The 57,671-nt window shown below is 67.7% G+C and carries 43 protein-coding genes (2 of these 43 only partly in view); 13 read left to right on the top strand and 30 right to left on the bottom strand.

Annotated features, from left to right (window positions below; all coding sequences use genetic code 11):
* The 14 genes from FG323_RS01990 to FG323_RS01925 all read right to left on the bottom strand — a co-directional run.
* On the bottom strand, positions 1–4,873 hold the 5' portion of the coding sequence (locus FG323_RS01990) for an SdrD B-like domain-containing protein (RefSeq protein ID WP_141452754.1). It extends 4,583 nt beyond the left edge of the window; only the first 4,873 of its 9,456 coding nucleotides appear in the window; it begins with the start codon at positions 4,871–4,873; its stop codon lies off the left edge, out of view.
* Positions 4,874–5,292: 419 nt separating this feature from the next.
* Positions 5,293–6,003: a response regulator transcription factor gene (locus tag FG323_RS01985; RefSeq protein WP_141452753.1), complete on the bottom strand. Its 711-nt coding sequence runs from the start codon at positions 6,001–6,003 to the stop codon at positions 5,293–5,295.
* 238 nt (positions 6,004–6,241) lie between these two features.
* Positions 6,242–7,735, bottom strand: a complete 1,494-nt coding sequence (locus FG323_RS01980) for a glycoside hydrolase family 47 protein (RefSeq protein WP_249887903.1) — start codon at positions 7,733–7,735, stop codon at positions 6,242–6,244.
* A gap of 25 nt (positions 7,736–7,760) precedes the next feature.
* A complete protein-coding gene (locus FG323_RS01975) occupies positions 7,761–10,433 on the bottom strand; it encodes a glycoside hydrolase family 2 protein (protein ID WP_255469972.1) in 2,673 nt (890 codons plus the stop codon).
* Positions 10,434–10,585: 152 nt separating this feature from the next.
* Entirely contained in the window at positions 10,586–12,847 is a 2,262-nt protein-coding gene (locus FG323_RS01970) for a family 20 glycosylhydrolase (RefSeq protein ID WP_141452752.1), read from the bottom strand.
* Between the two features lie 68 nt (positions 12,848–12,915).
* Positions 12,916–14,115, bottom strand: a complete 1,200-nt coding sequence (locus tag FG323_RS01965; RefSeq protein ID WP_141452751.1) for an AGE family epimerase/isomerase — start codon at positions 14,113–14,115, stop codon at positions 12,916–12,918.
* Entirely contained in the window at positions 14,102–15,103 is a 1,002-nt protein-coding gene (locus FG323_RS01960; RefSeq protein ID WP_141452750.1) for a carbohydrate kinase, read from the bottom strand. The genes FG323_RS01965 and FG323_RS01960 overlap by 14 nt, the downstream gene beginning before the upstream one ends.
* 7 nt (positions 15,104–15,110) lie before the next feature.
* Positions 15,111–16,418 carry an L-fucose:H+ symporter permease gene (gene fucP / locus FG323_RS01955; RefSeq protein WP_141452749.1) on the bottom strand — a complete coding sequence of 436 codons (1,308 nt, stop codon included), beginning with the start codon at positions 16,416–16,418 and terminating at the stop codon, positions 15,111–15,113.
* A gap of 48 nt (positions 16,419–16,466) precedes the next feature.
* Positions 16,467–17,543, bottom strand: a complete 1,077-nt coding sequence (locus FG323_RS01950; RefSeq protein ID WP_141452748.1) for a LacI family DNA-binding transcriptional regulator — start codon at positions 17,541–17,543, stop codon at positions 16,467–16,469.
* Positions 17,544–17,659: 116 nt separating this feature from the next.
* Positions 17,660–20,035 (bottom strand): GH92 family glycosyl hydrolase, encoded by a 2,376-nt coding sequence (locus FG323_RS01945; protein ID WP_255469986.1) that lies wholly within the window; start codon positions 20,033–20,035, stop codon positions 17,660–17,662.
* Positions 20,036–20,324: 289 nt separating this feature from the next.
* Entirely contained in the window at positions 20,325–23,288 is a 2,964-nt protein-coding gene (locus FG323_RS01940) for a TonB-dependent receptor (RefSeq protein WP_141452746.1), read from the bottom strand.
* A gap of 334 nt (positions 23,289–23,622) precedes the next feature.
* Positions 23,623–24,366, bottom strand: a complete 744-nt coding sequence (locus FG323_RS01935) for a copper homeostasis protein CutC (protein WP_141452745.1) — start codon at positions 24,364–24,366, stop codon at positions 23,623–23,625.
* Positions 24,363–25,367 carry a N(4)-(beta-N-acetylglucosaminyl)-L-asparaginase gene (locus tag FG323_RS01930; protein WP_141452744.1) on the bottom strand — a complete coding sequence of 335 codons (1,005 nt, stop codon included), beginning with the start codon at positions 25,365–25,367 and terminating at the stop codon, positions 24,363–24,365. The genes FG323_RS01935 and FG323_RS01930 overlap by 4 nt, the downstream gene beginning before the upstream one ends.
* Positions 25,368–25,409: 42 nt before the next feature.
* On the bottom strand, positions 25,410–26,399 hold the full coding sequence (locus FG323_RS01925; RefSeq protein WP_141452743.1) for a glucokinase: 990 nt from the start codon (positions 26,397–26,399) through the stop codon (positions 25,410–25,412).
* Positions 26,400–26,693: 294 nt separating this feature from the next.
* On the opposite strand from FG323_RS01925, the gene FG323_RS19595 reads away from it, so the two are divergent.
* From FG323_RS19595 to FG323_RS19590, 5 genes are all read left to right on the top strand, one after another.
* Positions 26,694–27,113: a CopL family metal-binding regulatory protein gene (locus tag FG323_RS19595; protein WP_181444053.1), complete on the top strand. Its 420-nt coding sequence runs from the start codon at positions 26,694–26,696 to the stop codon at positions 27,111–27,113.
* A 111-nt stretch (positions 27,114–27,224) separates the two neighbouring features.
* Positions 27,225–29,045: a copper resistance system multicopper oxidase gene (locus FG323_RS01915; protein WP_141452741.1), complete on the top strand. Its 1,821-nt coding sequence runs from the start codon at positions 27,225–27,227 to the stop codon at positions 29,043–29,045.
* Between the two features lie 2 nt (positions 29,046–29,047).
* Entirely contained in the window at positions 29,048–30,070 is a 1,023-nt protein-coding gene (locus FG323_RS01910) for a copper resistance protein B (protein WP_181444052.1), read from the top strand.
* Positions 30,071–30,130: 60 nt separating this feature from the next.
* On the top strand, positions 30,131–30,439 hold the full coding sequence (locus FG323_RS01905) for an EF-hand domain-containing protein (protein ID WP_141452874.1): 309 nt from the start codon (positions 30,131–30,133) through the stop codon (positions 30,437–30,439).
* 63 nt (positions 30,440–30,502) lie between these two features.
* Positions 30,503–31,087, top strand: a complete 585-nt coding sequence (locus tag FG323_RS19590) for a DUF411 domain-containing protein (protein WP_255469985.1) — start codon at positions 30,503–30,505, stop codon at positions 31,085–31,087.
* A 54-nt stretch (positions 31,088–31,141) separates the two neighbouring features.
* Here the strand turns inward: FG323_RS19590 and FG323_RS01895 are convergent, their stop codons facing one another.
* The 4 genes from FG323_RS01895 to FG323_RS01880 all read right to left on the bottom strand — a co-directional run bounded on the left by FG323_RS01895 (position 31,142) and on the right by FG323_RS01880 (position 36,998).
* Positions 31,142–32,971, bottom strand: coding sequence for a PepSY domain-containing protein (locus tag FG323_RS01895; protein WP_141452739.1), 1,830 nt, complete (start codon positions 32,969–32,971; stop codon positions 31,142–31,144).
* Positions 32,968–33,660 carry a PepSY domain-containing protein gene (locus FG323_RS01890; RefSeq protein WP_141452738.1) on the bottom strand — a complete coding sequence of 231 codons (693 nt, stop codon included), beginning with the start codon at positions 33,658–33,660 and terminating at the stop codon, positions 32,968–32,970. Before FG323_RS01890 ends, FG323_RS01895 begins: the two co-directional genes overlap by 4 nt.
* A gap of 73 nt (positions 33,661–33,733) precedes the next feature.
* A complete protein-coding gene (locus FG323_RS01885; protein WP_141452737.1) occupies positions 33,734–36,478 on the bottom strand; it encodes a TonB-dependent receptor in 2,745 nt (914 codons plus the stop codon).
* A 97-nt stretch (positions 36,479–36,575) separates the two neighbouring features.
* Positions 36,576–36,998, bottom strand: coding sequence for a CopL family metal-binding regulatory protein (locus FG323_RS01880; protein WP_141452736.1), 423 nt, complete (start codon positions 36,996–36,998; stop codon positions 36,576–36,578).
* Positions 36,999–37,126: 128 nt separating this feature from the next.
* Here FG323_RS01880 and hutC point away from each other — a divergent pair, with 128 nt between their 5' ends.
* The 8 genes from hutC to FG323_RS01840 all read left to right on the top strand — a co-directional run bounded on the left by hutC (position 37,127) and on the right by FG323_RS01840 (position 47,733).
* Positions 37,127–37,858, top strand: a complete 732-nt coding sequence (gene hutC / locus FG323_RS01875; RefSeq protein WP_141452735.1) for a histidine utilization repressor — start codon at positions 37,127–37,129, stop codon at positions 37,856–37,858.
* 2 nt (positions 37,859–37,860) lie between these two features.
* Positions 37,861–39,555: a urocanate hydratase gene (gene hutU / locus FG323_RS01870; RefSeq protein ID WP_141452734.1), complete on the top strand. Its 1,695-nt coding sequence runs from the start codon at positions 37,861–37,863 to the stop codon at positions 39,553–39,555.
* A gap of 6 nt (positions 39,556–39,561) precedes the next feature.
* Positions 39,562–41,088, top strand: coding sequence for a histidine ammonia-lyase (hutH, locus tag FG323_RS01865; RefSeq protein ID WP_141452733.1), 1,527 nt, complete (start codon positions 39,562–39,564; stop codon positions 41,086–41,088).
* On the top strand, positions 41,085–42,014 hold the full coding sequence (gene hutG, locus FG323_RS01860; RefSeq protein WP_220094111.1) for a formimidoylglutamase: 930 nt from the start codon (positions 41,085–41,087) through the stop codon (positions 42,012–42,014). Before hutH ends, hutG begins: the two co-directional genes overlap by 4 nt.
* An 80-nt stretch (positions 42,015–42,094) precedes the next feature.
* A complete protein-coding gene (locus FG323_RS01855) occupies positions 42,095–42,490 on the top strand; it encodes a heavy metal-responsive transcriptional regulator (RefSeq protein WP_141452731.1) in 396 nt (131 codons plus the stop codon).
* Positions 42,487–45,225 carry a heavy metal translocating P-type ATPase gene (locus FG323_RS01850; protein ID WP_220094110.1) on the top strand — a complete coding sequence of 913 codons (2,739 nt, stop codon included), beginning with the start codon at positions 42,487–42,489 and terminating at the stop codon, positions 45,223–45,225. Before FG323_RS01855 ends, FG323_RS01850 begins: the two co-directional genes overlap by 4 nt.
* A 71-nt stretch (positions 45,226–45,296) precedes the next feature.
* On the top strand, positions 45,297–46,676 hold the full coding sequence (locus FG323_RS01845; RefSeq protein WP_141452730.1) for a cation:proton antiporter: 1,380 nt from the start codon (positions 45,297–45,299) through the stop codon (positions 46,674–46,676).
* Positions 46,677–47,475: 799 nt separating this feature from the next.
* Positions 47,476–47,733 (top strand): hypothetical protein, encoded by a 258-nt coding sequence (locus tag FG323_RS01840; RefSeq protein ID WP_141452729.1) that lies wholly within the window; start codon positions 47,476–47,478, stop codon positions 47,731–47,733.
* A gap of 217 nt (positions 47,734–47,950) precedes the next feature.
* On the opposite strand, the gene FG323_RS01835 is transcribed toward FG323_RS01840, so the two are convergent.
* The 12 genes in view from FG323_RS01835 to FG323_RS01780 are tightly spaced (at most 38 nt apart) and all read right to left on the bottom strand, a layout consistent with a single transcriptional unit that may run on beyond the window.
* On the bottom strand, positions 47,951–48,196 hold the full coding sequence (locus FG323_RS01835) for a hypothetical protein (RefSeq protein WP_141452728.1): 246 nt from the start codon (positions 48,194–48,196) through the stop codon (positions 47,951–47,953).
* Between the two features lie 10 nt (positions 48,197–48,206).
* Positions 48,207–48,518: a hypothetical protein gene (locus FG323_RS01830; RefSeq protein WP_141452727.1), complete on the bottom strand. Its 312-nt coding sequence runs from the start codon at positions 48,516–48,518 to the stop codon at positions 48,207–48,209.
* Between the two features lie 38 nt (positions 48,519–48,556).
* Positions 48,557–48,997: an excinuclease ATPase subunit gene (locus FG323_RS01825; protein ID WP_141452726.1), complete on the bottom strand. Its 441-nt coding sequence runs from the start codon at positions 48,995–48,997 to the stop codon at positions 48,557–48,559.
* A 32-nt stretch (positions 48,998–49,029) separates the two neighbouring features.
* Positions 49,030–50,271: a beta-ketoacyl-ACP synthase gene (locus FG323_RS01820; RefSeq protein ID WP_141452725.1), complete on the bottom strand. Its 1,242-nt coding sequence runs from the start codon at positions 50,269–50,271 to the stop codon at positions 49,030–49,032.
* Positions 50,268–51,002, bottom strand: coding sequence for a 3-ketoacyl-ACP reductase FabG2 (locus FG323_RS01815; RefSeq protein WP_141452724.1), 735 nt, complete (start codon positions 51,000–51,002; stop codon positions 50,268–50,270). The genes FG323_RS01820 and FG323_RS01815 overlap by 4 nt, the downstream gene beginning before the upstream one ends.
* Positions 50,999–51,496 (bottom strand): hotdog family protein, encoded by a 498-nt coding sequence (locus FG323_RS01810; RefSeq protein WP_141452723.1) that lies wholly within the window; start codon positions 51,494–51,496, stop codon positions 50,999–51,001. Before FG323_RS01810 ends, FG323_RS01815 begins: the two co-directional genes overlap by 4 nt.
* Positions 51,496–52,686, bottom strand: a complete 1,191-nt coding sequence (locus FG323_RS01805; RefSeq protein WP_141452722.1) for a beta-ketoacyl-[acyl-carrier-protein] synthase family protein — start codon at positions 52,684–52,686, stop codon at positions 51,496–51,498. Before FG323_RS01805 ends, FG323_RS01810 begins: the two co-directional genes overlap by 1 nt.
* The gene (locus tag FG323_RS01800) at positions 52,683–53,201 is read right to left on the bottom strand and encodes a DUF3261 domain-containing protein (protein ID WP_141452871.1); all 519 of its coding nucleotides are present in this window, start codon (positions 53,199–53,201) and stop codon (positions 52,683–52,685) included. The genes FG323_RS01805 and FG323_RS01800 overlap by 4 nt, the downstream gene beginning before the upstream one ends.
* 14 nt (positions 53,202–53,215) lie before the next feature.
* Positions 53,216–54,448 carry an NAD(P)/FAD-dependent oxidoreductase gene (locus FG323_RS01795; protein WP_141452721.1) on the bottom strand — a complete coding sequence of 411 codons (1,233 nt, stop codon included), beginning with the start codon at positions 54,446–54,448 and terminating at the stop codon, positions 53,216–53,218.
* Between the two features lie 6 nt (positions 54,449–54,454).
* A complete protein-coding gene (locus FG323_RS01790; RefSeq protein WP_141452720.1) occupies positions 54,455–56,815 on the bottom strand; it encodes a hypothetical protein in 2,361 nt (786 codons plus the stop codon).
* Complete coding sequence (locus FG323_RS01785) at positions 56,808–57,440, bottom strand: outer membrane lipoprotein carrier protein LolA (RefSeq protein ID WP_141452719.1); 633 nt, start codon at positions 57,438–57,440, stop codon at positions 56,808–56,810. The genes FG323_RS01790 and FG323_RS01785 overlap by 8 nt, the downstream gene beginning before the upstream one ends.
* Positions 57,437–57,671, bottom strand: partial view of an acyl-CoA thioesterase gene (locus tag FG323_RS01780; protein ID WP_141452718.1) — the 3' portion only. It continues 188 nt past the right edge of the window; the window shows 235 of its 423 coding nt (coding positions 189–423); its start codon lies beyond the right edge, outside the window — the gene reads right to left on this strand; the stop codon is at positions 57,437–57,439. The genes FG323_RS01785 and FG323_RS01780 overlap by 4 nt, the downstream gene beginning before the upstream one ends.

Below are 57,671 nucleotides of genomic sequence, written 5' to 3'. Positions count from 1 at the left end.
TGCCTTCGCCGTAGCCTTCCGGCTGGGTTTCGCTGACGCGATAGTTCTGGCCAACCACCAGATCGGTGAACTGGTACGCGCCATTGGCATCGGTCTGCAGGATGACCGGCGCGGGATCGTCGCCATTGCCGAACACCCCGTCCGCACCCGCACCGGTCAGCGTGACGGTGACATCGCGCAAACCACCATTGGGCTGCGAGTTGATCGTGCCCGCGTCGCCGGCGTCGAAATCGCCGTTGCGGTTGCGATCCACGTATACGTTGCCGGAGATCGCCGAGATCGCATCTTCGCCGAAGTTGAACTGCACGCCGTCCAGGCCGGCGCCCAGATCGATGTCGCTGATCCGATCGGTGGTCGCGGCATCACCGGCCACGCCGGTGGCTGCCGTGCAGCCGGTCGTGCAGGCCGCGCCGCCGATCTGGCCGGGGTTCACCGCACCGGGCCGGTTGCGGTAGTTGCCTGCCGGCAGCACCTCGCGCAGCGTGTAGGTGATCAGCGGATCCAGCCCGGTGAAACTGTAGGCACCGGTGCCATCGGTCGTGGTGGTGCCGATCACCGCGCCGGTCGCCGCATTCAGCAGTTCCACCGTGGCGCCGGCGATCGCGCCGTCCCCGCCGTTGCGGGTGTTGTTGTAGTTGCCATCCACGTAGACGAAGCCGGACAGCGAAGGCAGCCGGACTTCCGGGAAGTTGTAGCGCACGCCCGCCTGGCTGGCGCCCACCGCGATGCCGGTGAACACGGTGTCGGGCGAACCGGTGGCGTAGGTGCCGCCCAGCGAGGGTTCGGCGCCACCACTGGTCGGCGGGGCCACCGGCCCATCGACGAAGCCCGCCGGCTGCGACTGGGTCAGCGTGTAGCCTCCCGCGCCCGCAGGCGACAGGTCGCCAAAGCTGTAGCTGCCATCGGCGGCGGTGGTGGTGGTGAGATTGACCGCGTTTCCATAAGCATCGGTACCGGTCAGGCGGATGCTGACGCCGCCGATGCCGGGTTCACCGGCAACGCCCTGGTGGGTGCCGCCATTGGCGCCGGCGCGATCCCGATCCTGGAACACCACGCCGGCCAGCGACGAACGCGTGACCAGGATGTCTTCGTCATCGATGTTGTTGCCCGGATTCGGGTCCACCTGTTCGGTGGCGATGCGGGTGGTATTGACCTGCGCGGCCGGGCCGGGATACGAAGTCCAGCGCACCGGAATGATCACGCGCACCTTGCCGGTGACGGTCACGTCGCCCAGGTTGCAGGTCAACGCCAGCCCGGCGGCCGTGCACGCGCCCGTCCCGTTGGGCTGTTCGTCGCCACCCGGCGAAGGACCTTTCTTCTGCCATTGGACCGGACCGGTGATCTCCAGCCCGTTCGGCAGGGTGTCGGTGATGACCGTGCCGGTGCCGTTCTGCGGACTGGTGCCGCTGCGATCGCGCGACAGGCTGGCGCCGGGGCCGTCGTTCGCGCCTTCCAGCACCCAGTAGAACGGCTGGCGCAGCGCCACTGTCGTCGCCGGGGCCGCCGGCAGGGCGACATCCGGATCCAGGTCGGGAGCGTCGGTGAACACGTGCTTGGCGACGCGAACGTCGGCGCGCGCGCGAATCGTGGTCGGTTCGTCGGCCGCGTTGTTCGTCGGGTTGGTGTCGGTCTCGGCCAGGGTGGCCTGGACCTGGTTGCGCACGGTGTCGCCGCTGCCGCCGGGCGCCGTCAGGTAGCGGTATTGGACGTACACATAGCTGGTCGCATTGACGCCCAGCGTGCCCAGCACGTTGCTGCCGCCGAAACCGGAGCCAGGCACGTCGCACTCGATGTTCAGCCCGGGATCGGCGGGCGTGGTACCCGCGCCGGTGAACGGGTTGGTGCTGTTGACCGTGCAACCGGTGGTGCTGAAACCGCCCGCGGGGCCTGTCTGTGTTCCGGGCGCGATGCCGATGAACTCGACCTGGCGCCCGTTCGGCGCCCGGAAGGTATCGGTGATCCGCACGCTGGTGGCCACCGACGGGCCACGATTGAGCACGGTGATGCGATAGGTGATGAGGTTGGCCGCGGTGTTGACCGCGTCGTAGCCCAGCGGATCCACGCCGCCGGTGAAGCCCAGATCGTCCTTGTTGACGACCAGATCCGCCGCGCCCTGCTCGAAGGTCAGCGAGGCATCCTTCCGGTCGTCGGCGATGCTGGCATCGGTGTTGTAGTCGAACGGCCCGTTGGCATCGGTGCCGCTGGCGCCATTGGTGATTTCGAAGCTGGCGACATTGGTGAATTCGCGGCCGGCCGGGTTGTTGTTGCTGTTGACGTTCGGCCGGATCTGCACGCGCAGGCTCTCGGTCTGCCGGAACGCCAGGTTGACCGCCGGACAGGTGATGACCACCTGCGATGGCGAGCCGGTCGGGTTGGCATAGGACATGCCGCCGGCGGTCGCCGTGGCGGTGGTGCCGCCGGTCGCGCTGTGCGTGCACACCACGTTGTTGGGGGTACGGGTGGCCGACACCAGCACGAAACCCGTGTCGTTGGGCGGCAGGGTGAAGACGTCCTGGAAGATCACCCCGGGGACCGCCGACGGGCCCTCGTTGTAGTAGCTCATCACATAGTTGCTGACCACGCCCACCCGGCCCACGTTGCCCGTGGTGATGTCCTTGGCGGTGGTGGCCACGTTGGCGCGGCGCTCGACCCGCACCCAGTCGCTGGCCTGGTTGTTGGCGCCGTTGATTTCGCCCACGGAACTGGCGACATCCGGATCCACGGCCACGCCGGCGGTGTTGCAGAATGCGCCGCTGGCCGGCGCGCCCGCGCCGCAGCTGCCCGGGCTCTGGCCGATGCTGTCGAAGAAGGGGAAGCCCACCGTGATGGTGATGTCGGCCGAAGCGCCCACCGCCAGCGCGGTATCGCCGGAGCGGCAGTTCACCGAGGGGCCGTCGATGTCGCAGTTCCAGCCCGCCGGCCAGACCGCGTTGATGCTGGTGCGATCCACGCCTGCGGTATTGCCGTTGACGAAACCGGGAATGGTGTCGTTGACGACGATGCCGCTGGCCGGCACCGCGTCGGTGATGGCCAGGTTGGTCACCCGCAGCGTGTAGGTGTAGCTGTTGGTGCCCAGCGGGATGACGTTGTCGGCGCCGCCGTCGTTGCCGCGGGTCCACTTCTCGATCTGCAGGTCGACGCGATCGTTGGTGGTGCGGGTGCCGTCGCCGGCGCAGTCGTTGGTGGTATTGCGATCCTCGTTGATGCTGCCGGTGCTCGGCTCCAGCGAACCGCCGGAGCCACCGGTGCAGGCATTGTTGGTCAGCGCCAGATCCGGGGTCCGTGCGCGGGTGATGATCCGCAGCGCCGGTGTATCGGCGTCGCGCGCCAGGTCATAGCGGGACGGATCCAGATCGCAGGTGACCACCTGCGCCGGTCCACCCGCGCTCCAGGTCACGGGCGCGACCGAACAGGTCCATTCGCCGGCGCTGCCGCCGCTGATGAACTCCTCGCCCGCCGCCAGCCGGTCCACGACCTGCACGTTGCCGGTCGCCGCACGCGGACCGTAGTTGTGCACGCCGATGGTGGAGGTCATCAGGCTGTCGGCATCGGGTCCGCTGCCGGGCCAGATCGCGACCAGCGCCGGTGTCTTGCGTTTGGCCAGGCCCAGATCGGCGCCGTTGGGCATCACGCTGAACTGGACGCTGCCGGTGTTGTTGGCGGATACCGGATCCGGGGTCTGCGACGTCACCGTCGCGGTGTTGGTCACATCGCCGCTGCTGTTGGCGCCATTGGAAGGCACCATCGCGGTGATGGTGAAACTGGTGGATGCGCCGGGCGCCAGATCACCGGCGTAGCTGCATCCGCGGGTGGTGTCCCCGGCGGTCGTGGCGCACGTCCAGCCCGCGGGCTGGTTGCCGCCGGTGATGGTGAAGCCGGCGGGCAGCACGTCCGTCCAGCTCGGATTGGTGGCCGCGCTGGGACCCAGGTTGCTGACATTGACGGTGAAGGTGATCGGATCGCCGGAGATGGCCGGCGCCGGGTTGGCGCTCTTGCTGATCGCCATGTCCGCGCCGGGCGTGACCGCGGTGGTGACATCGTCGGTATTGTTGGCCGGGTTCGGATCCGGCATCGAACCCGCATTGACCACGGCGGAGTTGATGATGTTGCCGCCACCGACATTCACCTTCGCGCGGAACGAGAAGGCGCTGCTCGCACCCGGCGCCAGGGTGCCGGCGTGGGTCGCGGTCATCGTGGCCGGATTGAAACTCCAGGCCGGGCCGCTGAAGCTGCCGGGGACCAGGCTGACACCCGCCGGCAGCGTATCCCGCACGTTGAAACCGGACGACGCGCCGGGACCGTCATTGGTGACGGTCAGCGTGTAGGTCACTTCGTCGCCGCCGATCACCGAGGCCGACGAGGCGGATTTCTCCAGCCGCAGATCACCCGACAGATCCAGCGTGGTCTGCTGGCTGAGCAGGTTGTTGCTGGGTTCGCCGTCGGCGGCAAAGAAATCGTGGTTCGTCGGCAGGCTCGCCAGGGGTTCGCCCGCACCGGGCTGGGTGGCGCTGGCGCGTCCGACGGCGCCATGGATGAACACCGACCCCGGGGCCATGCCGGTGGTGAGCATCTGGATGTCGAATTGGGCGGCCGGCTGCCCCGCCGACAGCGTCTCTTCCAGTGCGCAGCGGATCCTGACCGGAGCGCCACCCAGGTTGGTGCAGAACGTCGGCAACGTGCCGGCGGTTGCGTTTGCCGGGAGGTCGAACAGGACGACCGCATCGTCGATCAGGTCGACGTCGCCATTCTCCACCACGACGTGATAGACGACCGGTCCGCCGACCGGAGTCGGGTCGTAGCCGGTATCGGTCAGGCCGCTGATCTGCAGATCGGCGGCGGCGGCCAGCGTTGGTGCGAGCAAGGCTGCCAGCAACAGCACGGTTCGGCGAAAGCCGCGTCCGATGCGTTGCCTCTCCCGCGGAAGAACGGTGCCCTCATCGGCGTCATGGGTGGAGACGCGCACGCGCGCGCATTCGGCGCGAAGCGCCGCAACGACTTGGAGGACCACAGTTTTCCCCTGTTCCGTACACCGCCTTGTGGGCGGTCCTGGTAGCCGCCGGCGCGAAGGACGGTCCTGGCGGCAGTCGCCGCGACGGAACCGGACTTCCCGAAAGACGGTTGCTCTCGCGCCGGAAACGACGCGGCCGCCAAGCGCAGGTTTTGTGCGCTGCAACGGCAGGGGAATCTTATTTTGTGATTCTTATCACCTCAATAACGGAACTTCACTCACACTTTCAATTGTTCTCGAACGCTCTCGTGCGGTGCCCGGGCACGCCACGGACCACGGTCCGCTCAACCGCCTTCGTGCAACCACAGATAGCCGATGCCCCGCACCGCGCGCAGCGGCAGCGCGTGCCCGCTCGCGGCCCGCACGCGCTGGCGCAGGCGATGCAGCAGTACTTCTAGCCGATGTGGATCGAAATCGGCGGGCGATTCGGTCATGCCGGCGATCAGGCGTTCGCGATCCACCGGTTCGCCGGGCTGTTCGAGCAACATGCGCAGGAACACCCGTTCCGCTTCACCCAGGCTCAACTCCACGCCGTCGGGCGTGCGCAGCTTCCAGCCACCGGCGACCAGCGCCCAGCGCGGCGTGGGTTCCGCCGCCGTGATCCGTTCGCTACTGGACAGGCGGCGCCGCAGGCTGGCGATGCCCGCGGCCAGCACATCCATGTCCACGGGCTTGACCAGGTACAGATCCGCGCCGGTGCTGAGCCCGCGCGCCATGTCGTCGCTTTTCCCGCGCGCGGTCAGCATCACGATGCCGACCGAGGCGATCTGGTGCAGGTGGCGGGCAACCGCATAGCCATCCTCGCCGGGAAGACCGATATCCAGCAGCACGATGTCGCAGGACTGCACGGCCAGGTGCCGGTAAAGCGCTTCGGCACTGGCGAAGCCCACGGCCTGGAAACCGCGCTCGGCCAGTTCCGACACGAGCAGTTCGCGAAGTTCGTCGTCGTCTTCCGTCACCGCGATGCGGGCGGACGTCAGGGGGGCTTCGGGCATGGAGTCAAGCGGGCTGGATGCTTAGTGTTGTGATTCGCATTACGCTTTCAGCATATCGGATCCGCCGTGATAACGGTTACCGATCGTGCTCCCACCACGCGTGATTTTCCAAGGCTCTCTTCTGCTCTCCCATCCTCTCCGGAACTGGCCCCATGTCGCGTCCGGTTGCGACCCCGTGGACAAGCAAATGCCCGTCCTGGGGACGGGCATTCGGGTGCCGCGGCGATGAAATCCGGACTCAGTCCTTCCAGGTTTTCCGGATCGGATGGGCCTCGGTATTGAACACCACCGCGTCGAAGTCCAGCACGGTCTTGGGCGTGAACAGCAGGTAGTAGTACTTGAAGGTCTCGGCGAACAGGAAGCTTTCCATCGAGTCGTTCTTCTCCTTGCTGCGCACATCCTTCAGCGCGGCGAAGCCGTGCTCGGTGCGGGTGTGGCGGACGAAGTCCTCGAAGAACTCCTTGCCCATGCCGCGATAGCGCGCATCGCCGGTGTAGTGATGCAGGTAGTACGCCGACTCGACGATCTCCGGACGCAACGGATAGCCCGGCGAGGTCACTTCCATCTTCGCGTAGTCGATCGCCTCCGGCTCGATGCCGTGCAGGCGCCACATCTTCAGGCCGGATTCCTGCAGGCGCTTGGCGCGCTCCAGGTCGCCGCCGAACGCGAGCAGGCCCGGCATGAACGCGTCCAGCGCGCCATAGGTGGTCTGGGTGCGCTTGCCGGTATTCATGTCGGCGTAGCCGTACCACAGCTCACCCTCGCGCACTTCGTCGGCCAGGTACTGATTGATCGGGCCGATGCTCTCATCCCACATGCGCTTGCAGTCGGCATCGCCGAACAGCTTCCAGCACTTGAACAGGTACTCGTAGTACGAATCGATGCCGCCGGCGATGTGGCTGGTCGGATTGGTCCATTCGCCAGTCTCGACGTTGATGTTCAGACCCACCAGGCCAATCTTCGAGCGGCGGTTGAAGGTCTCGGTCAGCGCCCGCTTGGCCTTGTCGTAATAGATCGGATTTCCGGTCAGCTTGCTCAGCGCGCCGAACTCGATCAGCAGGGTGCCGGTCTCGGCCGGATTGCTGACCGTGCCGCGGACCTTGCCGGTGCGCAGGTTGACGTGGGTGTACGGCAGGCCGGTCTTGCTCTCGAACACCGGCAGCAGGCGCTTGCCCAGATCCTCGGCCAGCTTGAGCAGGCGCTCGTCACCGCTGAGCTGGTAGCCGGAGATCAACCCACCCAGCAGGCGGATGGTGATCTCGAAGTTCTGCACGTACATGTCGTGATCGAACGAGAGCTGGGTGGCGATGAGTTCGCGCGCTTCGGTCGCTTCCTTGTCCAGGCCCAGCAGGATCAGCGTATCCAGCGCATCCACCGGTGACATCAGCAGCGACTTCTCGTACCAGTCGCGCGGCTGGCCGCTGATCGGCTTGAGATCGTCATGGCCCTTCGCGAATTGCATGTAACCCTGCCACGCATGACGGGCCTCGGCCTTGACCTGTTCGGCCAGACGCGCGGCCTCGGCTTCGTCCACCGCCGGCACGTCCGCGTTGGCGGTCTTGGCGGCCGGTGCCGGCGTTTCGGTGGTCACGGGTGCGGCCGTTTCGGCTGCCGGCTTCTGGCTGCAGGCGGTACCGGCCACCAGGGTCAATGCCATCACTACCGCGCCGGCCAGGCGCTGGCCACGCAGGGCGCGACGGGGGGAATTCGTCGGGTTGGATACGTCGTGCATGGGAGTTCCTCTTTGCGGAAAACGATCAGGGCGCCGACGCGGACATCGCGTCGGCGAGGGATTGCAGGGTAAGTGCCTTGCGCAGCGTCGCGGCATCGGTTTTCGAAGACACGCGCAGATTGACGGCTTCGCCGGGCAGCAGGTCCAGCGCGTTGTCGGACAGCGTCGCGTCCAGATCGCCGAAGTCAAGCCACAACGCGCGCACGAACACCGGCGAGCGCAGGGTCAGCCGATAGCCGTCACCGTCGGCGGCCAGCTCGGTGTCGATCCGCGGCGCCGGCAGGCGCAGGTCCTTCGGCGCGGTGAAGTAGACCAGACCGCGCGAAACCGTCTCGCCACCGCGAACCAGATCGAACACCGCGAACGTGCGCGCGGGATCCGCGCCGCCCAGCAGTTCAGCGTCGCCGAACTCGCCGGCCGGCGTGGCCGACAGCGCCGCGATCGTGGCCGGCTGGCGACGTTCCTTCAGCACGCGGCCGTCGAAATCCATCACCCGCAGGCGCCATTCGGCCTCCGTCGGCGTGGTCAGGTCGGACAGCAGCGACAACCGGGTCACGCCCTCCTTGCGCAATGCAGCGACCGCCAGCGGTGCGAAGAAACGGCGCGCGTGGAAGTTCAACGGCTTCCAGCGTCCGTAGAAGTCCACGCTCGACCACGAGGCGCCTGGCCAGACATCGTTGAGCTGCCAGTACAGCGAACCCATCGTGTACGGCCGCGAGGCGCGGTGATGCAGCGCGGCCAGCTCGATGCCATCGGCCTGCATCACCCGGCTCAGGTAGACGAAACCGGGGAAATCGCGCGGCTTGCCGTACTCGCGCTCGATGTACAGCGACAGCCGGGTGTTGCCCTCGCCGGCCAGGAACTTCTGGTGCGCCTTGATCACCGGGCTGTCGACCGCCTGCTCTTCCGGCTTGGCGAAGCTGGCGATGGTGCGCAGGTCCGGCCACGCCTGCAGGCCGAACTCGGACATGAAGCGCGGGGTTTCGTCCAGGTAGGCCTGCACCGGCTTGGAACCGGCCCAGACGTCCCAGTAATGCTTGTCGCCCTTGCGCGAATCGTTGGCCTTCTCGTCCAGGTCGTTGCTGGGCGAACTGGACCAGTACGGCACGCCCAGTCCCTGCTCGCCCACCACCTGGCGCAGGTCCTGTCCGAACAGCGCCACATAACCCTGCCAGACCTGGTCGGCGAACACCGGATCCGCCGCGACCAGCTGCTTGCGGTGGCCCCAGTCCTTCCACGCGGTCTCTTCCTCGTTGTTGCCGCACCACAGCACGATGCTGGGGTGGTGGCGCAGGCGGCGGATGTTGTCGCGCGCCTCGGCGACCACGTTGGCGCGGAACGCCGGGTCGTAGCCCGGCTGCATGCCGCCGCCGAACATGAAGTCCTGCCAGACCAGCAGGCCGAGTTCGTCGGCGATCTCGAAGAACACATCGTCTTCGTAATAGCCGCCGCCCCAGTTGCGCAGCATGTTCATGTTGGCGTCGCGGGCGGCGGTCAACGCCGCGCGCACGCGCTTCTCGTCGGCGCGCGGCGGAAACGCGTCGAACGGGATGACGTTCGCACCCTTGGCGAACACCGGCACGCCGTTGATCACGAAGGCGAAGCCCTGGCCCTGCCCGTCCGCGTCGACATCGCGCTTGAGTTCGACCGTGCGCAGGCCGGTGCGGCGCTCGCTGCCCGCCTGCCCGCCCTTGGCCTTGACCGTGGCGCGGAACATGTAGCGTGCCTGTTCGCCGTAGCCTACCGGCCACCAGCGACGCGGCTTGGGCAGGGTCATTTCCACCGTCACCGGCTGGACACCGGCGGTCAGCGCGGCCTTGCGGCGCAGGACGTCGACGCGGCGGCCGTCCGGGTCCAGCACTTCGACTTCCACTTCGGCGGAGGTGGCGCGCGCGGCGTCCACTTCCACCAGCACCGCCAGGCGCGCCTGGCGCTCGTCCAGCGCATCGGTGCGCACGGCCAGATCGGTGATGCGCAGGTCGGTCCAGCTCTCCAGCCGGATCGGCCGCCAGATGCCGGCGGTCACGTAGCGCGGGCCCCAGTCCCAGCCGAAGTGGTAGCCGGGTTTGCGCACGAAATTGCCGACCATCGCGTCCTTCGGCTCGTCGCCATAGGGCGAAGGATAGTTGCCGGCGATCTTGTGCGGCATCGCCTGCACTTTCGGCAGCAGCGTGCGGATCGGCGAACGCAACACCACCCGCAGTTCATTGCCGCTGGTCTTCAGCCGCCCGTCCACGCGCACGCGCCAGGTGCGGTGGCTGTTGTCCGCCTTCAGCAGCGGCTGGCCGTTGAGTTCGACCTCGGCGAAGGTATCCAGCCCCTCGAACACCAGTTCCGCGTGCGGACGCGCCAGCGTGGCGGCATCGACGTCGAAGCGGCCCAGGTATTCCCAATCGGCCAGGCCGATCCATTGCAGGCCGGCTTCCGGCGCGCCGACGTAGGGATCCGGAATCACTCCGTTGGCGAACAGATCGGTATGGACCGTGCCCGGCACCGCGGCCTTCGCCCATCCGGCGGCTTGCGGGTGCGCCGCAAGCTGGGCGTCGCCGGGCAGCAGGCGGAAGCGCCAGTCGGCGCTGACCGCATGCGACTGCGCGGCCGGCTGCGCGATCGCGGTGGTGGCCAGCAACAGCCACGCGATGCAGAGCATCGCGCGCATCCAGGCGGGAACCGTGGCGGCAATGGGTTGGACTCTCATGAACTCGCTCCTCCTCGTCGGCCGACACGGCTCGGTGCCGTGACGGCACCCGCGTGGCCTGATCCTGCGCCGTTCCCGCCACGCACGCGCGTCGCGGAAACCCGTGTGTCCGTCCGCGACCCGGCATCCCGGATCCGGCCGGACCTCCTGCTTCAATGCCGCAGCTGCGTCGCGTCCAGCGGTTGCAGCGACGCGTCGCCCTTCGCCCAGCTCAGCCCGAGGCCGATATCGCCCGAGCGCTGGTAGAAATCCAGCCGCAGCCGATGCCAGCCCTGGCGCAGCGGCACGCTGCCTTCCACCGGCTGATCGTAGGTCTCGTTGCGCACCACCGCCTCGCCGTCGATGGTCAGCGCGGACGCGTCGTCGGCCTGCGCGCGGAAACGGTACAGGCCGTCCTCGGGCACGTGCAGCCAGCCCTCGAACACCAGCCCGAAATGCTCGTGGCGGCCGTAGCCGCGCCAGTCGAACGCCTGCGCGCTGCCACTGCGCACCGGCTTGGCCGCTTCCATCTCGGCGAAGCGGTCGAAGGTGCCTTCGTAGTAGCGGTAGGACACGCCGGAAGCACGCGCGTCCTTCGGTTCCGGCTGTGCCGGCTTGTAGCGGCGATTGCGCAGGGTCGCGCGGTGGATGCCGCTCTCGCGTCCATCGGCGGTGATGGTCAGCGTGCGCACCGTGACCGCGCCGTCGGCCGGCACGATGACGCTGACCGGCCCGGTCGCTTTCGGCGAGGCGGTGATCGGAACGCTGCCGTCCAGGGTGTAGTGGATGCGGCTGCCAGGCACGCGCGGCCGCAGATCCAGCGTGTACTGGTCCTGCTCCACGGCCAGGCCGTCGCGCAGGCCCCACGGCGCCGGGATGCGGTAACGGAAGCCGGCCTGTGCCAGGCGCGGATACTGGCCGGACAGGCGTCGATCGAAGGCGTCGAAATCGCGCTGCGCCTGCGGCGTCCATGCGATCTCGGCCAGCGCCAACAGGCGCGGGAACACCATGTATTCGACCACCTCCTCGCGCGGCATGCGCTCGGTCCACACGTTCGCCTGCACGCCGAGGATGTGGTGGCGCTTGTCGGCCTCCAGTTCCACCGGCACCGGATCGTAGGCGTAGACGGTCTCGATCGGCAGCTCGCCGCCCTTCTGCCAGAGCTCGGTGTCCTTCGGACCCTGGCCATAGTCGAGGTAGCAGCAGCGCGTCGGCGACATGATCACGTCATTGCCGTGGCGCGCGGCGGCGATCCCGCCGGCCTCGCCACGCCACGACATCACCGTCGCATCCGGGGCAAGGCCGCCTTCGAGGATTTCATCCCAGCCGATCAGGCGCTTGCCGCGCGAGTGCAGGAAGCGCTCCATCCGGCGGATGAACCAGCTCTGCAGTTCGTGTTCGTCCTTCAGGCCCTCGCGGCGGATGACCTCCTGCGCCGCCGCGCTCTGCTGCCAGCGCGTCTTCGGCGCTTCGTCGCCGCCGATGTGCACATATGGCGCCGGGAACAGCGGGATGACCTCGTCCAGCACATTCTCCAGGAAGGTGAAGGTCGGCTCGGTCGGGCAGAAAATGTCGTCGAACACGCCCCAGGTGGTGCCGGTCTCGAACGGTCCCGGCGTGCAGCCCAGTTCCGGATAGGCGGCCAAGGCGGCCAGCGCATGGCCCGGCATCTCGATTTCCGGGATCACCGTGATGTGCAGCGACGCCGCGTAGGCGACCACGTCGCGCACCTCGTCCTGGGTGTAGAAGCCGCCGTAGGGTTTGCCGTCGCCATCGGTTTCCTTGCGCTGCCCGCCCACTTCGGTCAGGCGCGGATAGCGCTTGATCTCGATGCGCCAGCCCTGGTCGTCGGTGAGATGCCAGTGGAAGCGGTTGAGCTTGTAGTGCGCCATCCGGTCCAGCAGCCGCTTGATGAAATCAACCGGGAACAGGTGGCGGCCCACGTCCAGGTGCATGCCGCGATAGGCGAAGCGCGGCGCGTCATCGATACGCTGCGCCGGCAGCTCCAGCCGCTGGGCGCGGTCGATGGGCAGCAGTTGCATCAGCGTCTGCACACCATAGAACTGGCCGGCGGCGTCGCCGCGCAGGCTGACGCCCTGCGGCTGCACATGCAGTTGGTAGGCCTCGGCGGCGATGTCCTTGCCGGCGGGCGCCAACCGGATCACGTCGGCGGTTTTCGCCGATGCCTTGCCGCAATCGCGCAGCGCCCAGCCTTGCCGCTCGCGCAGCCAGGCATTGAACAGATCGGCATTCGCCTGCGCGTCCTTGCCTTCCGCGCACAGCCGCGTGGCAGGCGACAGCACGAAGGTTCCGGTTTCCGGTTTGACCGATGCCGGCAACGGCACCAGCGAAGGCGCCGATGCCTGTGCGGATGCCTGTGCGTGCGCGAATCCCGATGCCAGCAGGATCAGTCCTGCCGCCAGCCAACGTTGCATCGATCCAAAACTTGACGCGTGTATTCCGTGCAAAGCCCTTCCCTCCTCGCTCGGTGTGGTGGCCCGGCTCAGCCGCGCGGGCGCACCACGTTCAGTACCTCATGGCATGCGCCCATGGTGTGGTAGTCCGTCTTGCCGGCCGGACTCTTCTCGTCGCTGTACTTGCGGTTGTCCGCATCCAGGATGCGGTACCACGCGCCGTAGCGGTGATCGACGAAATGTTTCCAGGCGTAGTCCCACAGGCGGTCATACCACTGCCAGTAGGATGCATCGCCGGTGCCCTGCGCCAGCAGCGCGGCGGCGGCCAGCGATTCGGCCTGCACCCAGAAATACTTGTCGTCGTCGCACACCGCGCCGTCCGGGGCGAAGCCGTAGTACAGACCGCCACGCGTCTCGTCCCAGGAACGCGCCACCGCGACATCGAACAGGTGGCGCGCGGTCGGCACCAGCCAGTCGGCGTCGACATGGCGATCCAGGATCATCAGCAGCTTGGCCCACTCGGTCTGGTGGCCGGGCTGGAATCCCCACGGGCGGAACAGGTGCTTGGGATTGTCGCGGTTGTAGTCCCAGTCGATGTTCCACCGGGTGTCGTAGTGTTCCCACACCAGTCCGTCGGCCTTGGCGGCCTGGCGGCGGGTCATGTGATCGGCCAGTTGCAGGGCGCGCTCGACATAGCGGCGCTCGCCGGTGGCCTCGAACGCCGCCAGCATCGCCTCGCACATGTGCATGTTGGCGTTCTGGCCGCGGTAGCCGGTGAAATTCCACTGCCCGTCGGCCTCGTCCTTGTACAGGCCGAATTCCGGTTCCCAGAACCGCTGCTCCAGCAGGTTCCAGGTTTCGTCCATCCAGCCGCGCGCCTCTTCCACGCCGGCCTTGACGCCGCAGGAATAGGCCAGCAGGACGAAGGCCACGCCGTAGCAGTGGTTCATGTCGTCCTCGACCACGCCGTCGCGCAGCGTCCACGCATAGCCACCGGTGGCCGGATTGCGGTGCACGTCGCGCAGGTAGCGCAGGCCGTGCTTCACCGCGTCCAGGTACTCGGCGTTGCCGAACTCGCGGAACGCCATCGCGTAGTTGAAGACAAAACGCGTGCTGCTGACCAGGTGGCGATGGCCGGCGTCGTAGACGCTGCCGTCGTCGCGGAAATAATGGAAGAAGCCGCCGGCCGGATCGATGGCGCGCGGATGGTAGAAGGCCATGGTCTGCGCGATGTGTTCGCGCAGGAACGCGGGCGACCGGAAATCCGGCGCAATATCAGGCGTGCTCATGTTGGTCCTGCAGCAGTTGTTGGACTTCGGCCAGGGTCGGCATGGCGGCGAAGGCGCCCTTGCGGGTCACCGCCAGCGCGCCGACGGCGGCGCCGAAGCGGAGGGTGTCCTCGATGGCCGCGCGGTCGTGGCAGAACGAGGCGAAACCCGCGCCATCCCCGCCCCGCTCGCCCAGCCGGAACAGCAGGCCGCCGACGAAGGCGTCGCCCGCGGCCGTGGTGTCGCGCGTCTCGACCCGGAAACTGCTCACGCGTCCATCGGCCTGGCGGGTGAACCAGCGGATCGGCGCGGCGCCGTCGGTGATGATCAGCAACTGGGCGTGGCCTTCGAACAGGCGCTCACGCACCCGGGTTTCGCCTTCCGCGCCACCGCCGAACGGACGCGCCAGATAATCGAGTTCTTCCTGCGACAGCTTCACCAGGTCCGCATTGCCCAGCGCTTCCCAAAGCCGCGGCGCCGGATCCACGCCGGCCGGCCACAGCGCCGGGCGCAGGTTCAAATCCAGGCTGACCACCGCGCCGGCCGCGCGCGCGCGCAGCATGCCATTGAACGTCGTCTCGGCAATCGTCGGCTCGGTCAGGCTGTTGGAGCAGACATGGAAGCTGCCGGTGCCGTGGAAGCAACTCGGCTGGAAATGCTCGGTGCGGAACAGCAGATCCGCCGCCGGCGGCCGGTAGAAGCTGAAACTGCGCTCGCCGGTCGCGTCCAGGGCGACAAAGGCCAGTGCGGTCTTGGCCTCGCCGGTACGCACGATGCAGTCGGTGGCGACGCCGGCCGATTCCAGGCTCTCGCGCAGGAAGTCACCGAACATGTCCTCGCCCAGCATGCCGGCGAAATGGGTGTCCGCGCCCAGCCGGGCCGCGGCCACCGCCACGTTGGCGGGTGCGCCGCCGGCGTACTGCAGGAAGGCGCGCGGGGTATCCGGCGTGGCCGGGGGCTGGGCGAGTAGATCGATCAAAACCTCGCCGAAACAAACGATCTTCGACATTTGGGCCTTACGCTCCCTTGGCCGCCGAGGCGTCCGGGCGCGAACCCGAGAGGCCATAGAAAATGATGTAGCCGTAGCAGAGCAGCGGCAGGATGAAGGCGTGATGCAGGCCAATGTTGTCCGCCAGCACGCCCTGCAGGTACGGAATGATCGCGCCGCCGACGATTGCCATGATCAGCAGGCTGGACGCCTTGCCGGTCAGCGGTCCCAGGCGCTCGATGCCCAGCGCGAAGATGGTCGGGAACATGATCGAGTTGAACAGGCCCGTGGCCACCACGCTGTACACGGCAACCGGGCCCTCGGCCAGCATGGTGATCGCCAGCAGCGCGACATTCACCGCGGCGAAGATCGCCAGCAGCTTGCGCGGCGAGAACTTGACCATGATCGCCGAGCCGACGAAACGGCCGATCATCGCCATCGTCCAGTAGGCGGCGACGTAGTGGGTGGCTTCCTGCTCGGTGAAGCCGCCGATGTTCGGCATCGACAGGTAGTTGACCAGGAAGCTGCCGATCGCCACTTCGGCGCCGACATAGAAGAAGATGCCCAGCACGCCGTACAGCACGTGGCGATGGCGCAGCGCCTCGCCCAGCGTGTGCTTGACCGGATCCGCCTGCTCGGTGGATTCGGTCAGTGCCGGCAGGCGGAACAGGAACACGAACACCGCCAGCAGGAACAGCGCGATGCCCAGGCCCACGTACGGGCCCTGCACCGCCTGCGCTTCCTGGACGCGATAGGCCAGTTGTTCGGCTTCCGGCATCGCCGCGATCTGATCGGCGCTCTTGACCGTGTTGCCCAGGATCAACAGGCCGCCGAAGATCGGCGCAATGGCCGTACCCAGCGAATTGAGCGCCTGCGCCAAGGTCAACCGGCTGGAACTGGTCTGCTCCGGTCCCAGCAGCGCGACATAGGGATTGGCCGCCACCTGCAATACGGTGATGCCGGTGGCCAGCACGAACAGCGCGCCGAGGAAGGCTTCATAGATGCGCAGTTCGGCCGCCGGCCAGAAGCCCAGCGCGCCGATGCCGGCGATCACCAGGCCCGCCACGATGCCTTTCTTGTAGCCCAGGTGCGCGACCAGCCGGCCGGCCGGCAGCGACATCAGGAAGTAGGCGCCGAAGAAGGTGAACTGCACGAGCATCGCGCGCGCATAGTTCAGCTCGAACACCGCCTTCAGGTGCGGGATGAGGATGTCGTTGAGGCAGGTCAGGAAGCCCCACATGAAGAAGATCGTGGTGACCACGGCCAGGGCCACGCGGGTGTTGACCGCCGGAGCGGCGGCGGAGGTCCGGGGCTGGGGTGTCGGAGCAAAGGCCATGTGGGGGCTCGCCTCAGGGTTCGGTGGGTACGAAGGAACGGAAGAACATCATGGGCGCGGCGCCCCGCTGCTTTCGCGGATGCGCAGTTCCACCGATGCGGTGGTGCGCTGCGGCGGCGCCTCGGGTTCGCCCAGGCGGCGCAGCAGCAGTTCGGCGGCCTGCCGGCCACGCTCGCGCGGGTTCACCGCCAGCGTGGTCAGCGGCGGCGATGTCACCGCGGCCTCGGAAATATCGTCGAATCCGGTGACCGCGAAATCGCGGCCCGGATGGATCCCGCGCGACGCCAGTCCCAGCATCAGGCCGAGCGCGACCGTGTCGTTGTAGCAGACCGCCGCGGTCGGGGCCGGTTCGCTGGCGAACAGTTCGCCGGTACGGGATGCCGCTTCCAGGCGATTGGGCGCCGACTCGATCATCCGGCCGTCCTCGACTGCCAGGCCGGCTTCCTGCATCGCCTGCGCGTAGCCCGCGCGGCGCTGCCGGCAGGACGACGAATCCGCGTGGCCGCCGAAGAAGGCGATGCGGCGATGGCCCAGATTGATCAGGTGCTGCGTCGCCATGTAGGCGCCACGCTGGTTGTCCAGCGCCAGGAAATCCCAGTCGGCGCCATCCAGCTCACGGTTGAACAGCAGCACGTTGCCGTGCGCGCCCAGCACCTGCCGCAACTGCGCGCTGTCGCTGCCCTCGGCGGGCGAGAGGATCAATCCGGCCGGCATGTGTTCCATCAGCGTGGACAGCACCGCCTGCTGGCGTTCGGGCGATTCGGCGGTGCTGCCGAGCAGGGTCACGTAACCCCGCGCGCCCAGCGCCTCGTCCACGCCCGCCGCGAATTCGGCGAAGAACGGGTTGGACAGATCGTTGATCACCAGCGCCACGCTGGAGGACGTCTGCCGGCGCAGGTTGGCGGCGCCGCGGTTGTAGACATACCGCTGGCGGCGCAGTTCGGCTTCCACCCGCGCACGGGTGTCGGCGTGCACCAGCGGACTGCCGCGCAGCACCAGTGAAACGGTCGCGCGCGAAACCCCGATGGCATTGGCGATGTCGGTGACCGTGACCGCCCGCTTGCCGGCCTTGCGGCCCGCGCCTGCGCGGGCACCCTTCCCTGTCGCGGTGGCTTTGTCTTTCATCTGTTCGTAACGTCCCGGGAAGCCGCAAGCCTAAACGATCGCGCGGGGGAAAATGCCATGCCGGCCGCCGGACCGGTGGGAGAGAGAGCCGGAGCGGCGGCGGACATGGCGGTAACTCACTGGCCGCCCGCGGACGGAGCGGCGCAGAACGATGCCGGCAGATCGGCCGCGCGGGTGCCCCAGCCGGTGGTCGGCGGCGTGGCGGTCAGCGCGTACTCGATGCGGCCGCCCTGCTGCAGGCGATTCCAGTCCAGCCAGACCGGTGCATGCGCCTGCCCGTCCACGCGCACGCCATCCACATACTGCAGCGTGCGGCCGTCGGCGCCCGGCGCGTCGATGCGCAGGGTGCGGCCCTGGCCCAGGTCCATCTCGACCCGGCTGAAGCGCGGCGCATGCAGCAGGAACTGGCCGGTGCCGGGCACGGCCGGATACAGGCCCATCGCGCTGAACAGGTACCAAGCCGACATCGTGCCGAGATCATCGTTGCCGGTGACGCCGTTGGGCGCGTTGGTGAACAGCTGCTGGGCCGCGCGCAGCACGGTGGTGGTCTTCCACGGCTGGCCGATCAGCGTGTACATCCACGGCGCGTGCAGATCCGGCTCGTTGTTGGGGTTGTAGCGGTACTGGTTGTAGTAGCTGTACGGGCCGACCACCCACTCCTTGCGGGCCGCATGCAGCGGATCCTTCAGCAGCGCGTCGTAGGCGAAGAAGGTGTCCAGGCGCTTGCCGGCCTCTTCGGCGCCATGCATCGCCTCGACCAGCCCGGGCACGTCCTGCTGGACCAGCCACTGGTACTGCCAGGCGGTGCCTTCATGGAAACCGTGGTGCGAGCGCGGGCTGTAGTGACCATCGGCCGGTACGTACCAGCCGCCGTCCTCCATGCGCGCGCGCGGGAAGCCGGTGAAGCCGGTTTCCTCGTCACGAACGTCGGCGTCCCACACCTTGCGCCAGTTGCGGCCGCGCTCGCGCAGCACCGCCACGTCCTCGCCCAGGCCCAGGCCGTCGGCCATCTGCGCCAGCGAGCAGTCGGCCAGCGCGTATTCCAGCGTGGCCGAACCGCCGTGGTGCGGATCCACGTCCATGCCCTTGGACGGCCAGGCGCGGTCGTACTGCACGAAACCATTGGCCAGATAGCTGGCGTTGCCGGAACGGCCGGCATGGCGCGAGTTGGTCGGCGGCATCTCGAAGGCGTTCTGGCGCAACGCCGCATAGGCCTGCTTCTCCACGCCCTTGAGCGCGCCGAAACGCCACAGGTCGACCATGAACGGGGTGACCGGATCACCGGTCATCACGTTGGTCTCGAAGTTGGCGTAGCCCCAGCGCGGCAGCCAGCCGCCCTGCTCGTGGATTGCCAGCAGCGAGCGGCCGATGTCGCGGGTGCGCTCGGGGCGAAGCATCGCCAGCAGCTGGTTCTGCGAACGGTAGGTGTCCCACAGCGAGAAGTACTCGTAGTAGGTCCAGCCGTCGGCGCGGTGGATCTGTTCGTCGTAGCCGCGATAGCGGCCGTCGGCGTCGCTGCCGGTCAGCGGCTGCAGCAGCGCGTGGTACAGCGCGGTGTAGAACACCGTGCGATCGTCCTGGTTGCCGCCCTGCACGCGGATGCTGGCCAGTTCCTTGCGCCAGGTGTCCTCGGCCTGCTTGCGCATCTGCTCGAAGCCGAGCAGCTTGCCGCCGCGCATGCCGTCGCTGCGCAGGTTGTTGCGCGCGCCTTCGGCATCGACGTGGGAGATCGCGCTGATCGCGGTGACCGCCTTGCCCTTGCTCGTGTCGAAGCTCAGCCAGGCACCGTTGAGCTTGGCCTCGCCTTCCATGCTGTGGCGCGCGCCCGGCAGGCCGCCGGTCTCGCCCCAGGTACCGAACGCCTTGAACGGGCGATCGAACTCGATGCGGAACCAGGTGGTGTACTGGTGGCCACCGCAGAAGCTGCGGGTGACCAGCTTGCCTTCCACCACGCGATCGCCGACCACGTCGACGGTGCTGCCGATCACCGAATGGCGTTCGTTGGCCTGCGCCACGTTGACCAGCACGTGGCCTTCGTTGGCGCCGGCGGAGAAGGTATAGCGCTCGGCCGCCGCGCGGGTCAGCGCGGTCGCCTCGGCGTCGATGCCGCCGTAATCGAGCAGGCGCACCTTGTAGTAGCCCGCCTGCCCCACCTCGCCGTCGTGGCTGTAGCGGGAGGCATAGGTCTTGTGGTTGAAACGCTTGGGATCCTGGGTGTCGAAATCGCCGCCCGGTCCGATCGTGCCGGTGACCGGCAGGACCGAGACCTGGCCGCCCTGCTCCCAGCAACCGGCGCCGGACAGGAACGAATGGCCGAAGCCGCGGATCTTGGGATCGTCGTAACGCCAGCCCGTATAGTGCTCACCGATGGGGCTGACCTGGATCAGGCCGAATGGCGCCGAAGCGCCCGGGAAGGTATTGCCGTCGTCCTTGCTGCCGATGAAGGTGTTCACCTCGCGCACCGGATCCACCGCCGGAGCGGCGTGGATCATCGGTGTGGCCAGCGCCAGCAGGCCGGCCAGGGCCAGTGCGGCGGGACGGGCGCGCGTGGAAACCGGTACTCGGGACGTCGGTGTCATGCGGTCTGATTACCTTGTATGCGTGCGATCTGGCGACCGCGGGTTGAAGCTTCCTGGAGCCCGGACGGCATCCCCTCGGGAAGGATGCCGCCGGATTGTATGACGCGTACTGCGACTTGCCGGAGCGGGCAGGATGGCCCGGCCGTAGCGGGACCATCCTGCCCGGGCCGCCCCGGAGGACGGAGGAGACTCCGGGTCCTGCTTAGAACGTGAACACGTATTCCATCGCGACCTCGCGACCCACCGCGCTCAACAGGCGGGTCGGGGCGAAGTCGTAGTCGAGCTTGTACGGATCCTTGTGGTTCCAGCTGGCCGCGTTGAACGCGTTGTTCACGTAGAAATTCAGCTTGGCGTGCTCGCTGATGCGATAGCCGACGTTGAAGTTCCAGGTGATGAACGGTCCGACGCGTCCGAAGTAGCGCTTGGTGGACTGGCCCGCATTCGGGTTCGGGTTCGGCTGGCCGTTCGGCAGCGTGGCCGGCTCGTGGCAGTTCAGACCCGGGCTGTCGCTGGGGACATAACCATCGGCGAACGGCAGGCAGCCGCCCGTCGTGCTGGTGTCCGCGGCGTTCCAGTGGTAGCGCACGCCCGGCACCGAACCGACGCGGTCGGCATACACGTTCGCGTTCCAGTTGCCGCGCTGCCACGCCACGCTCGCACGCAGCTTGCTGCGCAGATCGCGGTCGCGGCGCTCCGGATTCGGATCGTTGTCGTACTTCTGCTCCTTGGTCGACAACTGGTTGGTGTAGTTGAAACCGAACTGGAAGTCGCCCCAGTTGTCGGTGTCCAGCCGGTAGCGGCCGCTCACGTCGATACCCTTGACCTCGCGATTGGCGAGATTGAACGGGCCACGCTCGATCGAAACCAGGCGACCTTCGCTATCGCGATTGACGCGCGCAAGGATGCCGGCGCAGTAGGCCTCGCCCGCGGGGTTGGTCCACGTCGTGTTGTTGATCTTCTTGCCGGTCAGGCAGCCCGCTTCGCTGGTCAGGATCTCCTCGCTGCCGACGTCGACGATCATGTCGTCCAGGCTGATCGCCCAGTAGTCGGCGGTGAACGACAGGTTCTGCATCACGTCCCAGACGAAACCGACGGTCCAGGAATCACCGGTTTCCGACTTCAGCAGCGGCGTGCCTCGACGGTTCACGTCGAACTGGTACCACACGTCCGTGTTGCCGACGCCGCAATTGTTCACCAGGTAGGCGCCGCTCTGGATGCAGCGCAACTGGTCGGTGCTGGTCTCCGCCGCGGTGCTGGGCTGGCCCAGCAGGTAGTGCATGTCGGGCGCGTGGAAGCTGGTGGCGTAAGAGCCGCGAACCAGCAGGTTGTCCAGCGGACGCCATTCCAGGCCGAAATTCCAGGTGGTTTCCTTCTGCGAACCGATGTCCAGGGTGTCGGCGGAATTGAATGCCTTGTAGGAGCCATAGCGGTCGTAGCGCGCCGCCGCGGTGGCGGTCAACGACGTCAGCAGCGGCACCTGGAACTCCACGCCCGCGGAGTAGCGGGTGCGCTCGCCCCCACCGCGATCCACGTTCTGCAGGTCGAAATCGATGCCGGCGCGGGCATCCGGGTTCAGCTTGTAACCCTGCTGGGCCGCTTCGACGACCGCCGCGAACGCGATCGGGCCTGCCCAGCCCTCGAACAGGTCGCCGGTGACATCAAAGGACGCCTGGTTGACCCAGGACGCCGCCTTGTTGACCGCCACGGTGCCGAACTGGCCGTAGGCCGCGGGCGTGATCGGGTTCCACCAGCGCTCTTCGTTGAGATCGTAGATGGCTTCACCGTCGGCGGTGGTGCCCAGGCGCGGACCGAGGAAATAGTCGTACGACTTCTGCTCGTCCACCACGTTCTGGCGCTCTTCCACGCGGTAGTAGGAACGGCCGACCGAGGCATTCCAATCGAAGCGATCGGCGAAGCTGCCGCGCAGACCCGCGCTCCAGTCCCAGGACAGCTCGCGATTGGTGTTGCGGAGCTTGTCCATGCCACCGACTTCGTTGGCGGTCAGCTGGCGGGAACCGATCAACGGGCTTCCGCTCTGCTGATCGATGAAATAGCCATTGGCGTCATCGACCAGATAGACGCTGGGAGGCGAAGTACTCCACAGTGCTTCGGAATGGTAGACCGCGATGTTCGACCAGGCCTGCATGCCATTCGCGAAATCCCAGGTGCCGTAGAGATTGCCCGAAAGATTCTCGGCGCCACCGGTCAGCAGCCAGTTGGCGTAGTCGGCGCTCATGCCGCACAGGCGACCGGTGTTGTTGATGGTGTCGGTTGCGTAGTTGTAGGTCAGGCGATCCGCCGTGTAGTACTCGCCGCCGAACTTTTCGCAGGTGCCGGTCGGCGGCGCCAGGCGCATGCCGCTGCCGGCATCGATCAGCGCCAGGCCGACCGTCGGCCGGAAACCGACCTTGCGCTGTTCGGTGTTCCAGGACGAATAGGGGGCATCATCGGAATCGTCCATGGCCGGACGGTCCCGTCCGAACAGCGGATCTCGCTTGTTGTACTGCAGCGCGTAGGTCACGCTCCACTGCTGGCCGGTCTTGCCACCGGCCCAGGAAAGATCCCAGGTGTCGCGGCCACCTTCGGTCGAGGAACCGCCACGGATGCGGAACTCGTCGCCGTCGTAATTCGTCTTCAGGATGACGTTGACCACGCCGGCGATGGCGTCGGAACCGTAGATCGCCGACGCGCCGCCGGTCAGCACTTCCACGCGCTCGACCGCGGCGGCGGGAATGTTGCTGTAGTTGGAGAAATTGGTTTCGCCACCGTACGGCAGCGGGTAATCGGCGACGCGGCGGCCGTTGACCAGCAGCAACGTGCGGTTGGGGCCCATGCCGCGCAGGTTCAGGCCGCTGGCATTGGGAGTATGCGAACCCCACTGGGAGTCCGCCTCGACCGTGCCGGTGGCTTCGGTCAGGGTGGTCAACACGTCATAGACGGTGACGAAGCCTTCCTTCTTGATCTGGTCGGCGGTGATCACGTTGACCGGCGCCGGGCCTTCCACCTGGGCGCGCTTGATGCGCGAGCCGGTGACGGTGACGGTGTCGAGCTCCTTGGTGGGTTCGGAAGAAGCGGCCTCCTGGGCGGCCACGGACAGCGTGGGGAGCATCGCCAGCAGCAACGCGCTGCTTAGGACATTGCGACGATAGCGGTGGGACTGAGCCATTTTGCGAAGTACTCGGGGTGATTGTGGTGTGGTTTTTGACTTGCGGTACGGCGGCGTCCAGAAGATTTCTCTCGATCTAACCCTGTACTTGAATCGTTCCAACGACTCAGGCACCTCTCTCTGGATCGATCTAAATTAAGCATGCGTAAATGCGAGATGGCATTCCGCAACGCAGCAAATCAGGCGGACTGGCTTTTTGAATCGAGATAAATGTTTCGAATCAATGGCTTGAGGGCGATGGTTTCACGCCCCTGCCATGCATCCATGACAAGCGGATGAACAAAGTGCGCAAACCCACCCCGCCGCTCACCCGCGGCGCACGCGAGCCCGTGGGTCAGGGCGCGGTGAGCGCCCGCCTGAATGCGGCGACGATCGCCGGATCGGTTTCCTGGCGGTCGTAGTCGAGCCCGGCCAGCGCCGGATTGTGGAACGCCATTGTCGTGGCGCGCCGTGCCTTGGCCGAGGCATGCACCTCGTTCACGCCGGTCGCCTGCACCAGTCCCGCGACATTGCCCGGCGTCAGCCCGGCCCCGGCCAGGATCGCGATGCGACCGGCCGCCTGCCGCACATGGCTCGCGATAGCCGCGGCACCCAGCACCGCGTCGGCCTGGCCACCCGAGGTCAGCACCCGATCGCAACCCAGCGCCACGATCGCTTCCAGCGCCCTGGCCGGATCGCGGACCGCGTCGAAGGCGCGATGGAACGTGACCCCCATCCCCGATGCCGCCGCCACCAATTCGCGGCACAGCGGCAGATCGATGTCGCCGCCCGCGTCAAGCGCGCCGATCACCACACCGTCGCAGCCCAGCTGCCGGCAGGCCGCGATGTCATGCAGCATCACCTCGGTTTCTTCCGGGCCATACAGGAAGTCGCCGGCCCGTGGTCGAATCAGCACGAAGATCGGAATCGACAACCGATCCCGGGTCCTCGCCAGGGTGCCGTAGGAAGGCGTGGTGCCGCCCTCGCCCAGGTTCTCGCACAGTTCGATCCGATCCGCGCCGCCGGCCTGCGCCGCGAGCGCGGACAGGTGCGAGTTGGCGGCGATTTCCAGCAGGCAACCGGCGGGCTGTCCGTTCATGACTGCGTGGTCGTGTAGACCGAGCCGGACTCGCGCAGATCGTCGCGCTTGTCGGCGTCGCACACCGCGTAGACGAAACCGCGATGCAACGCGAACGCACCGACCTCGCCATGCTTGTTGAGCGCCAGGAAGCACACCTGCAGGTTCCTGCTGGCTTCCGGACGCTTGCGCACCACCCGGTCGATGGCTTCGCGGCAGGCATCCATCGGCGAGCGGCCCTGTCGCATCAGTTCCACCACCAGGAAACTGGCGGCATTGCGGATCATTTCCTCGCCCACGCCGGAGGCGGTGGCGGCGCCGACCTCGTTGTCGACGTAGAGGCCGGCGCCGATGATCGGGCTGTCGCCGACCCGGCCGTGCATCTTCCAGGCCATGCCGCTGGTGGTGCAGGCACCGGCCAGCCGGCCCTGCGCATCGATCGCGAGCATGCCGATGGTGTCGTGGTTGTCCTTGTTGCCGGGCTGGCCGCGCCGCTCGGCGTTGATCTCCGGCTTGTACTCGGCGGTCTTCAGCCACTCGCGCCAGGCCTTCTCGGCCTGCGGCGTGAGCAGGTGTTTCTTCTCGAAGCCCTCGGCGACCGCGAACTGCTGCGCGCCCTCGCCCACCAGCATCACGTGCGGGGTTTTCTCCATGACGCGACGCGCCACCGAGATCGGATGCAGGATGTCCTCCAGCGCGGCCACCGAACCACAGCGGCCGTCGCCATCCATGATGCTGGCGTCCAGGGTCAGCACGCCGTCGCGATCCGGATTGCCGCAATGACCGACCGTGGGATTGCACAGCTCGCTCTCGGCCCAGCGCGCCCCGGTTTCCACCGCGTCCAGCGCGCTGCCGCCACGGGCCAGCACCGGCCAGGCCGCCTGGTTGGCGGGCACGCCGAAATCCCAGGTGGACACCACCCGCGCGCCGGGCGCGGACGCGGCGCCCGCGCGCATGGCGGGCAACGACAGGGCACCGGCGGCCAACAGGCCGGCCTGCAGGAACTGCCTGCGATCAGTCATCGGATCCTCCCTCGGGATGGGCGCGCGCGGCGCCGTGTCGATTCAATCCAGGTGGTGCGAGGCATACCACGCGGCCGCGCCCATCACGCCGAGTTGGCCGTGATCGACCCGCCACACCGGCACGTGCCGCAGCACGTGGCCGAGCACGCCCTTGTTGAGATAACGCTCGCGGAATGTTCCATTGCGCAGGAACTGTTCGATGTGGCCGGAAATGCCACCGGCCAGATAGACCGCCTTGGCACCGAACGCAATCGCCAGATCGCCGGTCAGGCTGCCCAGCCAGCCGCAGAACACCTCGACGGTTTCCACCGCCAGCGGATCCTCGCCCGCCTGCGCGGCGGCGATCAGCTGTTCGGGTGTCTGCCAGCGCGGCGCCTTGCCGCGAATCTCGCACAGGCACGGATACAGGTTCATCAGGCCGTTGCCTGACAGCACGCGCTCGTTGTCCACGTGTGGCCAGCGCTTCATCAGCAGGGCCAGCACGTCCATTTCCAGCGCGTTGCCCGGCGCCAGCGCGGCATGGCCGAACTCGCTGGCCAGCACCGGCCGCGTGCCGCCCTCGAAACGCAGCGCGGCGCCGAGCCCGGTGCCCGGGCCGAGCACCAGCGCGGGCCAATGGAAGGTATGCGGATGCTCGCCGCTCAGCGGCGACAGGCCGTCGGCGTGCAGATAGGGAATCGCGTAGGCGACCGCCTCGAAATCGTTGATCAGCGACAACGTCGCCAATCCAGAGGCCTGCCGGGTACGCTCCAGCGACACCGGCCACGGCAGGTTGGAATTGACCAGGGTGTCGCCATCCAGCAGCCCGGCGATCGCCACCACCGCTGCATCGGCCGTGGCGCGCTCATCGACGGCGAACCTGTGCAGGATGGCGGCCAGATCGGGATACTCGGCGCAGGCGTACTTCTGGTATGCGAGCACGCGCGGCGCGTGTCCAGCCGCCACCACGACCTTGGCCAGGCGCGCGAAGGTCCCGCCGACATCGGCGACGATCAGTTCCCGGCCGGGCGAGGCATGCGTGGCTTGGGTCATCTGCGGCACTTCAGGATTGGCCGGGTACGGTACCGCTGCTGCATTCACGCGTTTGCCCTAGTTTGGATCGATTCAAGCGCCTGGATTCTGTGGCATCGCAAGGCGTTTGGAAAGATGCCGGATCCATACCGGGGCGTACTCCAATGGGCACTCGGAAACACACCTGTTCACTTTAACAGGCATCCGCTGGCGGTTCGCAGCCGGACTGGACCCGCCTCCAATGCTTATCCGGGCGTGTACGACACGGCATTCCGCTGCACATTCATCGGTCAGGCGGTTAAAGTACCTGCAGTCATGTCCCTTCCCTCGCTGCTGCTGCGGATCCTGTTGAGCGTCACCCTGCTGGTCTCGGGGACGGGCAACGCCGTGGCCGCGCTGCAGATGCACCTGGCCCAGGCCAGCCTGCCGCATCACGGACATGCCATGGACGATTGCGGCATGCCGGCCAAGGCCGAACCGGCGCCGTCCGCTCCCTGCCACGATGCGGACGGCGCCCGGGTCGCTCCCGAACCGGTGCCGGTCCACGATCACGGCCAGCCCGATTGCTGTTCCACCGGTCACTGCGACGGTTTCTGCGCCCAGCAAGCCCCCGTCACGATGCCCGCCGCGTGGGCCGGCCACGGGCCGCGCGCCAACGCCGACCCCATCGGGCCGGTCCCCGCCGGGCATCCCGCCCCGCCGCTTCCTTCCCCGCAGCGACCTCCCATCACCTGAATCCGGCCGCAGGGCCGTGGATATTCCGCGCCGCCGCGACATTGCCGTCGTCCCGCGCGTTTTCCCGCAGTTCCGACCCCGGGCTGCCCCAGAATATCGTCAGGAGTTTTCATGTCTTCCGATTCTTTCGGCGCGGGATCCGGTTCCGGATTCCAGCTTTCCCGGCGCCGCTTCGTCACCGGCCTGGCCGTGGGCGGCGTTGCCGCCGGTTTTGGCCTCGCGCGCCTGCCCGCATGGGCGAACACCGCCCATTCGATGTACCAGGCGCCGGTGCTGACCGGCACCGATTTCGATCTCGCCATCGGCACCTCGCCGGTCAACTTCACCGGCCGTACCCGCCCCGCGATCACCGTCAACGGCAGCCTGCCGGCGCCGATCCTGCGCTGGCGCGAAGGCGACACCGTCACCCTGCGGGTCGCCAACCGCCTGGCCGACGCGCACAGTTCGATCCACTGGCACGGCATCCTGCTGCCGGCCAACATGGACGGCGTGCCCGGCCTGAGTTTCGACGGCATCGCGCCCGGCGAAACCTACCAGTACCGGTTCCAGCTCAAGCAGTCCGGCACCTACTGGTACCACAGCCATTCGATGTTCCAGGAACAGGCCGGCCTGTATGGCGCGCTGGTCATCGACCCGGCCGAGCCACCGCCCTATCGCTTCGATCGCGAACACGTCGTGCTGCTGTCCGACTGGACCGATCTGGATCCGGCCGCGCTGTTCCGGCGGATGAAGAAGATGCCGATGCACGACAACACCTACCAGCGCACGGTCGGCGATTTCGCCCGCGACGTCCGCCGCGACGGCTGGGCGGCGACGCTGTCCGATCGCGGCATGTGGGGACGCATGCGGATGACGCCCTCGGACATCTCCGACATCAACGCGCACACCTACACCTACCTGATGAACGGCAACGCGCCCGCCGGCAACTGGACCGGGCTGTTCCGCTCCGGCGAAAAGGTGCTGCTGCGTTTCATCAACGGCTCGGCGATGACCTACTTCGACGTGCGCATCCCCGGCCTGAAGATGACGGTGGTCGCCGCCGATGGCCTGTACATCCATCCGGTCACCGTCGACGAGTTCCGCATCGCGGTGGCCGAGACCTTCGACGTGCTGGTCGAACCCGGCGGCCAGGACGCCTTCACCATCTTCGCCCAGGACATGGGCCGCACCGGCTACGCGCGCGGCACGCTGGCGGTGCGCCAGGGTCTGGAAGCGCCGGTGCCAGCGCGTGATCCGCGCCCGCTGCTGACCATGTCGGACATGGGTCATGACATGGGCGGCGGCGGCCACGACATGGGCGGCCACAAGGGCATGGAAGGCGGTTGCGGCGCGAACATGTCCGGCCAGAAGGGCATGGAGGGCCGCTGCGGCGCCAGCATGGGCCACGGTGCGCATGGCGGCGGCAAGGCACCCGTGCATGCGCCGAGCGAAGCCGGCAATCCGCTGATCGACATGCAGACGGCGGCCACTTCGCCCAAGCTGGACGATCCCGGCATCGGCCTGCGCGACAACGGCCGCAAGGTGTTGACCTATGGCGACATGAAGAGCCTGTTCGACGATCCCGACGGCCGCGATCCGGGCCGCGAGGTCGAACTGCATCTCACCGGACATATGGAGAAGTTCGCCTGGTCGTTCAACGGCATCCCCTTCGCCGGCGCCGAGCCGCTGCGCCTGAACTACGGCGAGCGCATGCGCATCGTGCTGGTCAACGACACGATGATGCAGCACCCGATCCACCTGCATGGCCTGTGGAGCGATCTGGAGGATGACCAGGGCAACTTCCACCTGCGCAAGCACACCATCGACATGCCGCCGGGCACGCGCCGTACCTATCGCGTGCGCGCCGACGCGCTTGGCCGCTGGGCGTTCCACTGCCACCTGCTGTACCACATGGAAGCCGGCATGATGCGGGAAGTGCGGGTGGAGGAATGAACATGCGCACTCATCTCCCGCTCGGCCTGCTGGCCGCCGCACTGGGCCTGACCCTCTCCGCCCAGGTCCAGGCACAACAGCACGACCATGCCGCGCATGCGCCCCCTGCGCCTGCACAGCAGAAACCGCCGGTCCCCGTCGAGGAAACCCCGAAGGCGGATGATTCGAAGACGGATCACTCGCAGATGGATCATTCGAAGATGGACCATTCGCAGATGGACCATTCGCAGAGTGCTCCAACGCAGATGGACCATTCCAAGATGGACCACTCTCAGATGGACCACGGAACGGCGGCCAAGGCTCCCACCGATCCGCGCGAACCCATTCCGGCCGTCACCGACGCCGATCGCGCCGCCGCTTTCCCCTCCCTCAAGCCGCATGCGATGGAACATGCGCCGGCGTTCAATTCGCTGGTGATGATCAACCGCCTGGAAGGCTGGGATGCGGACCACGGCACCGGGCAGGCCTGGGAAGGCAGCGCCTGGTTCGGCACCGATCTCAACCGGTTGTGGTTGCGCAGCGAGGGCGAGCGCGAAGGCTCGCGCACCGAATCCTCCGAACTGGAGGTGCTGTATGGCCGCAGCGTCTCGCCCTGGTGGGATGTGGTGGTGGGCGTGAAGCAGGATTTCCGTCCGGCCGATTCGCGCACCTGGGCCGCCTTCGGCGTGCAAGGGCTGGCGCCGTACAAGTTCGAGATGTCCGCCACCGCTTACGTGGGTGAATCCGGGCAGGTCATAGCCACGGTGGAAGCCGAATACGAACTGCTGCTGACCAACCGCCTGATCCTGCAACCGCTGGTCGAAGCGAGCTTCTCGTCCAGGGACGTGCCCGAGTACGGCGAAGGCACCGGCCTCAACAAGGTCGAAGCCGGCCTGCGCCTGCGCTACGAAATCAACCGGCGCTTCGCGCCCTACGTGGGCGTGGTGCACGAGCGGCTGTTCGGCGGCACCGCCGACTACCGGCGCGGCGAAGGTGGTGACACCCGCGATACCCGCTTCGTGGCCGGCGTCCGCTTCTGGTTCTGACAACCCGGCGGCGGCGTTGCGCGCCGTCGCCTCATCCCGATTCGATTGGAGAATGATCCGATGAAGAAAAATATTTCCGCATCCGCCCTGATGGCGCTCGCCCTGCTGGCCGCCCCCGCGTTCGCCCAGGATCACGCCGGCCACGGCAGCCATACCGGTCATGGCACGCCGGCCCCGGCGAAGAAAACCAACGCCGCCGGCAACGGCAACGCATCGTTCGAAAGCCTCGACAAGAACCGCGACGGCTTCGTCAGCAAGGCCGAACTGCCCGAGCGCCACCCGCTGTTGCCGCACTTCGGAATGGGTGACAAGAACGGCGACGGCAAGCTGGACCGCAAGGAATTCGCCAGCGCGATGGCGATGCTGTAACCCGTCCGGCGGAATCCGGAGGGATTCCGCCGGCTTTCCGGAGAAGAAACCACCATGAACTCCCTGCTGAAACACCTCACCGCCGGCGCGGTCCTGGCCGGCACCAGCATGCTGCTGGTGGCCTGTGGCGCCGCGCCCGGCGCGGCCTCGGCCAGTGACCGCGTCGCGCTCGCCGCCGTCCCCTCGCCCGCCCAGGCCGCTGTGGAAACCGCGGCCGCTTCCGCGACCGCCACGACTGCCGCAACCTCCTCTGCCGCCACGCCCGCCCACCTGCCGCTGATCCGCGTGCACAAGAGTCCCAGCTGCGGTTGCTGCGGCGTCTGGGTCGATCATGTCCGCGCCGCCGGTTTCCCGGTCGAGGTGCACGATACCGAGGACATGATGACGGTGAAGGATCGCCTCGGTGTGCCCGAGCCGATGATGTCCTGCCATACCGCCGAGGTGGATGGCTATTTCGTCGAAGGCCATGTTCCGGCCGAGGACATCAAGCGCCTGCTCGCCGAAAAGCCGAAGGCTCGCGGCATCGCCGTGCCCGGCATGCCGCTCGGTTCTCCCGGCATGGAAATGCCGGATGGCCGCACCCAGCCTTACGAAGTGGCGTTGGTTGACGACAATGGCGCGACCGAGACTTTCTCGCGCCATCCCTGAAAGAAGAAAAGCCCCGGCGGGAGAGACTTCCGCCGGGGCAATGGGGTGTTTCCGTCAGATCTTGAAGTCGTCGTAGGCGATCCGCGCCTCGTCCACGCCCAGCCGCTTCAGCAGTTGCCGCGTCGCCATCAGCATGGCCGGCGGGCCACACAGATAGAAATCGCAGGCATGCAGATCCGGATGGTCGCGCAGCAGGGTGTGCTCGGCCACCTCGTGCACCAAGCCCCGCAGCAGCCCGTCACCGCACTCGGCCTCGTCCGACAGCACCAGGTGCCAGCTGAAGTTGGCGTGCCGTTGCGCCAGCGCCGCCATTTCCTCGATGTAGGGCGCGTCGCGCAGGCTGCGTGCGCCGTACCAGAAGTGCATGCGCTCGCCTGCCCCGCCGTCGAGGCAGGCATGGATCATCGCCCGCAGCGGGGCCATGCCCGCGCCGCCGCCGATGAACACCTTCTCCCGATGACCCGGCTTGATCGCGAAATCGCCGAACGGTCCACTGAAGCGCACCTTGTCGCCGGCCTTCAGCGAATACAGGTAGGTCGAGCCCTTGCCGGTCGGCATCCGCTTCTTGCCTTGCGCGCCCGGATTGAAGCGCGCCAACAGGCTCAGCCGTCCCTCCGTGTTCGCCACCGGCAGCGACAGCGAATAGGAACGCCGCACCGCTTCCTTGTTGACCAGATCGGCTGGCAGTTCCAGCGCTCGCCAGTCGTCGCGATGATGTTCCGGATGCGCCAGATCGTGTGGACGCAGGCGGTAATCCGGCACGTGGACCTGGAGGTAGGCGCCGGGCTGGTATTCCTCGCCCAGCGCGGTGTCCGTCTTCAGCACGATCTCGCGCAGGAACGGCGTCACCGCTTCCACCCGTTCGACCACCGCCTCGTGTTCGGTCCACAGGCGGCTGCCACCCGACACTTCGACATGGGTGTCCTTGTCGACGTGCAGGTTGCAGGCCAGCCGATAGCCGAGTTTCAGGCGTGATTCGGGCAGGTGCGCGCGGTCGGCCGCGGTCGCCGGTGGTGGCGCGCCGCGGAAGCGCACCTCGCACAGACCACAGCTCTGCCCGCCACCGCAGTTCGAAGGCAATTGCAGGCCGTTGCGCGCCAGCGCCAGGTAGACGTTGTCGCCATCGGCGGCGGCCACGGTGCGCAGGCAGGTGCCATCGGGATCGTGCACGGCCAGCTCATGCCCGCCACGCCACCGGCGCGGCACGAATTCGCTCAGTCGGAAGCTCGCGAACAGCAGCCAGACGCCGGTCAGCGCCATCCACAGCCCGCCGATGCCCGCCGACACCACCAGCGGATTGTTGAAGTCCACCCGTCCGCTGTAATCCATGATGTGCAGCATCCAGAACACGTCGAACAGCCGCCAGGTGCGGTTGCGGTGCTGCAGCACCTGGCCGGTGTCCGCGGCCAGATAGACCGTCGTTTCCTCGGTGTCGTCGAAATCCACCCGCCACAACCGGCCCGGGTGATCGCGCACTTCCAGCGTGCGTTCCAGCAGGCGTGCCGGAGCCGCCTGCCCGGGTCCGGTGTAGGACGCTCGCGCCAGTTGTCCCGCCAGCGCCGCGTCGATGGCCAGGCGTGTTCCCGTCCGCGCATCGACCAGATGCGTGCGGGTGCCGTCGAACACCTGGTAGACGGGACGTTCGAGCAGCCAGCCCGAAGCGACCGTGAACGCATCCCCGCCGACCGCCGCCAGCGCCGCGGAGGCCGGTCGCGCGTCCGCCGGCCAGGCCCGCGGTTCCGCCGCATGCGCGCGGAATTCGTGGCCCTGCACCTTGTCGTGCTCCAGCCAGGCCATCATCAGGCCGCTGGCCATCCACAGCACGAACTGCACGGCGATGATCAGCCCGACCCACTTGTGTAGTTTCCTCAGCCAGGGCGTCATGCGCTGCGCCTCCGGGTGAAGCTGTAGAACAGCAACCAGGCGCCGCTCAGCGCGAACAGCAAGCCACTCGCCGCGGCCACCCGCAGCAGGGTGTTGTTGACGTCCGTGCGCTTTTCGTAATCCATGATGTGGAACATCCACAGGAAATCGAACCAGCGCCACAGGCTGTGCCGGCGCGCCAGCAATTCACCGGTGTCGGGCGAGAAATACAGCGTGGTCTGGCCACGGTCGTCGAACCGCACCGCCCACATCGGCACCGGCCGGGTCTGCACTTCACGGGGGGCGCGGGTGATCCATTCGGCGCCGGTCACGTCCGCCTCGCCCTGGTAGACCGCCTTGGCCAGCGCGACCACGGTCGTGCGTTCCAGCGGAGTGATGCGCTCGCCGGTGCCGGCATCGACCAGGGAGGCGCGATCGCCCTGGCGGATTTCGTAGACCTCACGGTCCAGCAGGCGCTTGATCTTCAGTGCGGTGATATCGGGGTAGCGCGTGGCCAGATCCGCCTGCGCCACGCGCGGCGCGGCGGCGACCAGCGGATCCGTGTGGCTGTGCGCCAGGTGATCGCCATGGATGATGTCGAGCGGCACGACGGTCATGTAGACGCCGCTGATCATCCACAGCAGCGCCTGTATTCCGACGATCAGCCCGATCCATTTATGGGCGCGGCGCGCCCAGAAAGCGGGTTTCATTCGAATGTTCCTGTTGGTTGCGGCGTCGCCGCGATCGCCCCGTCCGCCGGCTGGCCGGCGGACGGGTCACGGTTCACCAGCGGTAGCCGAAACGCGCGTACCAGCGCCGGCCCAGCAGGTCGTAGGTCATCGTGTCGGTGTTGCCGTCCGTGTAGCTCTGGATGAACGGCGCCTGCTTGTCCCACAGGTTGTCGATGCCGAACGAGACATCGAACGACTGCCCCACCGGTGCGAACTTCACCTGCACGTTGTGATAGGTCAGGCTCGGCGCGTGATCGCCAGTGAACCCCTTCGTGGCGGTGATGTCGTCGGTCTTGCCGATGTACTGCACGCTGTAGGAACCGGACCAGGCATCGCGCTTGGCCGTCAGCGAGGTGAAGGCCCGCCAGTGCGCGTAGCTGCCGCGTCCGCCGGTGATCTTGCCGGCATATTCGATCAGGTCCGCGCCCGGGAACGGCCGCACGTCATAGCGATCCAGGTAGGACACATCCATGCTGAAGGTCGAGTCGAAACCCATCGCCTCGAACTCGTACAGGCCGCCCAGATCGATGCCGGAGATTCGCTCGTTGGCCGCGTTGACTGGCTGCGAGGACAGGAAGTCCACTTCGCCGGTGACCGGGTTGCGGGTGAAGTTCTCGCTGCCGCAGAACGGATGCGCCAGGCCGGGGGTGTTGTAGCAGATGGACAGCTTGGTCGACCCGTCGATGCGCTGGATCGCGTTGTCGATGCGGATGTTGAAGTAGTCCACGGTCAGGGTCAGGCCCGGCAGGAAGCCCGGCGTCCACACCGCGCCCACCGTCAGCGACTTGGCGTCCTCCGGTTCCAGATCCGGATTGCCGCCGGAGGTGGTCAGGATGGTGTTGCCCGGCTGCACGTAGCCAGCCGGCACGCCGTAGGCCTGGCAGTTCTGGCGCACGGTCGGATCGATGGTGGTGCTTGTGCTCCAGCCGCTGCAGGGATCGGTCGTGGTCAGATTGCCCTCGGCGACGCCGCCGAACAGCTCGGGGATGTTCGGGATGCGGAAGGCGGTGGCGTAGTTGGCGCGGATCTTGAGCGACGGCATCACCTGCCAGTCCAGGCCGACCTTGTAGTTGATGTCCTCGCCGAACAGGTCGTAGTCCGAATAGCGGACGGCGGCGTTGAGGATCAGCGAATCGGCGATGGCGCTGTCCATCAACAGCGGCACGGCGAACTCGACGAAGGCTTCCTTGGCGGTGTACTCGCCGGCAATCGGATCCTGCTGGTTGGTGTTGGCGATGCCCATCACGGTCAGCGGATCCGGATCGCGCCAGCCGCGTTCCTTGCGGACCTCGATGCCGGAGGCAAAGCCCACCCAGCCTGCCGGCATCTCGAACAGCTGGCCGCTGATGTTGGCGGTGAAGCTCTTCTGTTCGTTGCCGCCATGGTCGCGGGTGGTGAACAGGATGTAGTCCAGCACTTCCTGGGTGACGTCGCCGTAGCCCAGGTAGTCGGCGCAGGGGATCGCCGCGCCCGGCGCATTGCTGCAGATCGCGGTGTCGAGGGTCTGGTCCACGCGGTCCAGGTTGGCCACCTTGGTGGAGCCGTCCAGGCCGGTGTTGCGGCCCCAGTTCAACGCGGCCGACCAGTCCCAGTTCATGCCCCACTGGCCTTCCAGGCCGACCACGGCGCGGAAGGTGTTGGTGTCCTGGAAGAACCGGCGGGTGCCGGCCTCCTCAAGGCGGCGGCGCTGCAACAGCAGGTCCTGCCCGGTCGGATTGGTCGGGTGATCGGCGGCGATGTTGATCGGCCGGTATACGCCCAGGCCGCCCGGCGTCGCGAGCTGGTGCGACTGGCGGTTGGTGTACATCAGTTCGGTGAACAGGCGCGTGGTATCACTGAGCTGGGTGTCGCCGAACAGGCTGAAGCTCAGGCGCTTGATCGGGTTGACCGCGTTGAGGGTCGGGTTGCCGTTGTAGTTGTGCTTGGCCGCCGAATACGGCTCGTAGAAGTCGCCGTCGCCGTTCGGATCCTGGTTGAAGTTGACCCGGCTGCCGTCGGCCAGCAAGGCGCGGCCGCCGACGGTGGTTGAACTTCCCGAGCAGACCAGGCCGCCGGTGTCCTCGTCCACCGCCAGCCCGCAAGGCGCGCGCGTGGCCATGTTGACGCTGCCGCTTTCCGAATAGCTCAGTCCGGCCATCAGCGAGCCGCGATCGCTGGTGGTGCCCCAGACCAGATCGAAGGATCCATCTTCGCCGTCGCTCTCGAAGGTCTGGCCATAGCGCATCGCCAGTTCGGCGCCTTCGAAGTTCTTCTTGGTGATGATGTTGACCACGCCGGCCACGGCGTCCGCGCCGTAGATGGCCGACGCACCGTCCTTCAGCACTTCGATGCGCTCGATCAGCGCCACCGGGATCATGTTCAGGTCGACCGAGCTATTGGCGCCGGTACCGCCATTGACCACGCGACGGCCATTGAGCAGCACCAGGGTGCGGTTGATGCCCAGGCCACGCAGGTTGACCTGGGTGGTGCCGTAGCCGTTCTCGGCCCAGTAGGCATTGGTCTGGCTGCCGGCGAAACCGGCGGAGGCCGGCAGGCGCTGCAGCAGGGTTTCCACCGACGTGGCGCCGGAACGTTCGATGGTTTCGGCGTCGACGACGGTCACCGGACCGACGCCGGATATCTGCAAGCGCTTGATGTGGCTGCCGGTGACCTGGACGGTGTCCAGCGTGGTCGCCTGTTCCTGCGGGGCGGATGCATTGTCGGCGGTGGCGGTGTCCTGCGCGTGCAGGGTGTGGACGAAGCCTGCGCACAGCAGTGCGCCGACGGCCGCGGCCAGCGGATTGGGTTTGAAAAACATGGGCTCTCTCCCCGTGTCGGGTGTCTTGTCTGTTCGGATGGTGTCCCGCGGGAAATGCCCGGCAGGACGAACGGCCGCACTCGCGGCCATGACAAGCTCAGCCGATCGGAGGTCGGAACACGCGCGAGACGCCGCTGCGCACGGCCGGCAACAGCGGCGGATTCAGATAAGGCGCATCGAGGACATGCTGGGCGGCGAACAACGGCGCCGTGCGTCCCGGATAGAAGGTGAGCACGCAACTGCAGGCGCAACTGGTCGCGCTGCCGCAATCGCAATCATCGTGGTGATCGCCGTTCGTCGGATCGCCGGTCAACCAGCCCGCGTCGGCGGTGCAGGCGGGCGCGCCGCGATCGGGTTTTGCCTGTTCATCATGCTGGCGATGGCCGCCCTGCCCGCTTTCACCATCGCCGAGCGCGGCCAGATCATCAACCGCCATCCGGGTCGCCGCCCACGCACTGGCCGCGCCATCCAGGCAGAGGACGGTGATCAGGACCAGTCGCAGGAGCAGGCGAATCGACATCGAAAAAAACGGCCACCAGGTTGTCTATACGAGAGACTTAACACTTATCGAAAACGGGTGTCAACCGTTTGTGCGCTGCGGCATCGAAATGACTGGCGGCAGTTGTATAGACATGACATGCTTTTTGCATGGAGACGCCCAAGCCGCACTACCTCAAGCTGAAGCAGTACATCCTTCGCCACATCACCAATGGCGATTGGCCGCCATTGAGCCGGGTGCCCAGCGAGAACGATCTGGTGGTCAAGTTCGGCGTCTCGCGAATGACCGTCAACCGCGCGCTGCGCGAACTCAGCGACTCCGGGGTGCTCACCCGCGTGCAGGGCGTCGGCACCTTCGTCGCCGGCCCGAAGGCCGAATCCGCCATGTTCGAAGTGCGCAGCATCCGCGAGGAAATCGTCGCACGCGGGCAGGTCCACAGCGTGCAGGTGCTGATCGGCGAGGCCGTCGTCGCGCGTCCCACCGTCACCAGCCAGTTCGGCCTGGAATCCGGCGCCGAACTGTTCCACACCCGCCTGCTGCACAAGGCCAACGGCAAACCGCTGCAGCTGGAGGACCGCTTCGTCAATCCGGCCAGCGCGCCGGACTACCTGGGCATCGATTTCCAGACCGAGATTCCGCACCAGTACCTGATGCGCGTGGCGCCGCTGGAGCGCACCGAACACGTCATCGAGGCCGAGACCGCCAACAAACGGCTGGCCGCGCAACTGGAGATCGCCGAGGGCGATCCTGTGCTGGTGCTGACCCGCCGCACCTGGTCGCGCGGCCAGGTCGTCACCTGGGTCCGCCTCACCTACCCCGCTTCCCGCTATCGGTTCGTCGGCACCTTCCAGGTCGGCGCCACCATCACTCCCGGAGGATAACCATGACCGCCACCGATCCCTCGCGCACCGCCGGTGCCCGTCCCGTCCGCTCGCCGCGCGGCACCGACCTGCATTGCCGCAGCTGGCTGACCGAAGCGGCCTACCGCATGCTGCAGAACAACCTGGATCCGGAAGTGGCCGAGCGCCCCGACGAACTGGTCGTGTACGGCGGCATCGGTCGCGCCGCGCGCAACTGGGCCTGCTTCGACAAGATCCTGGAAACCCTGCGCACGCTGGGCGACGACGAGACCCTGCTGATCCAGTCCGGCAAGCCGGTCGGCGTGTTTCGCACCCACGCCGACGCGCCGCGCGTGCTGCTCGCCAATTCCAATCTGGTCCCGCACTGGGCCACCTGGGACCACTTCAACGAGCTCGATAAGAAGGGCCTGATGATGTACGGCCAGATGACCGCCGGCAGCTGGATCTACATCGGCAGCCAGGGCATCGTCCAGGGCACCTACGAAACCTTCGTCGAACTCGGCCGCCAGCACTACGGCGGCGACTGGTCCGGCAAGTGGATCCTCACCGCCGGCCTCGGCGGCATGGGTGGCGCGCAGGCGCTGGCGGCGACGCTGGCCGGCGCCAGCAGCATCGTCATCGAATGCCAGGAATCGCGCATCGACTTCCGCATGCGCACCCGCTACGTGGACTTCAAGGCCCGGAGCATCGAGGAGGCGCTGGAGATCATCCGCACCACCGATCGCCCGGTCTCGGTCGGCCTGCTCGGCAACGCGGCCGAGCTGTTGCCGAAGTTCGTCGAGTTGGCGCGCCAGGGCGTGGCCAGGCCGGACGCGGTCACCGACCAGACCTCCGCGCATGATCTGATCAACGGCTACCTGCCGGCTGGCTGGACCGTCGAGCAATGGGTCGCCGCGCGCAACGGTGGCGACGCCGAGCGCGCCGCGCTGACCGATGCCGCCGCCGGGTCCTGCGCCGTCCACGTCAAGGCGATGCTCGATTTCCACCACATGGGCGTGCCGACGATCGACTACGGCAACAACATCCGCCAGGTCGCCAAGGATCGCGGCGTCGCCAACGCCTTCGATTTCCCCGGCTTCGTCCCGGCCTGCATCCGCCCACTGTTCTGCCGTGGTATGGGCCCGTTCCGCTGGGTCACGCTGAGCGGCGATCCGGAGGACATCTACAAGACCGACGCCAAGATCAAGGAACTGTTCCCCGACAACGCCCATCTGCACCGCTGGCTGGACCAGGCGCGCGAGCGCATCGCCTTCCAGGGCCTGCCCGCGCGCATCTGCTGGCTGGGCCTGGGCGAGCGCCATCGCGCCGCGCTGGCGTTCAACGAAATGGTCCGCAACGGCGAACTCAAGGCGCCGATCGTGATCGGCCGCGATCACCTCGACTGCGGTTCGGTCGCCAGCCCCAACCGTGAGACCGAAGGCATGCGCGACGGCTCCGACGCGGTCTCGGACTGGCCGCTGCTCAACGCCATGCTGGCGACGTCCGGCGGCGCCACCTGGGTCAGCCTGCACCACGGCGGCGGCGTCGGCATGGGCTTCTCCCAGCATTCGGGCGTGGTCATCGTCTGCGACGGCAGCGAGGCCGCCGACCAGCGCCTGTCGCGCGTCCTGTTCAACGATCCGGCGATGGGCGTGATGCGCCACGCCGACGCCGGCTACGAGGACGCCCTCGCCTGTGCCCGCGAACATCACCTGCACCTGCCCGCCATCACCGGATAAGCCTCCATGTTGAATCTCGTTCCCGGCCAGTTGTCGCTGGCCCAGATCCGCACCATCGCCAACACGTTCGAGCCGATCCAGCTGGATCCGGCCTGCCTGCCTGCGGTGCGCGCCTCCGCCGAAACGGTGCAGTCGATCGTCGCCGCCGGCGCGCCGGCATACGGCATCAATACCGGCTTCGGCAAGCTCGCCAAGGTGCACATCCCGGTCGACCAGTTGGAACAGCTGCAGACCAACCTGGTGCGCTCGCACGCGGTCGGCATGGGCCCGCTGCTGGACGACGACACCGTGCGCCTAATCCTGGCGCTGAAGATCGCTTCACTGGCGCGCGGTTTTTCCGGCGTGCGGGAGCAGACCCTGCAAGCACTGATCGCGATGTACAACGCGCAGATCTGGCCGTGCATTCCCTCGCAGGGCTCGGTCGGCGCCTCCGGCGATCTGGCGCCGCTGTCGCACCTGAGCCTGGCCGCGATGGGCGAAGGCCAGGTCCGCGTCAACGGTGAACTGCGCGACGCCGGTGACGCGCTGCGCGCCGCGGGCATCGCCCCGATCAAACTCGCCGCCAAGGAAGGCCTGGCCCTGCTCAACGGCACCCAGGTCTCCACCGGCATCGCCCTGCGCGCCCTGTTCGCGGCCGAGCAGGTCTACTCGGCCGCGGTACTGGCCGGCGCGCTGAGCGTGGACGCGGCCTGCGGTTCCGACGCGCCGTTCGATCCGCGCATCCACGCCGTGCGCGGCCAGCCCGGCCAGATCGAGGTCGCCGCCGAATACCTGCGCCTGCTGCGCGGCAGCGCCATCCGCGAATCGCACCGCCACAACGACACCCGCGTGCAGGATCCCTACAGCCTGCGCTGCCAGCCGCAGGTCATGGGCGCCTGCCGCGACCAGTTGCAGCAGGCCGCGCGCACGCTGTGGATCGAAGCCAACGCGGTGTCCGACAACCCGCTGGTGTTCACCGACACCGGCGACGTGATCTCCGGCGGCAACTTCCACGCCGAGCCGGTGGCCTTCGCCGCCGACCAGATCACGATTGCCGTCTCCGAAGTCGGCGCGCTGTCCGAACGCCGCATCGCCCTGTTGATCGACGCCAGCATTTCCGGCCTGCCGGCCTTCCTGGTGGCCGAGCCGGGCATCAACTCCGGTTTCATGATCGCCCACGTCACCGCCGCCGCGCTCGCCAGCGAGAACAAGACCCTCGCCCATCCCGCCAGTGTCGATTCGCTGCCCACCTCGGCCAACCAGGAGGATCACGTCAGCATGGCGACCTTCGCCGCGCGCAAGGCCGGCGACGTGGCGACCAACGTGCGCCGCATCGTCGCCATCGAGCTGCTGGCCGCCGCCCAGGGCATCGATTTCCGCCGTCCGCTGAAGTCTTCCGATCTGCTCGAAGCCGCCCACGCCCGCGTCCGCGCGGAAGTCCCGCACTACGGTGAGGACCGCTACCTGGCGCCGGAAATGCAGGCATTGGAAGCGCTGGTCGCCAGCGGTACATTGACCGCCTTCGTCGACATGCCGCTCGGGGTATCCGCGTGATTCCAGGCTGGAAAGGCCGCATCGACCCGCCCGGCGACGGCGACACCCGCCGCTGGCACCAGATCGTCGCCACGCCCGAGGCGCGCGCGCGCGCCGGCGTAGCGCTGGTGGGTTTCGCCTGCGACGAGGGCATCCGCCGCAACAACGGCCGCACCGGCGCGGCGCAGGGCCCGATGGTCCTGCGCGCGGCGCTGTCGAACCTGCCGGTGCGCGACGACGCCCCGCTGTACGACGCGGGCGACGTGATCTGCGAAGGCGAGGATCTGGAAGGCGCGCAGGCGGCATTCGGCGCCCGCGTCGCCGCCCTGCTCGACGCCGGCCACCTGCCGATCGGCCTGGGGGGCGGGCACGAGATCGCTTTCGCCAGCTACCAGGGCCTGGTCGGCCACCTGCGCGAGCGCCGCCCGCGCGTGGGCATCGTCAACTTCGACGCGCATTTCGATCTGCGCCAGCAACCGGTCGGCAGTTCCGGCACGCCGTTCCTGCAGGCGCTGGATCACGCCGCCGGCATCGGCCTGGACGCGCAGTACCTGTGCCTGGGCATCAGCGCCTCGGCCAATACCCGCCAGTTGTTCGAGACCGCCCGCCAGCGGGGCGTGCGCTATCTGCTCGACGACGAGATGGACATGCGGCGGCTGGACCTGTGCCAGCAGCGCGTGGCCGACTGGCTGCGCGATGTCGACCTGATCTACCTGACCATCTGCCTGGACGTGCTGCCGCACGCGATGGCGCCCGGGGTCAGCGCCCCCAGCGCCCGCGGCGTGCCGCTGGAGGTGCTGGAGCCGCTGCTGGAAACCATCGCGGCCACCGGCAAGGTCGCGCTGATGGACGTGGCGGAGCTGTCGCCACCGTTCGACCGCGACAACGGCACCGCCCGGGTCGCCGCCCGCTTGATCCACCGCGCGGCGCACGCCATCCGCGGTTGAGCCCGCCAGCGCAACAAAACCCTTGACTCTTGACCAAGGTCAAGGGTGCAGAATGGCGTCATTCCGAACCGGAGAACGCTATGAACATCGGCCAATTGGCACGCCTGGCGGGCGTGCCCATCGATACCGTCCGCTACTACGAGCGCCAGCAGCTGCTGCCGCCGCCCAGCCGCAGCCCCGCCGGCTACCGCCGCTATGAAGGCTCGGACGTCACCCGCCTGACCTTCATCCGCCGCGCCAAGGCGCTCGGCTTCACCCTGGACGAGGTCCGCGATCTGCTGGACATCAGCGCCGGACGCGAGGACATGGGCCAGATGAAGGCCGCCGCCGCCAGCAAGCTGGCCGTCGTCGAGGAGCGCCTGGCCGAGATGACCCGCATGCGCGACGCGCTGCGCACCCTGGTCGACGCCTGTCCGGGCCATGGCGATCTGAGCGAATGCCCGATCGTGGCCGCCCTCGCCGAGGAACCGAAATGAGCGGGTCCTGCCATTCGCACGACAAGCCGGATGCCAACAAGGCGCAAGGCGGATGCTGCGGTGGCGGTTCCTCTTCCTCCCCGACCGCCGCCGTTCGTGATCCGGTCTGCGGCATGAGCGTGGATCCGGCGACCGCGCCGCATCACGTCGAACACGACGGCCAGACCTATTACTTCTGCTCGGCCGGCTGCCGCGACAAGTTCGTCACCGAGCCGGCGCGGTTCCTCACCGCGCATGCCGCCGAAGAGAAGGCATCGGCGTGCTGCGGCACCGGAAAAGCCGAAACCGCCAGTGCGGCGAAGGCTAATGACACGTGCTGCCACGGTGGCGATGCCGACCACGCGCATGCGGGCTCCAACGACCACGCGCACGGACATGCCCATCACCACGCCACCGTGCCTTCCTACGCCGCTCATGATCACGCACACCCTCACGCCGCACACGCCGCGGGCACCGTGATCGATCCGGTCTGCGGCATGCGCGTGGATCCGACCACCACCGCTCACCACGCCGAACACGCCGGCCAGGCCTACCACTTCTGCTCGGCCGGCTGCCGCGCCAAATTCGTCGCCGATCCGCCCCGCTGGCTGGCGCCGAAACGCGAGCCCGAACCGGCCGTGCCCGGCGCGCAGTACACCTGCCCCATGCATCCGGAAATCGTCCGCGACGGTCCCGGCACCTGCCCGATCTGCGGCATGGCGCTGGAGCCGATGATGCCTTCGCTGGATGACGGCGAGAATCCGGAACTCACCGACTTCCGCCGCCGCTTCTGGTGGACCCTGCCGCTGAGCGTGGCGACCCTGGTGCTGGCGATGTTCGGCCAGTACTTCCACGGCCTGTCGCCGACCACGCGCACCTGGATCGAACTGGTACTCAGCACGCCGGTAGTGCTGTGGGCGGCCTGGCCGTTCTTCCAGCGCTGGGCGCAATCCATCCGCAACCGCAGCCCCAACATGTGGACGCTGATCGGTACCGGCGTCGGCGCCGCCTACGGCTACAGCGTGGTGGCGACGGTGGCGCCGGATCTGTTCCCCGCCTCGTTCCACGAGCACGGCCGGGTCGGCGTGTACTTCGAGGCCGCCGCGATCATCGTCTCGCTGACCCTGCTGGGCCAGTTGCTGGAACTGAAGGCGCGCTCGCAGACCTCGGCGGCGATCAAGGCGCTGCTCGGACTCGCCCCCAAGACCGCCCGCCGCCTGCGCGAGGACGGCCAGGAAGAGGACATCGAACTCTCGCACGTCCACGTCGGCGATCGCCTGCGCGTGCGTCCCGGCGAAAAGGTGCCGGTGGACGGCGTGGTGATCGAAGGGCGCTCGCACATCGACGAGTCGATGCTGACCGGCGAACCGGTACCGGTGTCCAAGGAAAACGGCGACAGCGTCATCGGCGCCACCATCAACGGCTCCGGTAGCCTGATCATCCGCGCCGAGCGGGTCGGCAGCGACAGCGTGCTCGCCCAGATCGTGCAACTGGTGGCGCAGGCGCAACGCTCGCGCGCGCCGATGCAGCGGCTGGCCGACAAGGTGTCGTTCTGGTTCGTGCTGGCGGTGCTGGCCGCGGCCGTGCTGACCTTCCTGGGCTGGGGCCTGTTCGGTCCGGAACCTTCGTGGACCTATGCCGTACTCAACGCGGTCTCGGTGCTGATCATCGCCTGCCCCTGTGCGCTGGGCCTGGCCACGCCGATGTCGATCATGGTCTCGACCGGCCGTGCCGCCCAGCTGGGCGTGCTGTTCCGCGACGCCGAGGCCATCGAGACCCTGCGCAAGGTCGATACCCTCATCGTCGACAAGACCGGCACGCTCACCGAAGGCCGTCCGGCGTTCCGCGTCCTGATTCCGGCCAGCGGATTCGAGGAGAACGAAGCGCTGCGGCTGGCCGCCAGCCTGGACGCCGGCAGCGAACATCCGCTGGCGCACGCCATCGTCGCCGAAGCGCGCGAACGCGGCATTGCGCTGTCGACCGCGCAGGACTTCGAATCCTCCAGCGGCATCGGCGTGCGCGGCCACGTGGACGGCCACGCACTGGCGCTGGGCAACACCGCGCTGATGCAGGAAGCCGGCGTGGACGTGTCGGCGCTGGATGCCGACGCCCGCCGCCTGCGCGCGGAAGGCGCCAGCGTGATGTTCCTGGCCGTGGACGGCCGCGCCGCCGGCCTGATCGCGGTGGCCGACCCGATCAAGATCACCACGCCCTCGGCGCTGCGCGCGTTGCAGGCCATCGGCGTGCGCATCGTGATGGCGACCGGCGACGGCGAGCGCACCGCGCAGGCGGTGGCGTCGCAGGTCGGCATCGACGAGGTCCACGGCGAAGTGCGTCCGGCCGACAAGGCCGCGCTGGTCGCCCGTCTGAAGGCCGAAGGCCGGGTGGTCGCAATGGCCGGCGACGGCATCAACGACGCCCCCGCCCTCGCCTCCGCCGACGTCGGCATCGCCATGGGCACCGGCACCGACGTGGCGATGTCCAGCGCGCAGGTCACCCTGGTCAAGGGCGATCTGGGCGGCATCGTCCGCGCCAAGGCACTGTCGGAAGCAACCGTGCGCAACATGCGCCAGAACCTGGGCTTCGCATTCTTCTACAACGCCCTGGGCGTGCCGGTCGCCGCCGGCCTGCTGTACCTGTTCGGCGGTCCGCTGCTCTCACCGATGCTGGCCGCGCTGGCGATGAGCCTGAGCTCGGCCTCGGTGGTCGCCAACGCGCTGCGCCTGCGCCACCAATCGCTGCCGATGGCCGCCTGAAGCCGCTGCTCCCGTGAACGGATGCGCCGCTAGAATGCGGCGCATCCTTCAGGCGCGGGGTCCAGCGGTACATGGAAGATTCGCAGATACGGTCCGGCGCAACCTCCCCCTGGCGCTACCTGCTGCTGGTCGCCGTGCCGCTGCTGGCGGCGCTGCTGCTCTCGCGCTGGCCGCTGCCGGTGTCCGCGCCCTCGGCGGCGCCCGTCGCCGACACCGCGCATGCGGGCACCGGCACGCCGCTGTCGCTGTTCCTGCTGCAATTGCTGGTGGTGCTGTCGGCGGCGAAGGGCGCGGGCTGGCTGCTGCGCCGCTTCGGCCAACCGGCCGTCATCGGCGAAATGGCCGCCGGCCTGCTGCTGGGGCCGCTGCTGTTCGGTGCGGTGATGCCGGAGACCCAGGCCTGGCTGTTCGCGCCCGGTTCGCTCGGTGCGCTTGGCTTGATCAGCCAGTTGGGCGTGCTGATGTTCCTGTTCGTCGCCGGCGCGGAACTGGAACTGTCCACCCTGCATGGCCGCCGCGCCTTCGCCGTGCTGGTCAGCCACAGTGGCATCGCCTTGCCGTTCCTGTGCGGCGTGCTGCTGGCGTTCGTGCTGTTCAACGCGCATGCGCCGGCCGGTGTCGGCTTTGCCAACTTCGCGCTGTTCATGGGTGTGTCGCTCAGCATCACCGCCTTTCCGGTGCTGCTGCGCATCCTGTCCGACCGCGGCATCACCCACACCCCGCTCGGCCGCATCGCGGTCGCCTGCGCCGCACTGGGCGACGCCAGCGCGTGGTGCCTGCTGGCCGCCATCGTCGCCTCGGTGCAGGCCAGCGGCTGGAGTGCGGCGCTGATCAGCCTGCTGGGCACGCTGGCGTTCGCCGCCGCGATGATCGCGCTGGTGCGGCCGTGGCTGTCCCGCCAGGAAGTGGCTCCCGAACGCGAAGGCCGCCACCTGATCGGACTGTTGCTGATGGCGCTGGCCGCCGCACTGGTCACCGAACTGCTGGGCATCCACGCCTTGTTCGGCGCCTTCCTGGCCGGCATCGCGGTATCCGGCAATGCCCGCCTGCGCGAACTGCTGATCCAGAAGGTCGAACCCTTCGCCATCTCGCTGCTGCTGCCGCTGTTCTTCGCCATGACCGGGCTGCGCCTGCGCGTGGACGGCTGGCAGGCCGGCGACCTGCTTCTATGCGTGGTCGTGATCCTCGTCGCCAGCCTCGGCAAGGGCCTGGGCACCTGGCTGGCCGCGCGCAGCGCGGGCATGCCGCGGACCGACGCGCTGCGCCTGGGCGCGCTGATGAACACGCGTGGCCTGATGGAACTGATCGTGCTCAATCTCGGCTATGAGATGGGCCTGATTGGTGACCGCCTGTTCGCCGTACTGGTGATCATGGCGCTGGTCACCACCGCGATGACCGGCCCGCTGCTCAACGTCATCGAGCGCCGCGCGCGTTCGGCGCAGCACACATAGGCCCTCCCCCGCGCGCGGGGAGGGTTGGGGTTGGGGCAAGCGGAAAAATCCCGAGCCATGACAACCAGCTTCGGAAACACAGCACACCGACGGCGAGTGATGGACAGCGACCGATGAAAAGCGCCCCCATCCCAGCCTTCCCCCGCACGCGGGGGAAGGGGCAAAAACCTCGCGATCGCAGCGGCACGCACACAGCCCCCTCCCCCGCCTGCGGGGGAGGGTTGGGGTGGGGGCAAGCGGAAGAATCCCGAGCCATGACAACCAACGTCGGAACCACACCACCACACCGACTGCGAGGAATGGAAAACGATCGCTGAAATGCGCCCCCATCCCAGCCTTCCCCCGCGCGCGGGGGAAGGGGCAGAACATCGCGGTGGCGGGCGTGAGTGCTTTCTTCAGCGCCTTCCCCTTCGTTCGCCAACGTTGTACGAACTCACCGCTCGTATCTTCATTCCGCCCCATTCAGATACATCCGGCACACAACGCGGCTGCGCCACTTCCGTGACAACAGAAACATTGAATCGAAAACGTTCAAAGTTAGTCGACATCGCGCAAGCGCATCAGCAGACTCCGGCATCAGGAGTTCGAAAAACTCCCACACAGTAGTACTACCTCCGTCATTCCGGTGGTTTTCTTATCACTGAGTGACAGCCGGCGGCCTTCGTCTTCGCCGGGAGGGGGCGAATACAAGACCCGAAAGGGAAATTAGCCCATCCGACCTGTGTGCGGTTTTTCGACTCCCGGCTCCCGGCCGCGCTTTCGCGTGCCGGGATACTTCAACGAAGAAATGGAGGTCCCAATGACCAACCCACGTATGGTCTATCTGTTGGAAGAACAAACGCAGCTCAACATGATCCAGCTGCGTGATCACGTCAAACTGCTGTCCACGCTGTCCAGTCCGCGTTTCCGCAAGGACGAGCATCACTGCCTGCCGATTCCCTTGCAGGCCCTGAGCGACTGCTTCGCCTATATCGCCCAGGACATCAACGACATGTTGGACGCCCTGCGCTACCACTACGGCGAACCCGAAGCGGACGAAGCCGCCAGCAACGCGTAACAAAAACGCGGGCTGCTAGCGCCCGCGTTCTGTGTCCACAACCAATGCGTGGAACCACGCACCACGCATCGGTCCCCATGCGCAATGCACACCGCCAACTCGCTCATGGAAATTCAAAGAGTGAGTGGAATGAGCAGGATACCTCTCAGGAATCATGAGCTTCGATGCTCGTCATCAGCGCATGCATTGAGATGAACCTGCGTGCCAGTCATTCCGGCTACCAGATCTGATCGCGAAACGGCGTCCTCCTGATGTTCCTATAAGCTCCACCAGCTTGCCGGACCATGTTGAATATCCAAGCGCAAACGGCAACGCCCCAGCTGACCGCGACGGTTGCGATCGCCACGGCATAAAACCGATCAATCGCAGTCATCCATCCCGCCAGAAATGCGACGCCGGATAGCACCATCCCGGCAATGATGGCGAAATTCATCAACCACATCGACTTAGGAATGCCGATCATCTCCGACTCCTCATTGCCGGACTCCCAACGGGTAAAGTGCCTGTGGCGCAAAAGCGAGAAGAACCGAGATCACGATCAGCAGGACATAACAGAGGCTGAAAATTCGAAGCACTGACCTGGAACGCCAGTCGATCTCATTGGCAAGCCCTGAGAAGGCCAACCGGAATACTCCACGCAGGCAGGAAAACCACCAGTCAATCTCGCGAATGCCGGCGGCGCTGAAAACCGCCGGCGAATCGCGTTTCAGACGCTTCAATATCTTCCATGTGCCGAGAAAACTCACGATAACGACGATGTAAAACATCGGGAGGATGATCTTCATGGCATCGTCCGTGGCCCCTCTCGATGGCCGTTGTCCCCTCACTTCACCTTCGCGTAAGTCCCCTTCAGCGCCACGCCCGACATGATGTTGCCGGCGTAGCATTCGTAATTGGTGGGGCTCTTGAATTCGTTCTTCTTGAAGTAGCTGGTGATGTCGACCACCGCGTTGGCGCCGCGCGCCTTGGCGCTTTCCTGGAAGGCCTTGAGCACCGACAGGGCGACCCAGCGGCAGGATTCGACATCGCTCTTGCCGACGCCATTGGTTTTCTTGTTGGAGACGTCCTCGCCCATGCGCGAGACCACCGCGGGGTGGGCCTGGCCGGACAGGTAGAAACGCACGCTGCCGTCGATGCCGGCTTCCTTGGCCTGCGGCGAGTCGATCAGGTCCTGCAGCGGCAGTTCCAGGCGGGTGTCGCCGGCGAAGGCGTTCGGCGCGGCGATGGATAGGGTCAGCAGGGCGGCGGTGAGAAGGCGTTTCATCGGGGTACTCCTTGTAGTGGAAAAGACGGTCGTCATTCCTGCCAGCGGCGGAAAATCAGCGAGGTGTTGATGCCGCCGAAGGCGAAGTTGTTGCTCATCACGTGTTCGGCCCGCAGTTCGCGGCCCTCGCCGGTAATGTAGTCCAGCTCGGCGCAGCGCGGATCGCGCGCTTCCAGGTTGAGCGTGGGGGCGAACCAGCCCTCGCGCATCATCTGGATGGTCGCCCAGGCCTCGTAGGCTCCGCAGGCGCCCAGGGTGTGGCCGACGTAGCTCTTCAGCGAGCTGATCGGAATGCGCGGACCGAACACCTGCGCGGTCGCGGTGGTCTCGGCGATGTCGCCGTGATCGGTGGCGGTGCCGTGCGCGTTGACGTAGTCGATGGCGTCCGGCGTCAGGCCGGCGTCTTCCAGCGCCAGTTGCATCGCCTCGGCCATGGTGTCGGCGCTGGGCTGGGTGACGTGCTGGCCGTCGCTGTTGGTGCCGTAGCCCACGACCTCGGCCAGGATGTGGGCACCACGCGCGCGCGCATGTTCCAGTTCTTCCAGGATCAGCGTGCAGGCGCCCTCGCCCAGCACCAGCCCGTCGCGACCGGCGTCGAACGGGCGCGGCGTGCTCTGCGGATCGTCGTTGCGCACGCTGGTGGCGAACAGGGTGTCGAACACCGCCGCGGCGGTGGCGTCGAGCTGTTCGGCGCCGCCGGCGACCATTGCGATCTGCTTGCCGAAGCGAATCGCCTCGTAGGCCGAACCGATGCCCTGGCTGCCCGAGGTACAGGCGCTGGAGGTGGTGATGACCCGGCCGGTCAGGCCGAAGAACACGCCGATATTGACCGGCGCGGTGTGGCTCATCATCTTCAGGTAGGTGGTGGCGTTGATGCCTTCGGTGGTGTGCTCGTTGAGCATCCGGCCGAAGTCGCCGATGGCGCTGTGGGTACCGGCGGACGAACCGTAGGACACGCCAACCTTGCCGCTACCCAGCAGCGGATCGCCCAGCAAACCAGCCTGCTCCAACGCCAGTTCGGTGGCGCGCACGGCCATCAGCGCGACCCGGCCCATGCTGCGGGTGGTCTTGCGGTTGTAGTGCGGCGGCAATTCGAACTCGGCGGCCGGCGCGGCCAGCTTGGTGTTGAGGCCATCGTAGATGTCCCACTCTTGCATGTGCCGCACGGCGTTGCGGCACTCGCGCAGGCGCAGGTGCACGCTGGGCCAGTCGTTGCCGAGCGGGCTGATCGTGCCGGCGCCGGTGACTACCACGCGTTTCAGTTGGGTGCTCATCCGATCAGCCCTCCGTTGACGGAGATGACCTGGCGGGTCACGTAGGCCGCCGCCGGCGACAGCAGGAACGCCACCACCGCGGCGACTTCCTCCGGTTGCCCCATGCGCCGCATCGGAATCAGCTTGAGCGCTTCCTCGGCCACTTCGCCGGCCACCATCTCGGTGTTGATCAACCCCGGCGCGACGCAGTTGACGGTGATTTCGCGGCTGGCCAGTTCCAGTGCCAGCGCCTTGGTCGCGCCGATGATGCCGGCCTTGGCGGCGCTGTAGTTGGCCTGCCCGCGGTTGCCGACCAGGCCCGACACCGACGACAGGGTGACGATGCGGCCGGGCTTGCGCCGGCGCACCATCGGCATGGTCAGCGGGTTGAGCACGTTGTAGAACGCATCCAGGTTGGTGTGGATCACCGCGTCCCAGTCCTCCCCGCTCATCGCCGGGAAGGCGTTGTCTCGGGCGATGCCCGCGTTGCAGACCACGCCGTAGTAGGCGCCGTGCGCGGCCACGTCGGCTTCCAGCGCCTGCGCGGCGGCGGCGCGATCGCCCACGTCGAAACCCATCACCCGCGCCTGCCGGCCAAGCGCGCGGATCTCCGCGGCCACGGCCTCGGCTTCCTCCACCCGGCTGCGGTAATGCACCACCACGTCGAACCCGTCCTGCGCGGCACGCAGCGCGATCGCGCGGCCAATGCCACGGCTGGCCCCGGTGACCAGGACCGTCGAGTCTCCACTCATGCTTGCTCGTTCTCCAGATAGGCCATCGCGTCCGGTGGTTCGAACACCGACACGTTGGCGCTTGCGATTTCGTCCCCGTTCGCCTCGATCCGGCAGGCGAACATCCCCAGGCCATTGTCGCCCAACAGCTCGCGGATCGCCTCCACCCGCAGCAGGGTGCCGGCCGGGAAATGGGGCCAGGCCGACTGGTAGCGGCGGGTGCCCAGCAGGAAACCGATACTCGGCTCGCCGCCGGCCTGGCGGGCGCGACAGCCGGCCCAGGCGGCGATGGCCTGGGCCATGTATTCGACCCCGACCCAGGCCGGCACGCCGGCCTCCTCGCTGAACGGCCCGTCGGCCGGGACCCGCACCTCGACCGCCACCCGCTCATCGTCCCAGTCGAGCAGGCGGTCGATCAGGCGCAGGGTGCCGCGGTGCGGGATGACCCGTTCGATGTCGTACAGCGGATGCGCCGCATCGGCGGCCGGCGACGGGCGCGCGTTGTCCAGATTCATCATCCGGCTCCCAGCAGCAGCACGGCATTGCTGCCGCCAAAGGCGAAAGAATGGCTGAGCACATGCCGCAGCGGACGCGCGGCGCGCTCGCCGGGTGCGGCGAAGTGCAGCGGCGCCAGCTCCGGATCCACCTCGCCGTCCCACCAGTGCGGCGGCAGCTTGTGTCCGGGATTGGCCGCCAGCGCGAGCCACGACAGCCCGGCCTCGATCGCGCCCGCCGCGCCCAGGGTGTGCCCGGTCAGCGGCTTGGTCGAACTCACCGGCGTGCCGGGCCGCATCGTCGCGGCGACCGCGCGGCTTTCCATCGCATCGTTCTGCGGCGTGGCGGTGCCGTGCAGGTTGACGTAGTCGATGTCATCGGCCTGCACGCCCGCGCGCGCCAATGCCTGTCCGATCGCGGCGATGGCGCCGACGCCCTGCGGCTCGGGTGCGGAAATGTGGTGGGCATCGGCGGTTTCGCCCCCCCCGGCCAGCCGTACCGGTCCGGGTTCACGGGTCATCAGGAACAGCGCGGCGCCCTCGCCGATGTTGATGCCGTTGCGATGACGCGAGAACGGATTGCAGCGGGCGGCCGATACCGACTCCAGCGCGCTGAAGCCGTCGATGGTGAAGCGGCAAAGAGAATCCGCGCCGCCCGCGATCACCGCGTCGACGATGCCGGCGCGCAGCAGGCGCGCCCCCGAAGCCAGGGCCTTGGCACTGGAGGAACAGGCGGTCGATATCGTCCAGGCCGGACCGTGCACGCCCGCTTCGGCGGCGACGAACCGCGCCGGCGTGCCGATTTCCTGCTGGGCGTAGTGGAAGCCCGCCGGCCAACTGCCGTGTTCGTGCTTGAACGGCAAGGCCTGTTCGGATTCGCCGATGCCGGAGGTGCTGGTCCCCAGCACCACCGCCACCCGGTCGGCGCCATATCGGTCGATGGCGGCGGCCACGGCCGGTGCGATCTGGGTGAATGCGCCGCGCAACAGCGCGTTGTTGCGTCCGCGCAACGGCAGCGGGCAGTCGGACAGATCCGGCAGGACGCCGGTCACCGCGCCCAGCATGAGCGGTCGCCCGGGGGTGAGCGCTTCGCTGAGGCGCACGCCGCCGGGCGCCTCGCCGGCGAACAGCGCGGTCGCCACCGCGTCGCGGCCGGTGCCCAGCGCGCAGGTGATGCCGAGTTCGTTGAGGAAGACCGGCGCGGTGTTCACGGGTTGGCCCCTCCGCCCACGGTCTGGATGTCCAGCGCGTAGCCTTCGGCCAGGTTGCGCAGCCGCAGGTTGTCCGGCGCGTCGCGGGTCAGCACCAGCCAGGCGGTGCCGTCGCGCAGCAGCCGACGCTCGTGGCCATCGTCCTCCACCCGCCACCCGGCGGGCAAGGCGCCACGCACGGCTTCCAGCGGCCACAGGGCGAACTGGAGATCATCCAGCACGCGCTCGCCGCGCACCGCCGCCGGCAGCCAGGGCGCGCGTTGCTGGTGCAGTTCGCGGCCATCCCATTGCAGGCGCACGCCGGATTGGCCGAGTGCCTGCACCGCCAGCCGCACTTCCTGCGCGTCCACTTCCAGCAAGGCATCCAGATCGCGTTGCTGCGCGCCGAACTGGAAATGCAGGCGCTGCTGCACCGCCAGCGGCTGGCCCAGTGCGGCAGGCGCCAGCCGCAGCGGCGGCAACGCGACCGCCGGTGCCGGCGCGCGGTGCGTGCAGGCCGCCAGCAGGCACAGCATGCCCAACAGGACGATCAGGCGTCGCACAGTTCCTCCAGCACGCGCAGGCGGCGGCCGGTGTCGGCGACGTACGGGTTGCGGGTATCCCAGGCGTAGCCGGCCAGGATCGAGCAGATCATGCGGCGGATCTCCGGCTGCTGGTCAGGATGGAAAATGATCTTCTGGAAGCCGCCCGCATACCACGCCTCCACGAAACGGCGGAAGGTCTGCACGCCCGCGCGCAGCGGTATCGAGTAGTCGGTTTCCCAGTCCACCGTTTCGCCCGCGTAGCGGCGCCGCAGGCAGTCGGCCGCGAGTTGCGCCGACTTGAAGGCGATGGTCACGCCCGAGGAGAACACCGGATCCAGGAACTCGCCGGCGTTGCCCAGCAGCGCGTAGCCCGGCCCCCACAGCGAGTTCACGTTGGCCGAGTAACCGGTGATCTGGCGCACCGGCAGCACCGCCCACTCGGCGTCCTTCAGCAGCCGGGTCAGGTTGGGATCCTCGCCGACGATCGCCTGCAGGCGCTCCAGCTCCGTGCCCGGATAGCGGTTGAGGAATTCCATTTCCGCGACCACGCCCAGCGAGCAGCAGCCATTGGAGAACGGGATGGTCCAATACCATACGTCGACGTGCTCGGGGTGGGTGGTGATCAGGATCTTGTTGCGATCGAAGCCGGCATCCTGCGCGATGTGGTCGCGAACGTGCGTGAAGATGGCCCCGCGCACCGGGAAATTCGACGGCGATTCCAGTTTCAGCAGCTTGGGCAGCAGCCGTCCGAAGCCGCTGGCGTCCAGCATGAAGTCCGCTTCGACCTGATAGGTCTCGCCCTCCGGCGAACGCACAGTCACCCGCGGGCGCTCGCCCGGTTCGGCGGCCAGCACCTCGTGGCGATAACGGACCTCCGCGCCCATCCGCTCCGCGCCCTTGGCCAGTACGTGGTCGAAGTCGGCGCGCTGCACCTGGTAGGTGGTGCCCCAGCCCGGCGAGAACTTGTCGCGGAAATCGAACTGGGTGGTGCGCTCGCCGCGCACGAACGCGGCGCCGTTCTTGTACTGGAAGCCGGCTTCCACCACGTCCTGCAGCAGCCCGGCGGCCTCGATGTATTCCATGCTCTGCGGCAGCAGGCTCTCGCCGATGGAGAAGCGCGGGAACTGCTCGCGTTCCAGGATCAGCACGCGGCGTCCCTGCTGGCGCAGCATCGCCGCCGCCACCGAGCCCGCCGGGCCCGCGCCGATGATCAGGATTTCCGTCTGTTCGATTTTCATTCCTTGCTACTCGTGCTCTTGAGGGGACGGGGAAGCCGCCGATGGGCGGAACAACGGTGAAACCAGCCAGACCAGGCCGATGCCCAGCAGCAGGGTGAGGCCGAACGCGCGCAACGCCGGTGTCGCCGACAGCGCCAGCAGCCCGAACGACAGCCAGGTGCTGGCCGCGCCGATGCACACCGCCATCCAGGCACTGGCGTCGCCGCGGTGTTCGGTCAGGAAGATGCCGTAGTCGATGCCCATGCCCAGCAACAGCAGCAGGGCCAGCACGTTGAACAGTTGCAGCGGCTGCCCGGCCAGCCCCAGCAGCGCCACGGTCAACGCGCCGGCCAGCAGGGTCGGCAACATCACCCGCCAGGCACCGGCGCGGTAGCGCCACCACAGCAACGCATACACCAGCACCGCACCGGCCAGCAGCAGACCACTCATCAGGTGGCGGTAATGGCGCAGCAGCCGCGAGAAGTCGGCGGTGCGATCGACCCAGCGCACCCCGGGCAGTTGCGCGGCCTGTTGTTCCAGCAACGCCAGCGCGCCTTCGCGCCCCAGATCGTCTATCAGGACCACACTGGCCAATTGTCCGCCCACCTGCCCCAGCCACTGGTGGCGGAACGGCGCGGACACCGGTGAGGCCAGCCATGCCTCGGGTCGCAAGGCCGTGGCGCTGAAATCCGGTCGCGCCAGCGATTCGCCCAGCACCTGCCCGACCTGCGCCATCACCGCGCTTTCCACCCGCCCGCTCAACGCGGCATCGGCCTGTTGCCGTCGCTGCGACGGCAACCAGTCGCTGATGGCGCGGTAGCCGCCGATGCGACCATCGGTTTCCAGCTTGCGCAGGCGTGCGGTCAATGCTTCCTCGCGTTGTAGCAGCGTCTCGGCATCGCCGGCGCGGATCAGGAAGAACTGCGCCGGACTGGGCATCCCCAGCAGCCGCCCCACTTCGATCTGCTGGGCCATCACCGCCGGCGGTGAGGATTGCAGGCTGCGCAGGTCGTCATTACCGCGCACGCGTAGCAGGCCGGCGACCAGCACCACCGCCAGCACCGCACCCGCCACGATCCAGCCACGGCTGCGAACGGCGCGCGGCCAGCGTTCCAGCGACCGGCCAATCGCCTGCGAGAAACGCGTGTCGCGCACCTGGCCGCCATCGAGCCAGGGGAACAGACAGATCACCGTCAGGAACGCGCCGGTCAATCCGACCACCGAGAACAGCGCCATCTGCCGCAGGCCCGGGAACGGCGCCAATCCCAGCGCCAGATAGGCCAGCGCGCTGGTCGCCAGCGCCAGCCACAGGCCCGGCAACAGGTGGCGCAGCAACGCCCAGCGTCGTTCCGCCGCCACGCCCTGGCGCGAGGCGAACCAGTGGATGCCGTAGTCCTCGGCCACGCCGACCAGGCTGGCGCCGAAAATCAGGGTCAGCAGGTGGACCTGGCCGAATACCAGCGCGGTCACCGACAGCGCGGTCGCGCAACCGATGATCAGCGACGCGGCCACCAGCAGGATCGGACGCAGCGAACGGAACGCCAGCCACACCAGCAGCAACACCGCCGCCAGCGAGCCCCAGCCGATGGTGTTGATTTCGCGGTTGGCCTGCACCGCCGCCGCCTCGGCATGCAGCGGCACGCCCGCGCGCAGCACCCGCACCGAGGGCTCGGCCGTGCGCGCGGCTGCGCCAGCGCGATCCAGCGCGTCCTGGATGATGCGTTCGCCATCGAGCCGGAACGCCGAGGCGCGGGTCTGGAAGGTGAGCACGCTCCAGTGCAGGCCGTCCTTCTCCAGCAGGCCGTCCTCGCCCACGCGCAGCCCCGACGCCTGCGCACGCGCCTGCCACCATTGCGGCCACAGGCCGAGCGGGTCCTGTCGCCATTCGGTCAACCGGGGTGCGCCCATGGGTCCGTACAGCGCGGCTAGCGCTTGCTCGGCGAAGGTGCCGACTCCGGTGCTCGTCAATTGCCCGCGCTGTCCGGGCGTCAACAGGCGATCGCGATACGGTGCGTAGAAGGCCTGCGCCTGCGGAAACCAGTCGGCGGCGTTGTCGGCCGCGGCAAACGGCAACCGCGCCGTGTCCTCGCCGGCCAGGGAGCGCCGGAACGCCGCCTCGGCCCGGCGCGCCTGCTCCGGCGTGGCCGCGCCCAGCAACACCACAATCTGGCGCGCGCCGGCATCGGCGATGCGCTCGGTGGCATCGGCCAGCACGCGATCGTCGGCATCGCGCGGCAACAGCGCCAGGATGTCGCTGTCGATCGGCGGATGCTGCCAGAACCGCCACTGGTGCGCCGCGACCGCGGCCACCACGAGCAGCCACAGCAGGGCCAGCCAGCGCCAGCCCGCGCGCCAGCGGCGATCCCGCGCGTCCAGGCCTTCAGTCAAAGCGGCGCGCCTCGTCCGCCGCCAGCGTGGCCGGCGTGTCCTTCAGCGCGGAAAACCGCAACAGCGTGCTGTCCCCGTTGGCTTCCTCGATCCGCACCTCGCGGACGTAGCGATCGCCGCTCAGCTCGATACGCGCGAACGCCTTGGCCAGCGCCGCCGAACGCGGTTTCAGGCCCAGCCGCCAGCCGTTGTCCGGCAACGCCTGCACCTGGGTTTCGAAACGCGAGGACAGCGCGGCGACATCGCCGCTGACCAGCGCGAACATCATCGCGTTGACCGAGCGCAGGGCCGGCTGTTCGCGGCCGTCCACCTCGACCCGCTGGCTGCCGTCGCGCTGGCGGCTGAGGATGCGATCGCGGGTGATCACCATCTCGGACGGGAACGGCTTTTCCGTCGCCCAGATCACGCCTTTCTGCCGCGCCACCACGAACCGGCCCTGCGAGCGCAGCGGGTTCTTGAAGCCGGTGATGCGCTTTTCCTGTTCGAACTGGCCGCGCAGCACTTCGACCTGGGCGACGCGCTGCTGGATCACCGCCAGATCGTCCGCGGCGCGGACGGACGGCAACCACAGAACCGCGGCCAGCGCCAGCATCGACGACAACAGGAAGCTCGACCTACGTTTCATTCAACCTGCACTCCCAGCCGTTCCCACAGCACCGGCGGACACACATAGAGCATCTCGCCTGAAGCCGCCTCGACCGCCACCTGGAGGGTGTGGGCGCGAGTCAGGACCTGTTCGGATTCGGCATCGCGGATCACGTACTCCAGCTTCAGCCGGTTCTCCCACTCCACGATTTCCGCGCGTACCACCAGCGGCTGCGCGTAGCGCAGGGGACGGATGTACTTGATGCGCGCA

It is taken from the genome of Pseudoxanthomonas sp. z9 (genome assembly GCF_006542425.1).
GTDB lineage: Bacteria > Pseudomonadota > Gammaproteobacteria > Xanthomonadales > Xanthomonadaceae > Pseudoxanthomonas_A.
This window is presented reverse-complemented; position numbering and strand designations above follow the sequence as displayed.

Coding starts and splice junctions, on each gene's coding strand:
- FG323_RS01890 (WP_141452738.1), bottom strand. CDS start 33,660: ATGAAACCCGCTTTCTGGGCGCGCCGCGCCCATAAATGGATCGGGCTG.
- FG323_RS01895 (WP_141452739.1), bottom strand. CDS start 32,971: ATGACGCCCTGGCTGAGGAAACTACACAAGTGGGTCGGGCTGATCATC.
- hutH (WP_141452733.1), top strand. CDS start 39,562: ATGTTGAATCTCGTTCCCGGCCAGTTGTCGCTGGCCCAGATCCGCACC.
- FG323_RS01850 (WP_220094110.1), top strand. CDS start 42,487: ATGAGCGGGTCCTGCCATTCGCACGACAAGCCGGATGCCAACAAGGCG.
- FG323_RS01915 (WP_141452741.1), top strand. CDS start 27,225: ATGTCTTCCGATTCTTTCGGCGCGGGATCCGGTTCCGGATTCCAGCTT.
- FG323_RS01935 (WP_141452745.1), bottom strand. CDS start 24,366: ATGAACGGACAGCCCGCCGGTTGCCTGCTGGAAATCGCCGCCAACTCG.
- FG323_RS01800 (WP_141452871.1), bottom strand. CDS start 53,201: ATGCTGTGCCTGCTGGCGGCCTGCACGCACCGCGCGCCGGCACCGGCG.
- FG323_RS01930 (WP_141452744.1), bottom strand. CDS start 25,367: ATGACTGATCGCAGGCAGTTCCTGCAGGCCGGCCTGTTGGCCGCCGGT.
- FG323_RS01845 (WP_141452730.1), top strand. CDS start 45,297: ATGGAAGATTCGCAGATACGGTCCGGCGCAACCTCCCCCTGGCGCTAC.
- FG323_RS01830 (WP_141452727.1), bottom strand. CDS start 48,518: ATGAAGATCATCCTCCCGATGTTTTACATCGTCGTTATCGTGAGTTTT.
- FG323_RS01980 (WP_249887903.1), bottom strand. CDS start 7,735: ATGCACGACGTATCCAACCCGACGAATTCCCCCCGTCGCGCCCTGCGT.
- hutC (WP_141452735.1), top strand. CDS start 37,127: ATGGAGACGCCCAAGCCGCACTACCTCAAGCTGAAGCAGTACATCCTT.
- FG323_RS01835 (WP_141452728.1), bottom strand. CDS start 48,196: ATGATCGGCATTCCTAAGTCGATGTGGTTGATGAATTTCGCCATCATT.
- FG323_RS01795 (WP_141452721.1), bottom strand. CDS start 54,448: ATGAAAATCGAACAGACGGAAATCCTGATCATCGGCGCGGGCCCGGCG.
- FG323_RS01785 (WP_141452719.1), bottom strand. CDS start 57,440: ATGAAACGTAGGTCGAGCTTCCTGTTGTCGTCGATGCTGGCGCTGGCC.
- FG323_RS01840 (WP_141452729.1), top strand. CDS start 47,476: ATGACCAACCCACGTATGGTCTATCTGTTGGAAGAACAAACGCAGCTC.
- FG323_RS01965 (WP_141452751.1), bottom strand. CDS start 14,115: ATGAGCACGCCTGATATTGCGCCGGATTTCCGGTCGCCCGCGTTCCTG.
- FG323_RS19595 (WP_181444053.1), top strand. CDS start 26,694: ATGTCCCTTCCCTCGCTGCTGCTGCGGATCCTGTTGAGCGTCACCCTG.
- FG323_RS01925 (WP_141452743.1), bottom strand. CDS start 26,399: ATGACCCAAGCCACGCATGCCTCGCCCGGCCGGGAACTGATCGTCGCC.
- FG323_RS01945 (WP_255469986.1), bottom strand. CDS start 20,035: ATGATCCACGCCGCTCCGGCGGTGGATCCGGTGCGCGAGGTGAACACC.
- hutU (WP_141452734.1), top strand. CDS start 37,861: ATGACCGCCACCGATCCCTCGCGCACCGCCGGTGCCCGTCCCGTCCGC.
- FG323_RS01910 (WP_181444052.1), top strand. CDS start 29,048: ATGCGCACTCATCTCCCGCTCGGCCTGCTGGCCGCCGCACTGGGCCTG.
- FG323_RS01970 (WP_141452752.1), bottom strand. CDS start 12,847: ATGCAACGTTGGCTGGCGGCAGGACTGATCCTGCTGGCATCGGGATTC.
- fucP (WP_141452749.1), bottom strand. CDS start 16,418: ATGGCCTTTGCTCCGACACCCCAGCCCCGGACCTCCGCCGCCGCTCCG.
- FG323_RS01940 (WP_141452746.1), bottom strand. CDS start 23,288: ATGGCTCAGTCCCACCGCTATCGTCGCAATGTCCTAAGCAGCGCGTTG.
- FG323_RS01810 (WP_141452723.1), bottom strand. CDS start 51,496: ATGAATCTGGACAACGCGCGCCCGTCGCCGGCCGCCGATGCGGCGCAT.
- FG323_RS01820 (WP_141452725.1), bottom strand. CDS start 50,271: ATGAGCACCCAACTGAAACGCGTGGTAGTCACCGGCGCCGGCACGATC.
- FG323_RS01975 (WP_255469972.1), bottom strand. CDS start 10,433: ATGAGAGTCCAACCCATTGCCGCCACGGTTCCCGCCTGGATGCGCGCG.
- FG323_RS01825 (WP_141452726.1), bottom strand. CDS start 48,997: ATGAAACGCCTTCTCACCGCCGCCCTGCTGACCCTATCCATCGCCGCG.
- FG323_RS01905 (WP_141452874.1), top strand. CDS start 30,131: ATGAAGAAAAATATTTCCGCATCCGCCCTGATGGCGCTCGCCCTGCTG.
- FG323_RS01885 (WP_141452737.1), bottom strand. CDS start 36,478: ATGTTTTTCAAACCCAATCCGCTGGCCGCGGCCGTCGGCGCACTGCTG.
- FG323_RS01985 (WP_141452753.1), bottom strand. CDS start 6,003: ATGCCCGAAGCCCCCCTGACGTCCGCCCGCATCGCGGTGACGGAAGAC.
- FG323_RS01960 (WP_141452750.1), bottom strand. CDS start 15,103: ATGTCGAAGATCGTTTGTTTCGGCGAGGTTTTGATCGATCTACTCGCC.
- FG323_RS01815 (WP_141452724.1), bottom strand. CDS start 51,002: ATGAGTGGAGACTCGACGGTCCTGGTCACCGGGGCCAGCCGTGGCATT.
- FG323_RS01880 (WP_141452736.1), bottom strand. CDS start 36,998: ATGTCGATTCGCCTGCTCCTGCGACTGGTCCTGATCACCGTCCTCTGC.
- FG323_RS01855 (WP_141452731.1), top strand. CDS start 42,095: ATGAACATCGGCCAATTGGCACGCCTGGCGGGCGTGCCCATCGATACC.
- FG323_RS01950 (WP_141452748.1), bottom strand. CDS start 17,543: ATGAAAGACAAAGCCACCGCGACAGGGAAGGGTGCCCGCGCAGGCGCG.